The sequence below is a fragment of the Paraburkholderia lebeckiae genome (genome assembly GCF_014201005.1).
GTDB classification, from domain to species: Bacteria; Pseudomonadota; Gammaproteobacteria; order Burkholderiales; family Burkholderiaceae; genus Paraburkholderia; species Paraburkholderia tuberum.
On record NZ_JACHDK010000002.1, the window covers coordinates 286682 to 344352 of the forward strand.

Genomic DNA, 57671 nt, shown 5'->3' on the forward strand with positions numbered 1-57671 from the left:
GTGCTGCTCGAAGCGATGGTGCTCAATCCGCAGATGCATGCGGTGCTGGTCGGCGCGGCGCTGTTCGGCGAGGACCAGTACGAGAGCGAACTACGCGCCTTCGTCGCCGCGCACAAGCTTGGCGAGCGGGTGCATTTTCTCGGCTTCCAGCACGATATTCCGGCCTGCATGTGCGCGGTCGATACGGTTGTGCATACGTCGATCACCCCGGAGCCGTTCGGCCGCGTGATCGTCGAGGGGATGCTCGCGCAGCGGCCGGTCGTGGCGTCGCGCGCCGGCGGCGTGCTCGAAATCATCGACGACTACGAGAACGGCGTGCTGTGTACGCCGGGCGATGCGCATGCGCTCGCCGATACGCTCGCCGAATTGCGTTCGAACGGCGACTTGCGCGACAAACTGGTCGAGAACGGCTATCGGACCGCGCAGGTGCGCTTCGGCACGCGCAGCTATGTGGATGGGGTCGCGAGGATTCTGACCGGCGTGGCAGCGCGGTGACGAGGTGATTTTTACGCGAGGGTAGACAAGGGCTTGGCCAGTCCTTGCTTGGCGTGGCGGAGCGAAAGTCGAAGGGCTTTCGCTCCGTTTTTTTATTGCACCGGCGGGTGGCTTTAGAGTTCAAGCCGCGATTGATTTTCCGTCTCGCCATGCCGCCATGAATACGGTGAGCACGACCCGATGCTCTGGTTCTGCTAGCGCCTTCCAGGCTTAAAACTCGCCGACCACCTCATCGCAGGCAACTCAACCAGCCGATAGAACACATAGGCGGCCGGCACGGCGACCAGCATATAGCCGAACGACGGCCAGATCGACATCTGCAACGACGAGCGGAACAGCCACGACGACAGCAACACGAAGATCGGCAGATGGATCAGATACAGCGAGAAGCTGAAGTCACCGACGCGCGACAGCAAGCGCGCTACTGCATCCGACCCGGCACGAAGCAGCGCGCGCACACCGCCCGTTTCACGCCGGGAAGCATGACGTCCATCGAGCGCCTTGTACAGATAGCACGCGAAACCGAGCGCCCAGATCTGGAACGCGCCGTACTGGCCGAAATGAAACGCGGCGCAGCCTGCCGCGATCAATACCGCCGCAAGCACGTACAGCAATGCGGGCGCACGCGCCCCTTGCGCGCTGCGCGCTTTGGCATCGGCGATCCACGCGCCGAGCGTCCAGGAGAACCAGTACGACGTGAAGAACTGCAGATCGTGGCGCTCCAACCCGTACGCGGACGCAACGTTGATCGCGCCGACGAGCGCGAGCACGGCGTTGATGCCGATGCGCCGCCGCAGCGCGAACAGCAGCGGATAAATCGCATAGAACTGCACTTCGAGCGACAGCGTCCACAGCGCGCCGTTCGAGCCATACGTTTTACCCGCCACACCCTGCAGCGAAAACAGGTTGACCAGAAACGGATGCCAGCCGATGTCGCGAATCTTGTGACTGACGGGCGGCAATTGCAGGCTCAACGAATCGAGCGCGAAGGTCAGTACGAGCGCCGCGAGCAGCACGGGGTAGATGCGCGCGAAGCGCCGCAGCCAGAAGTTGCCTGCATCGAGCCGGTAAGCGGGATTGCCCGCGAGCCGCAGCGCGCCACCGCGATGGATGCAATAGCCGCTGATCACGAAGAACATCGGCACACCGGCCGAGCCCCATGCGATCGGAAACGTCAGATACGCGGCGAGACTACTGGGACTCAACGAATGTCCGACGCTCTGATGAAACGCCTGCATGCCGACCCACACGATCTGGCGGCAATGAAAGTAGGCGACCAGCAGCGCGGCGAAGCCTCGCATCGCGTCGATCGCGTGCTCCTTGCTGGCGCTATCGACACGCGCGTCGCTGCGCGCATGCGCCGCGGCCGGGTTTTTCTCCGGGCGCGGCAGCGGGGAGAGGGGCAGGGATGAGCCGGCGGCATCCAGTGCTGGGTCGCTCATACGCGGTCCTTATCTGAAGCGGAAGAAGCGGAAAAGAGAAAAATTCGACGTGGAACAGGCCGTCGAGCGGACGTCTTGCGCACCCGCGACGCATCCATCCTAGAGCACCGCAATCCTAAAAAATGATTAAAAAAATCCATTCCGGATTGAATCGGATATCGATTTTGTGACTAATTGTAATTGCGCGTCGACGTATGGGATATCGAATTATTTATCGCTTTTGTCGTGCTAATTTAAAGCAAGGATTCTCTGACCCAGAGGTGAAGTCATGAACCTGCATTTACTGGCCGGCGTGGCCGTCCTGCTGATCCTGGTGGCCGCCTCCGCCTACCGCGATGCCTTGCGCAACGAGCCGATCCGTCGTTACCGGATGAACCCCGGCAAGCTGCCACCGGTCGACGAACAGGAATGACGCGCTGCCGAAGCCGGTCTTCGGACCGCCACGTGACCCGTGCCACGGGGCGTCCGAAAGGTAAGACTTTCGGATTTGCTCGATCACCATCTGGCAATAGATGCGTAATAATTTCATCAAATTTTCACAATATCGCATTGCGATTAATACGTGAATTATCCGAATTAAATCGGAGAAAACGCTTGCGTGAACCTCGCAGATTTTTTCCGCTAGTCTTGCGCCGGCATTGATTGGCCGCCAGGTCCGCGAACACACCAATTTCTAACCGATGTGGGAATGCCTACCATGCTGAAAGTCACCAAAGCCGTGTTTCCCGTAGCGGGCCTCGGGACACGATTCCTGCCGGCTACCAAGGCAAGTCCGAAGGAAATGCTGCCGATCGTCGACAAGCCGCTGATCCAGTACGCGGTCGAAGAGGCGATCGACGCCGGCATCACCGAGATGATCTTCGTGACGGGCCGCAGCAAGCGCGCGATCGAAGATCACTTCGATAAATCCTATGAGATCGAATCCGAACTCGAAGCGCGCAACAAGCAGAAGCTGCTCGACCTCGTGCGCAGCATCAAGCCGGCCAACGTCGACTGCTTTTACGTGCGCCAGGCCGAAGCACTCGGTCTCGGCCATGCGGTGCTGTGCGCCGAAAAACTGGTGGGCGACAGCCCGTTCGCGGTGATTCTCGCCGACGACCTGCTGCATAGCGCGAAGCCCGTGATGAGTCAGCTCGTCGATACCTTCAACCACTATCACAGTTCGGTGATCGGCGTCGAAACGATCGCGCGCGAGGATAGCCGCTCTTACGGCGTCGTCGACGGCCGCGAGTGGGAAGACAACGTGATCAAGCTGTCGGGCATCGTCGAGAAGCCAGCGCCGGACGAGGCGCCGTCGAATCTCGGCGTGGTGGGCCGCTACGTGCTGATGCCGACGATCTTCAAGCATATCCGCGCGCTGAAGCCGGGCGCGGGCGGCGAGCTGCAACTGACCGACGCGGTGCAGTCGTTGTTGACCGAGGAGCAGGTGCTCGCGTATCGCTACTTCGGCACGCGCTTCGATTGCGGCAGCAAGCTCGGCTATCTGAAGGCGACCGTCGAATTCGCACTGCGCCATCCCGAGGTGAAGGCTGAATTCGAGGCGTATCTGCAAGCCTTTATGCAGAACGAAGCGTCAGGTGGCGACGCGGCGCAATTGACGGCAGAAGCCGCGTGAAGTGACACGACCTGGAAGGAAAAACGGGCGCCGCATTGCAGGGCGCCCGTCGTCGTTTCGGCCGGACGGCCTCAACCTTGCTTCTTCACCTCGAGCCGGAACCTGTGCAGCAACGGCTCGGTATATCCGCTCGGCTGCTGGCGCCCCTCGAAGACGAGCGCCTGCGCGGCCTTGAACGCGATCGTCTGGAAGCCCGGCGCCATCGGCTGGTACAGCGGATCACCGGCGTTCTGCGCGTCCACCACCTTGGCCATGCGCTTGAACGTCTCCTCGACGAACTCGCGCTTGATCACACCGTGATACAGCCAGTTGGCGATGTGCTGGCTCGAAATACGCAGCGTCGCGCGGTCTTCCATCAGGCCGACGTTGTGGATGTCCGGCACTTTCGAGCAGCCGACGCCCTGGTCGATCCAGCGCACCACATAGCCGAGAATGCCCTGCGCGTTGTTGTCGACCTCGGCGCGGATTTCGTCGTCGCTCCATTGCGCCTTTTCGACGACCGGAATCGTCAGCAGGCCGTCGAGCAGTTCGTCGCGTACCGTCGAGTAGTCGGTGCGTTCGAGTTCCTGCTGGACCGCCTGCACGTCGACCTGGTGATAGTGCAGCGCGTGCAGCGTCGCCGCGGTCGGCGAGGGCACCCACGCGGTGTTCGCGCCAGCCTTCGGATGGCCGATCTTCTGCTCGAGCATCGCGTGCATCAGGTCGGGCATCGCCCACATGCCCTTGCCGATCTGTGAGCGGCCGCGCAGGCCCGCGCTCAAACCGACCAGCACGTTGCTGCGCTCGTACGACGTGATCCACTTGCTCGACTTCATGTCGCCCTTGCGCATCATCGGGCCCGCTTCCATCGCCGAGTGCATCTCGTCGCCGGTGCGATCGAGGAAGCCCGTGTTGATGAACGCGACGCGCGCCGACGCTTCGGCGATACAGGCGAGCAGATTCACGCTGGTGCGGCGCTCCTCGTCCATGATGCCCATCTTGATCGTGTTGCGCGGCAGCTTCAGCAGGTCTTCGACGCGCGCGAACAGTTCGCTCGCGAACGCGACTTCGGCCGGTCCGTGCATCTTCGGCTTCACAATATAGATCGAGCCGGTGCGCGAGTTCAGCTTGTTCTGACGGTCGCGCAGCGCGCACAGCGTCGTGATCACCGCGTCGAGAATGCCCTCCGGAATCTCGTGGCCGTCTTTCGTCAATACGGCCGGGTTCGTCATCAGATGGCCGACGTTGCGGATGAACAGCAGCGAGCGGCCATGCAGCTTGACCTGCGACTTGCCGTCGGCGCCGATGTATTCGCGATCGGCATTGAGCCGGCGCGTGAAGGTCTTGCCGTTCTTCGTGACCTCTTCGGTCAGGTCGCCGTTCATCAGACCGAGCCAGTTGCGATAGAGCTGCACCTTGTCATCGGCGTCGACGGCCGCGACCGAGTCCTCGCAATCGATGATCGTCGTGACGGCCGCTTCGACGACGACGTCCTTGACATGGGCCGCATCGGTCTTGCCGACCGAATCGTTCGCATCGATCTGGATCTCGAGGTGCAGGCCGTTGTGCTTGAGCAGCACCGCCGACGGCGTGCTCGCGTCGCCCTGATAGCCGACGAGCTGCGCGGGTGTCTTCAGCGCCGTGGTGCCGCTCTTCAGCGCGACGATCAGTTGGCCGTTCTCGACGCTATAGCGCGTTGCGTCCGCGTGCGAGCCGTTCGCGAGCGGCGCGGCCTGATCGAGGAACTTGCGCGCGTACGCGATCACGGCTGCGCCGCGCACCGGGTTGAAGCCCTTCTGCTTTTCCGCGCCGTCCGTTTCGGGGATCGCGTCGGTGCCGTACAGCGCGTCGTACAGGCTACCCCAGCGCGCGTTTGCGGCGTTCAGCGCGTAGCGCTGGTTCGACAGCGGCACGACGAGCTGCGGGCCGGCCTGTCCGGAGATTTCGCTGTCCACGTGGTCGGTCGTGGCCTGGACGCTGGCGGGCACGGGCACGATGTAGCCGATGCCTTCGAGAAACGCACGATACGCGCGCAGATCCCGCACCGGGCCGGGATTGGCCCGATGCCAGTTGTCGAGTTCGCTTTGCAGGCGGTCGCGCTTGGCGAGCAACGCCCGATTTTTGGGCGCCAGCTCGTGCACGAGGGCGTCGAATCCCGACCAGAAGGCGGCGCTGTCGATTCCGGTGCCGGGCAGGGCTTCGGATTCAACGAACTGGTCGAGGTTGGCGGCGACCTGCAGTCCGCCGCGCGGGTTCATCTGAGTCATCGACTGCTCCATCTGTTATGGGACCGACGAGGGGGCGTCGGTCCGCGTTTGTGTTTCGGGATTGCTTTGGCGCTCGGTGCTTTACACGCCGAGCGCCTGAATGCCGGCTTTCGCGATCTGCGCATCCTGCTCCGACTTGACGCCCGACACGCCGACCGCGCCGACCACGTGGCCGTCGACGATCACCGGCACCCCGCCTTCGAGCGTGCCCTGCAGCGGTGCGCTGAGGAACGCGGTGCGGCCGTTGTTGATCATGTCTTCATAGACCTTGGTTTCGCGCCGGCCGAGCGCCGCGGTGCGCGCTTTTTCGGTCGCGATATACGAGGTGGAGGGCGCCGCGCCGTCGAGACGCAGCACCGCGAGCGGATGGCCGCCGTCGTCCGCGACGACGATCGCGACAGGCCATTTGTTCTTCTCGGCTTCCGCGCGGGCGGCATCGACAATGCGGGTGGTCTCGGCGACGGTCAACACGGGTTTGCTCAGCATAATGAATATCCTGTCTGGGTGATGGGAAGGTGGCTTCTACAGCTTCTTTCGGTAACCGGCGATGCGGCGCTTCAGAAGATCCTCGGGGCTCCGTTGCAAGCTTCTTGCAGCTCTCCGGCGCGCCTGATCCGACGATTTTACTTCCGCGCGAGGCAGCGCGAAACGGCGGCTTCGCCAGGCCGCTCTGCCCGTGCGCTCGACAGTGCCGCCGCAACGCCACCCGCAGGGCGGTCCACAAGCGCGGCCTGGCTCAGAAATAACGAGGTAGACCAGCAGATGAGCTGGTTTTCGAAGCATTCATTGCGGCCAGACAATGGTCGCGCCGCGAGCCGTAGCGGGGGCGACGGCTTCGGTTCATCGTTGGATGACAGCGGCAAGCGAACGAGGCCCGGTTCACGCTTTCACCAGTGAACCAGACCCGCGCATGGGCGACGCGAACACCGGTTAGCCGCCCACGAACCAGTCGAAACCAGTGGAAGGCGGCCGAAACTGGCGGATACGCCCGAAGAAACGTTCGATCTGCGGCCGACCTGTATCAGGTCGGTTTCCCGCACTCGCCGACAATGAGGCCAACCGGGGCAGCAGCATTGACTATGATCGCGCTGTCAGTCCGGACCACACGATGACGGCTCGGCGGTGCGACCCAGTCAGCGATCGGAGGGCGTTGATGAATGGCGATCGCGGAGAAATCCTTGCAGCCAGTTTTCAGGGCGACGTCCGAGGTCGGGTGCGCGATGGCAAGGTGGGCGAAGCCCAAACATATTCCAGCGCATAGTGCAGGCAGCGTACGCATGGTGTGTCCTCCTTGTGCGAGAGAGCCAGTAGAGTGCCAGTCAACTGTCTGTCAGCTTCGATGAATGGGGCTCCGCAGCGATCAATCTTGCTCCGCGTCGGCAGTGGCGGATCGATCGTTGGCTCGTTGAAGGCACGACAGGCCTGGTACGCTTTCAATCTATGCAGTGGCGATTAAAGCAGGCTTAAAGGCTTTCCCCGTGCCGACACGATGATGATCGCTCGTTCTCTCCACCGTGCGGGGACGCCGAAGAATCTCGCGGACGTGACCGCCGATAGCCGACCCGCATTGCAGGGCCGCGGCGTCAATATCAATCGGACGATCCAGCAGTCCCGCCGAAGAGGGGGGGCTGTTGAACCTGAAACTGCCCCAGCGCCCAACCGAATGACTCGATTTCCCGCTTATGCAGCATCGCGAGCTTCAACAGGCACCGCTCGCCTTTTTCTGTCAGATGGACCTGCACGAGTCGCCGGTCGGAATTGTCGGGGCGACGCTCGACGAGCCCGGCGGCTTCGCAGCGGGACACGAGCGCCGCGGTGCCGTTGGGCGCTGCCTGCAACCGTTCGGCCAGTTCGCCGATACTGGCCCAGCAGCGGTCGGGAAATCCCCTGACGTGAAGGAGCATCTGATATTGCAGAGGCGTGACTCCTTCCGCGTGAGTAATTTCTTCCGAATACCGCATGAACCTGCGTAACTGGTAACGGAATGCCGACATGGCTTCGAGATCCTGCTTGTTGGGCATGCCGACCCGGATGCGCGGTGATGTTTGTTTCACTTTCCTGCCTGTCTCGTTCGGAACATGGACCAAGTGCCTGAAACCGGATTCTCCGCAGCGTTGCTGAAAGTCGCGTCGCTCTATCGCAAAGCGCGCCGGCAATCCGGCGTGACGGGTGACAGCGCAAAATCGTATCAGATGGATTGCGTGCCCGCGCCGGATTGAGATGCAGTGAGCGGTGGGTGTTCCGTATCGCCACGACCGTCAGGGTTGGTGAACACGCGTTGATAGGACTATAGTGCATGGCACGGCATGACATGATCGCCGAGGCCTGTCTACCCCGCTCGCACCGACCGATTCAGGCGGGCGGTGCGATGTTCGATCATCCCCCCAGGACCGCTCGGCTTCTTTCTGCGTGGACCTTGTATTGCATGCATGGGACCGCTCGAGGCTCCCGCGCCGAACGAGGACACGGTGTTGCGAGGAGAGGCGGGATATGGACCCCACGAAGCTCGACGGCAAGCAAGGAGATTCGGCGCCTCCTGAAAACGCGCAAGAAGTCGCGACGCCGCTCGACCTCTATCGCATGAGCATGCTGGGGTTCTGCCTCGGAATCGTGACCGGTTTTGGTGCGGTCGTGTTCAGGATGCTGATCGGCACTATCCATAATGCAGCGTTTCTCGGACGCCTTTCGCCGCTATACGACGCGAGCCAGTTTACCCCGCCGTCGCCGTGGGGCGCATGGGTGATTCTCGTGCCGGTAGCAGGCGGCTTCGCGGTCACGTGGCTGGTAAGCCGCTTCGCACCGGAAGCAAAAGGGCATGGCGTGCCAGAAGTGATGGACGCGATCTATTTCGGGGGCGGCGTGATCCGTCCGGTGGTGGCGGTCGTCAAGTCGCTCGCATCGGCGATCGCGATCGGCACCGGTGCGGCGGTGGGCCGGGAGGGTCCGATCATCCAGATCGGTTCGGCACTGGGCTCGACGCTGGGTCAGTGGCTGCGGATGCCCGCCAGTCAGCGGATCATTCTCGTTGCGAGCGGCGCGGGGGCCGGCATTGCCGCGACGTTCAATACGCCGATCGGCGGCGTACTGTTCGCGACCGAGCTGATGATGCCGGAAATCAGCGTGGGGACTTTTCTGCCCGTTGCACTGGCAACGGGCACCGCCACGTTCGTGGGACGGCTGTTCTTTGGCGGAGCGGCGGCTTTTCTGGTTCCCCCTCAGCTCGGCGCGCTCGATAACCATCTCGCGAGCGGCTTCACGCTGCTGCTTTACGCGCTGCTCGGGGTCGTGGCCGGCGTGGCTGCCGCGTTGCTGATTCGCGCATTGCACTGGGCGGAGGACGCCTTCGATCGCGTTTCGGGGCGTTTTGCGCGGCACGCGCTCGGCATGCTGTTCGTCGGCGCAATGATGTATCTGCTGATGCGCTACGCAGGGCACTACTACGTGGAAGGCGTGGGCTACGCAACGATCCAGGCGACGCTCAATGAACAGTTGCAAGGCGGCCTGTTCCTGCTGCTGCTTGCGCTGTGCAAGATGGCCGCGACGTCGGTTAGCCTCGGCTCCGGCTCGTCGGGCGGCGTGTTCTCGCCGTCGCTGTTCATCGGCGCGACGTTGGGCGCCGCGCTGGCGTCCCTGTTCCATTTGCTGGTGCCGGCCGCTCCGGTCAGCGTGCCTGCATTCGCGATGGTCGGCATGGGGGCGGTGGTCGCGGGCGGCACGGGTGCCGCGATGACGGCAGTGGCGATGATCTTCGAAATGACGCGCGATTACGACATCGTGCTGCCGATGATACTTGCGGTTGCGTTCAGCATCGGCACCCGCCGGCTCCTCTCGCGCGAGACGATCTACACGATGAAGCTCGTCAGGCGCGGTCATGTCATTCCAGACGCGTTGCACGCCAATATGTTTCTCGTGCAGAGCGCGGCGGCGATCATGGAGGCCGACATACTGGTGCTCGACGCGGACGTCCCGTTTCGCGATCTCCTCGATCGTATGGGCGTCGCGCCGTTCCGGCACATCGTCGTCACGAAGGCAGGCATGCTGTACGGCGTGCTGCGCATCAACACTGGCCTGCGCCGCGCGGTCAGCCACGACAATCCGACGATCACGATCGGGCAACTCGCGCATCGCAACTTCATCGTCGTGAAGCGATCCGATGCGGCGTTCGAAGTGATCAGCGAACTCCGGCAGCGCCGCGCGGTGATGGCGGTGGTCGTCGCGGATTCCGCCGTCGATGGCGCGTTCGACGTGTCCGGCGTGATTGCGAAGGAGCATATTGCGGACGCCGTCGCGCGTAGTATCGATATTTTCCAGCGCCGGGCTCGCGCAAGGACCGCCACGTCAACGCAATCCGTGCGCGTCAACAATGCTTCGTATGCCGTGCACGGCAAGGCTCTGAAGGTGAGCGACGATGAAGCTGAAAACTGAGTGGCATACGTTGCGCGAGCGGCTCAAGGCCGCGGCGCACCTTGCGGATTCCGGGAGCACACGGGAAGACCGTTCGCCCGACGCAACTCCCGACCCACGCGAGTGGGTAATCGTCTATCGCACCGAGCGCGGATTCTGCTGCATGTACCGGGGCGAGCCGGTCGAATTCGACGAGATGCTGGACGTGCAGATATGGTCGGAGGAAGAGGACGTGCGGCTCTGGTACTTCGGGCTTTGAGCCGGTCTGCGCGTCGTGCGCTGCGCAATTAGCGATACACCAGAGCGGCGCGGCGATTCTGCGACTACGACGCTTCGTCATGCCGCAGCGCAACCGGTTTTTCCTTGCCCAGGCTGACGGCTTCCAGTTGCATCCCGGGCACGCCGAGCGTTTCCAGCTCACGCATGAAGGCCTGCGAACGCCGCTCGCCTGGAGCGAGGTTGTATTCGGCGGTGCCGCCAGCACTTGCTGGGACGGATGCCGGCGCAGGCCTTCGTATGAATGAATTGGTGTCGAACTACCCCGATTGACGTTTTATCGAAGAACTCGGGATTCACTTGTATTTATGTCACAACATGCCTATCCTAGCGGCGAGTGGTGCGGAACACGGTACGGCGATATTGCTGGTTGTTGCATAGGGTCCGAGAGAACGTCCACTCGTCTTCAGGCGACAGAAGGCGATCCCCTCCGCCCAGCTTCACGGCTGGGCTTTTTTTTAAATTGACCCATACCTAATGGTGAATCCGTTCGCCACTTCCTTTCGATTCCTCGACAGAAGAACGCTGCAACACGCTCGGTGGCCGTGGTTCCACTATGGGATTTTCCGGCTGGGCGCGGTGGCCAGGGGTCTCGTCGCAGTTCTGTATGCGCGCCTTATCGACGCAGGTTATGACATATTTCTGCGCAGGCGGCCTGTTCGCGCCATCGCTGGCGATCGGTGCGGGGATCGGCAACACGCTGCGTCTGGCGCTCGGACAGATGCAATTGCCGATGCTGATCGCGCACGGCATGGTGGGCTAGCTCGCGGCAGTCACGCAAAGTCCGACCACGGCCTTCGTAGTCGTCATCGAGACGATCAATGAGCACGCACCCGTCATTTCGCTGAGGGCGACCGCGCTGATTGCGAGCCCGGTTTCGAGTCTTTTGGCACCGCCGCTTTACGAGGCACTGTCGGAGCGTTACAGATAGACAGTCATGTATTACTGGATGCGATACAGCGATCATCTGATGAACTCCACGCTACGCTCACCCAAACTCCTCGGCAAGTTGACCAAGGCTATGCTGATTGGCGCGACCGCCATTTGCGGTAGCGTGAATGCAACGGTGGGCGATCGGATTGCCGACGACTCGATGCCGCCGGATTCATCGGGTCCCTGTGCCGGGATGAGGTTGTCGAGCGGCTCGTGCGCGGCGGCCGTTGCGTGTCCCACGGCGCGATGGCATGCGGACCGCGCCGAGCCACCCTCGGGCTCTTCTTCGGCCAACCTGTCGAGCGAGGCGAACGGCGAAAGCCTGACGGTTGGCGAGGAGCACTTCAAGTCGCGCACCTCTTTCGGCGCAGGCAGTTTCGCGCTCGGCGCCTTGGGTTTCGCGGCTTCGCGCATCAATTGGTGATCTCGATCTCGGTAGGTGATAGGCAACCGGCGCGGCACCGCGCGCTCGACCGGCCGCCACGGATCGATGTAGCGGTAGGGAGGCGGGCCGGTATTGAGGGACCGCAGCAGGAACTTCCCGCGTCCTCGACCGTTTGCCGCGGCTATGCCTCCTCGCCTTTTTCGTCCTGTCCGATAACGATGCTCGTCGACGACGCAAACAGATAACGCGGCACATCCAGATTCTGGGGCGCGGGTTTGTCTTTGAACACTCGACCGGCCAGGTCGTAAGTCGAGCCGAGACAAGGGCACAGAAAGCCCCCGGGCCAATCGTCAGGCAGACTGGGTTGCGGCCCGGGTTGGAAGCGGGGAAGCGGGGTGCAGCCGAGATGGGTGCACACGCCGATCACAACGAGTATGTTGCGATGATCCGGACGCGACCGGTATTCGTTGTTGCAGTAGGCCGGCAGCGGTATCGAGAACGGATGCACGGTATGCGGGTCGGCGACCATCGGGGTGGCCTTGAGCACGGCCGCCAGCATCTCGTTGGTTCTGTTGACGATGAAAATCGGCTTGCCGCGCCACGCCACGGTCATCATGCTGCCAGGCTCGAGTCCGCCGATATCGGCGCTGACTGGCGCCCCGGCTGCCCTCGCACTCGCCGGCGGCGCAAACGAGTCGACAAAGGGAACGACGACCGTCACGCCTCCTATGGCGCCGACGGCCGATGTGGCGATGAGCCATCTGCGGCGGCGTTCGTCGACAGGCTCGCTGGAACCGTTTTTCATGGCAAGCTCCGAGTCGGTTCGGTAGCCCGTCGCGACTTTTCACGAGTACCGGTTACCGAATGCACCGCCGCGGTCGTCGCGAGCCGGAAAGCCGGCGAATCGGATCGCGTGCGGCCAGAAACGCGAAACGCCGGTCTACATCGGCCACAGGAACAGTTCATGCACATGCGACGACGGAGCGACATTCACGTCCCTGCGCTCCGTCTTGCCGTTATATGTGGCGCTCACGCTATACCGGCCGTGAGGCAGCGACGCCAACAGGAAAGGACCCTTTGCGGTGGTCTGCAATATCGTATTGCCGTGCATGTCGGATAGCGTCACCGGGATATTCGCAAGGTACTGGTTGCCGCTAGCCGCCTTGCCCGCAAACTCGAGCGTGAGTGGATACCTTGGCATGACCTCCTTGATAGCGGTGGATTGGCCAAGGCCGATCCCGCCGCTCAGGAACGTAACATCACCCTCGTGCTGTACCGCGGGTAAAGGCTGAGTTGCCGCGAACGCGTATTGAACGCTTGCACCCAGTGCGAGTGCGGTCAAGCCAACTTTGACGATTGCATGCTGGTTCATTTCGAGCTCCTCGTAACGTGTGGCGATGAGATACGCGCCGCCACTGCGCTGCCAGGGTCTGTCTACATATGTAAACACGCCCTAGCCCATGTCGATGGTGACGAACATGCGCTGTCCGTCGCGTTGGACCAATAGCGCGACCGCGTTACCGCTGTTCGCCGCTTTCCGCCGGAACTGGGCGGGACTTGATACATGAGTGCTGTCGACCATCAGGATGATGTCTCCCGGTTCGATGCCGGCGAGCGCGCCGGGCCCCGTGCTTTTTTCGACCAGGACACCACCTTCGAGACCTGCGTCGTGTCGCTCCTGTGCGGTCAAACCACGCACGGTCAATCCATCGGGAGCTGCGACCTGCGCAATGGCCGGGGTCTCGGCAGGAGTGGCATTCAGACTGCCAAGCGCGACTGTCGTATCGTGCGTGGCGTTATCGCGCCAGTACACCAGATGGACGGATGTGCCCGGTTTGAGATCGGCTACTGTGACAGGCAACTGAGTCGAATCTGGAATATCAACCCCATTGATCTTCATGATGACGTCGCCTGGTCTGAGACCGGACCCGGCAGCCGGTCCTCGCGGGTCGACCGAGCTGACGAGCGCCCCTTGCGGCCTGTTCAGACCGAAAGATTGCGCAAGCGGCCAGCTGACATCCTGAATCGTGATGCCGAGGCGTCCGTGTTCCGCCTCGTGGTGCATTTGCAGCTGTTGGGCAACTTTCATCGCTTCATCGATCGGCAGCACGAACGCGGCTCCTTCAACGTCGCCGATCTCTTTCGTGACAGGCATTTCGATCCCAATGACTTTGCCGTTCAGACTGAACACCGGGCTGCCTGCATCGCCCGCATTTTCGGTCATGTCAGTCTGGATAAGCGGTACATACGACTCGCCTGGCAAAGGCCGCGACATGTTGCTGATGATGCCTGCCGTCACCGTGTCGTTCAGTCCATAAGGGGAGCCGATCGAGACGACCCACTGACCGGCCTTGTTCGCGGACGGCGAGCCAATTTTGACTGTCGGCAGTCTGGTGGCGGGAATCTTGAGCAGCGCGATACCGCTCGCTGGATCGTCGCCGACCACCGTGGCCTTGAACTTGCGGCCGTCCTTTAGCGTCACGCTGATTCGGGTTGCTTTGGTTATCAGGCTGGAGTCGGTGAGAATGTAACCATCGGCGGCGATGATGAATCCAGAGCCGCTGCGTTGCGAAGCCAGGCCTGTCGCGCCAGGAGGGGCGTAGGCGAACGGCTGGAACTGCCGGGTAAAAGGATCGTCTTCGCTTCCGGCCGGCGGCCAGAGGGGAGTGAAGGTGGCGACGGGTTGAGCGGCTGTCACGCTGATATTGACGACTGCTTTGCCTTCTTCGCTGACGAGGCGCGAGAAGTCCGTCACTATCGCGGGCGCCGTGTCGTGGCCTGGAAGCCTGGCAGCCGGCACATCCGCTCCAGAGCTTACGTTGTTCGGAGGGGATTGCGCCATGCAGCCCGCGGACACCGCCACGGTCAGACATTCCACGATCAGGAAGTACTTGAGGTTGTCGCGTCGCATCACATGCCCCCCGACACGAGCAGCTGAGTCGGTTGAGTCGGAGTAACGCGTCTGTCCGATGCGTTCTCCATGCTGCTGTGATTCGACTCTAGGTCGCCACTTTTAAAACAAGCTTAAAAAGCCCGACGAGAGGGTCCGGCTGGCACGTCCACGTCAACACTAATTTCGGTACTATACGGATCTACCTTCTGTCCCCGATCTTCGCCGGATCTGCGCTCCCGTCGCGCGTGCAACCATGCCTACCATCAACGAACTATTCGTCTATCCGATCAAATCCTGCGCGGGCATCGCGCTCACCGAGGCCCGGCTGTTGGCGACGGGCCTCGAATACGACCGCAACTGGATGATCGTCGATCCCGAAGGCGCGATGTTCACGCAGCGCGCGTATCCGCGCATGGCGCTGATCAAGATCGAACTCGGCGCAGAGGAGCTGATCGTCAGCGCGCCGGGCATGCGTGAGTTGCGCACGCCGCTCGATGCCGCGCGGCTCGCCGCGGCTCCCAGGGTCGCTACCGCGGTGTGGCGCGACGCGGCCTACGGGCTCGACACCGGCGAAGAAACGGCGGCCTGGTTCACGGAGTTCCTCGGTCTGCCAGCGCGCTTGCTGCGCTTCGATCCCGAGCGGGAACGCATCGTCGATCCGGACTATACGGACAGCACGGGGGGCGCCACGACCTTTTTTGCCGATGGCTTTCCGCTGCTGGTGGTCGGCCAGGCCTCGCTCGACGATCTGAACGCGCGCCTGAACGGCAAAGGCGCACCGTCGATCAGAATCGATCGCTTCAGGCCCAATATCGTGCTTAGCGGCCTCGATGCCTATGAAGAGGACTATGTCGAGACGCTCGCCGTCGGCGCGAATGCGGACTCGAGCGCGCGCGTCGAATTACGGCTCGTCAAGCTGTGCTCGCGCTGTCCGATGCCGACCATCGATCAGGCGCGCGGCGCCCCCGATCCCGACTGGCCGAACGAGCCGACCGACACGTTGCTCGGTTATCGCGTCAGCGAACGCTTCGACGGCGCGGTCACGTTCGGCAACAACGCGCTGGTCGCGAGCGGGGCGGGGGCCTGGCTGCGGGTCGGGCAGCAGGTCGACGCGGAGCTCGGGTTCGGCGATTGATGGGATGAAAGGCGGGCGAGCGAGGCCCGCTTCGATCGCCGATTAGGCCGCCCGCGCAATGGCCGACGCGGGTCGTGTTTGCCCATCTTGATTGCCGCGAGCTTCGCGTTCCCAGCAAGGCGCTTCGGCGCTCTCGCCAACCGCATTGCCCACCAGAATCACCGCCGGACTGCCGAAGCCCGCGCCGAGCGCATCGGCGGCGAGCCGATCGAGCCGCGTCAACAGGCGCCGCTCGTCGCTGCCGCCGGCCCACTGTACGACCGCGGCCGGCGTTTCGGCCGGCAGGTGCGCGAGCAACGCAGCTGCGATGCCGTCGATGCGCCGCATGCCCATATAGATCGCGAGCGTCGTGCGCGTCGCGGCGAGCGCGGCCCAGTCCGGCTCGCCGTGATCTTCGGTGTGCGCGGTGACGAAGCTCACGCCGTGGCAATGCCGCCGATGCGTGAGCGAGATGCCGAGGCCCGCGGCGGCCGCGAAGCCCGACGAGACGCCGTTGACGATCTCGACCGCGAGGCCCGCGTCGCGCAGCACCGCGAGTTCCTCGCCCGCGCGACCGAACAGCAGCGCTTCGCCGCCTTTGACGCGCACCACGTGCAGCCCCTTCAGCGCATAACGCCGCATCAGCCGCTCGATGAACGCCTGCGGCGTCGAGCGGCAGCCGCCGCGTTTGCCGACGCGAATCACGCGCGCCTGCGGCGCGAGCGTCACGATGTCGGGATTGGCGAGGTCGTCGAGCAGCACTACGTCGGCGGCCGCGAGCGCCTTGACGGCCTTCAGCGTCAGCAAGTCGAGGTCGCCCGGGCCGGCGCTCAGCAGCGTGACCTTGCCGGTGTTGGTGTGCATGTTGGTGTCCTTATGCCGTTGGTTTCTGTCGGCCCGAAACGAAAACGGCGCCCGCCCGTGAAGATCACGAGGGGACGCCGTTGTCCATTGCATTGCCTGTCGACGGTTGAGTCTGCGCGTCGCGACGACGTTGCCGCGATGACGTTGCGCAAGAGCAATGCAAGGACCACGCCATCGATCCGATCAAGGCGCGCAAGCCGTTGCCACACATTGCGATTCACGCGGAAAACTTGACGAGGACCGCACGCCCGTGCGCCTTCGTTTCGCACGTCGACAGTGCTGCGTCGCACCATCCCTGTGCTTTGCCGCCTCAAAACGCGTCGCGCGCGGGTCCGGTCCGAAGCCGCGCGACTTGCCGCAAATCCCCGCCACACCGCGCTTTCCGGCGCATTTATCGAGATTGGCACAACCTTTGCGATAAGCGTTGCCATCGGACCAACGTGGGTTCGTCGCGCTTGCAACACAACTGCACGCGCCCGTAGCACCCAACAGGACAACGGCGTCCCCCGAATTCGGCCCCTCGGCTGGATTCGCGGGACGCCGTTTTTATTTCCGCACTCGCTTTCGCCAGACACCAGAGGACAGCGCGCTCATGAAAATCATCGTTATCGGTCACGGGATGGTCGGCCACAAACTGGTCGAATGCCTGGCGCAACAGGCCGCGCACGATCTCGACATCACGGTGCTGGGCGAAGAATCGCGACCGGCCTACGATCGCGTGCATCTGTCCGAATTCTTCTCGGGCAAGACCGCCGATGACCTGTCGCTCGTCGAGCCGGGCTTCTTCGAGCGCCACGACGTGCAACTGAAGCTGAACGCGCGGGCGGTCGCGGTCGATCGCGACGCGCACACGGTGACGGTCGCGACCGGCGAAACGCTGCCGTACGACCGCCTCGTGTTCGCGACCGGTTCCTATCCGTTCGTGCCGCCGGTGCCGGGCCGCGAGCGCGGCGACTGCTTCGTCTATCGAACCATCGACGATCTCGAAGCGATGCGCGAATGCGGCGCCCGCTCGAAAACGGGCACCGTTGTGGGCGGTGGCCTGCTCGGTCTCGAATGCGCGAAGGCGCTGCGCGACATGGGTCTGCAAACGCACGTGGTCGAATTCGCGCCGCGCCTGATGGCGGTGCAGGTCGACGACGGCGGCGGCCGCGTATTGCGCGGCCGGATCGAAGAGCTTGGCGTCACGGTGCACACGCAGAAGAACACGACGGCGATCGTCGACGGCGAAGCGGGCACGCACCGCATGCAGTTCGCCGACGGCAGCCATCTCGACACCGACATGATCGTGTTCTCCGCCGGCATCCGTCCGCGCGACGATCTCGCTCGCGCATGCGGCCTCGAACTCGGCGCGCGCGGCGGCATCGCCATCGACGACGCGTGCCGCACCAGCGATCCGCACATCTATGCGATCGGCGAATGCGCGCTGTGGCACGGCCAGCTGTTCGGGCTCGTCGCGCCCGGCTACGAGATGGCGCGCGTGGTCGCGAAGCAGTTGCTCGGCGACCCGGCCGAATTCGCGGGCGCCGACATGAGCACGAAGCTGAAGCTGATGGGCGTCGACGTCGCCAGCATCGGCGACGCGCACGGCAATACGCCGGGCAGCCGCACCTACCAGTTCAGCGACGAACGCAAGCAGATCTACAAGAAGCTCGTCGTGTCCGATTGCGGCAAGCATCTGCTCGGCGGCGTGATGGTCGGCGACGCGAGCGAATACGGCACGCTGCTGCAGATGATGCTGAACCGCATCGAGCTGCCAACTTCCCCCGAATTCCTGATCCTGCCGCAAGCGGACGGCAGCGCGAAGCCGGCGCTCGGCGTCGAGGCGTTGCCCGCGGCCGCGCAGATCTGCTCGTGCAACAACGTGTCGAAGGGCCAGCTGTGCGCAGCCGTGTGCGCGGGCGCGACCGACATCGGCGCGTTGAAGAGCGCGACCGGCGCGGGCACCTCGTGCGGCGGCTGCGTGCCGCTCGTCACGCAGGTGATGAAGGCCGAGATGAAGAAGCAGGGCCTCGCGGTGAACAACCACGTCTGCGAGCACTTCCCGTATTCTCGCCAGGAGCTGTATCACCTCGTGCGCGTCGAGGGAGTGCGCAGTTTCGGCGCGCTGCTCGCGAAGCATGGCCGCGGGCTCGGTTGCGACATCTGCAAGCCGGCGGTCGCGAGCATTCTCGCGTCGTGCTGGAACGAATTCGTGCTGAAGAAGGAGCACGCGTCGTTGCAGGACACCAACGACTACTACCTCGCGAACATCCAGCGCGACGGCACCTATTCGGTCGTGCCGCGCATGCCGGGCGGCGAAGTGACGCCCGACGGCCTGATCGCGGTCGCGCAGGTCGCGAAGAAATATGGCCTCTACACGAAGATCACCGGCGGCCAGCGTGTCGATCTGTTCGGCGCGCGCGTCGAGCAATTGCCGTCGATCTGGGAAGAGCTGATCGCGGCCGGCTTCGAATCGGGTCACGCGTACGGCAAATCGCTGCGTACGGTGAAGTCGTGCGTCGGCTCGACATGGTGCCGCTATGGCGTCGGCGATTCGGTCGGTCTCGCGGTCGAACTCGAGAATCGCTACAAGGGCCTGCGCACGCCGCACAAGATCAAGTTCGGCGTGTCCGGATGCACCCGCGAATGCGCGGAAGCGCAGGGCAAGGACGTCGGCGTGATCGCGACCGAGAAGGGCTGGAATCTGTACGTGTGCGGCAACGGCGGCATGAAGCCGCGTCACGCGGAACTGCTCGCCGCGGACCTCGATAAGGCGACGCTCGTGCGCTATATCGACCGCTTCCTGATGTTCTACGTGCGCACCGCCGACCGACTGCAACGCACCAGCGTGTGGCGCGACAACCTCGAAGGCGGGCTCGACTATCTGATCGACGTGGTCGTCAACGATCGCCTTGGCGTCGCCAACGAGCTCGAAGTGGAGATGCAGCATGTGGTCGACACGTACGAGTGCGAATGGAAAAAGGCCGTCACCGATCCCGAAACGCGCAAGCGCTTCCGCCATTTCGTCAACAGCGGCGAGTCCGACAGCAACGTCGCGTTCGTCGAGGAGCGCGGGCAGATCCGGCCGGCAACGCTCGCTGAGCGGCAGGTGCAGCGCATCGAGATTCCCGTTGTCGTCGAGACGGTTTGACCTCATCCGATTCACGCTTAACTCAGAAGGAGCCCAGTCATGAAGAACGAACGCTTGCCCCGCGCCTGGACCGCGATTTGCGCACTCGACGACATCGTGCCGAACACCGGCGTTTGCGCGCTCGTCAATGGCGAACAGGTGGCCGTGTTTCACGTCGATGGCGGCGAAGTCGAGTCGCCGGCCGAGCCCACGGTCTACGCGATCGAAAACTTCGATCCGGGTTCGCACGCGGCGGTGCTGTCGCGCGGAATCGTCGGCAGCCTCGGCGAGCGCATCGTGGTCGCGTCGCCGATCTACAAGCATCACTTCGATCTGCGCACCGGCGAATGCCTCGAAACGCCGTCGTATTCGGTCAGCGCATTTGCCACGCGCGTCGAAAACGGCCAGGTGTGGGTCGCCGCTTGAGGTAGCGGCCTTTGTCCATCGTTCTGATTTTTTAACCCGATCATTCGCGCATGTCTGCTACCAGCGTAAAGAGCGTGTGTCCGTATTGCGGCGTCGGCTGCGGCATGGTGTTGCACGTCGAGGACGGCCAGGTCGTGAAGATCGCTGGCGACAAGGAGCATCCGGCCAACTTTGGCCGGCTCTGCACCAAAGGGCAGTCGGCCCACGTCGCGCTGCGCAAGTCGGGTCGTCTCGAAGGCGCGTTCGTGCGTCGTGCGCGCGACGAAGACCCGGTGCCGCTGCCGATGGCGCAGGCGTTGAGCGATACCGCCGCGCGTCTGCGGCGCGTGCTCGACGAGCATGGTCCCGATGCGCTGTCGTTTTACGTGTCGGGGCAGATGTCGCTCGAAGCGCAGTATCTGGTCAACAAGCTCGCGAAGGGCTTTATCGGCACGAACAATATCGAAGCGAATTCGCGCCTGTGCATGGCGAGCGCGGCGAGCGGCTACAAGCTGTCGCTCGGCGCGGACGGTCCGCCCGGCTCGTACGAAGACTTCGATCACGCGGATCTGTTTTTCGTCAGCGGCGCGAATATGGCCGACTGCCACCCGATCCTGTTCCTGCGCATGATGGATCGCGTGAAGGCGGGCGCGAAGCTGATCGTCGTCGATCCGCGCCGCAACACGACCGCCGGGAAAGCCGATCTGTTCCTGCAGATCAAACCCGGCACCGACCTCGCGCTGATGAACGGTCTGCTGCATCTGCTGCACGAAAATGGCGCAACGGATGCGGCTTTTATCGCCGAACACACCGAAGGCTGGGACGCGATGCCCGCGTTTCTGGCCGGGTACACGCCGGAGAACGTCGCCCGCATCACGGGCCTCGCCGCCGCCGACATCCGTCGCGCCGCGCAGATGATCGCGTCGGCCAAAGAATGGATGAGTTGCTGGACGATGGGCCTGAACCAGAGCACGCACGGCACGTGGCACACCAACGCGCTGTGCAATCTGCATCTGGCGACGGGCCGCATCTGCCGGCGCGGCAGTGGACCGTTCTCGCTGACGGGTCAACCGAACGCGATGGGCGGCCGCGAAATGGGCTATATGGGCCCTGGTCTGCCGGGGCAGCGTTCGGCGCTGGTCGCCGCAGATCGCGCGTTCGTCGAATCACTGTGGGGCATCGCACCGGGCACGCTCAAAGCGGACGCGGGCAACGGCACGATCGACATGTTCGCGCGCATGGCCGCGGGCGACATCAAGGCGTGCTGGATCATCTGCACGAATCCGGTCGCGACCGTCGCGAACCGGCAGACCGCGATCGCCGGTTTGCGCGCGGCCGAACTCGTGATCGCGCAGGACGCGTTCCTCGATACCGAAACGAACCGCTACGCCGACGTGCTGCTGCCCGGCGCGCTGTGGGCCGAAGCCGAAGGCGTGATGGTCAATTCGGAGCGCAATCTGACACTGATGCAGCAGGCCATCGAACCGCCCGGCGCGGCGCTGCCCGACTGGCAGATCATCGCGCGCATCGCGTGTGAAATGGGCTTTGCCGATGCGTTCAGCTATGCGAGCGCCGACGAAGTGTTCGCCGAGCTTACGCGCGCGGCGAACCCCGCGACCGGCTACGACCTGCGCGGCGCGAGTCATCGCCGCTTGAAGGACGCGTCGCTGCAGTGGCCTATCGCGTCGGCCGATTCGTCCGAGCGCAATCCGCTTCGCTATCTGAATGACGGCGTGAGCCAGACGCTCAGAGAGTCTGAAGATGGCGGCCACCCGCGCATTGCTTTTCCGACCGCGAGCGGCAGGGCGAAGTTTTTCGCGCGTGCGTATCAGCCCGCGGCCGAGTTGCCCGATCGCGAGTTTCCGATCGTGTTGAACACGGGCCGTCTGCAGCATCAGTGGCACACGATGACCAAGACCGGCAAGGTCGCAATGCTGAACAAGCTGAACCCGGGACCCTTCGTCGAAATTCATCCGGACGACGCGGCCGAACTCGGGATTCGCGCGAAGGACGCGGTCGAGATCCGTTCGCGGCGCGGCCGCGCGGTCCTGCCCGCCGTGGTCACCGATCGTGTGAGCGCGGGTCAGTGCTTCGCGCCGATGCACTGGAACGACGTGTTCGGCGACGAGCTGTGCATCAATGCGGTGACCAACGACGCGGTCGATCCGGTTTCTCTGCAGCCCGAACTGAAAGTCTGCGCGGTCGCGCTGAGTCCGGTGACGGCGGATCGCGACGCGAGCACTCGCAATGACCGCGATGCGCTCTCTATCCCCGCCGACGCAGCGGTTTTAGCGCCCAGCGCCAAGGATCAACCCATGCCTCGTATCGAAGCCCTCACGACTTTGCTGCAATTGCCGCCCGAGCCCGCGCCCATGCCGTCGCTCAGCGATGCGGAGCGCGCGTATCTGGCGGGTTTCGTCAGTGGCCTGCGTTCGGCCGAAGCGCAAGGTCTCGCCAACGTGCCGGTGCTGCCGCACAGCGCACCGTTCGATGCGGTGAAGCGGCTCTATGTCGACGGTCTGCTTGCGGGGCTGTATAGCCGCAGCGCGACGATGGCCCAGACGTCAGCCGCTGCCTTGCCGCCGGATTCCACGCAACAGGAGGCACGCGAATCGGGCGTGCGCATCGTGCGCGTGCGGCCGAAGGTCACGCTGTTGTGGGCCTCGCAAACCGGCAACACCGAATCGCTGACCGAGCGTTACGCGACGCGTCTGATGGAATCGGGCTTCGAAATCCGCACCGCGTGCATGGCCGACTATTCGGTCGCGACGCTCGCGAAGGCGCAATACGTGCTGCTGATGACGAGCACGTTCGGCGACGGCGATGCGCCCGACAACGCGCAGGACTTCTGGACGCAACTGAACGCCGCCACGGCGCCGCGCCTCGACGGCGTGCGTTTCGCGGTGCTCGCGCTCGGCGATCGCAACTACGATCAGTTCTGCGGTCACGGCCGCCGTCTGGACGAGCGGCTCGCCGCGCAGGGCGCGCTGCGTCTGACCGAACGTGTCGATTGCGATATTGAATATCAGCAAAGCGCCGATGCATGGCTCGAACGCGTGATCGTCTGCATCAAGCAGGCGGATGCCGCGCTGTACGCGGTGCCGCCGGGCGGCATGATCAACGCGGTGGTGGGCGCGGTGCCGACCAGGGCGCGGCCGGCCGCGTCGCGCGTCGTCGGCAATTTGCGCCTGAACCGGCAGGGCGCCGCGAAGGATACGCGCTACGTGTCGCTGCAAACGGGCGAGACGAACCTCGAATACGAAGCGGGCGATGCGCTCGGCGTGTGGCCGAGCAACTGCCCCGAACTCGTCGACGAACTGATCACGCTGAGCGGTCTGCACGCGGAGGCATCGGTGCACGTCGCGGGTATCGGCGACATGCGGCTCGCCGATGCGCTCGGCAAGCACTACGAGATCGCGCGGCCGAGCGCCGAGGCGCTCGCGTTCGTCGCCGCGCGCAGCGGCAACGGCGCGCTGGGCGATCTGCTCGCGCCCGAACGCAAGGCGGATCTGAAGCAATGGCTGTGGGGACAGCAGCTCGCCGACGTATTGCACGAGTTTCCCGTGAGCCTCTCGGCCGCCGAGCTGACCGGCATGCTGAAACGCCTGCAGCCGCGTCTGTATTCGATCGCATCGAGCCCGAAGGCGCATCCGGGCGAAGTGCATCTGACGGTATCGGCGGTGCGTTACAGCAACGGACGGCGGCACCGCAAGGGCGTGTCGTCGACGTTTCTCGCGGATCGCGCAAGCGACACCGACGTGCCCGTGTTCGTGCAGAAGTCCGCGCACTTTCGTCCTCCTCATCAATCTGACACGCCGATGATCATGGTCGGGCCGGGCACCGGCATCGCACCGTTTCGCGGCTTTCTGCACGAACGGCAGGCACGCGGCGAACGCGGACGCAACTGGCTGTTCTTCGGCGAACAGCATGCCGCGACCGACTTCTACTATCGCGACGAACTCGAAGCGATGCGCGCGAGCGGTCTGCTGACCCGGCTCGACGTCGCGTTCTCGCGTGACCAGGCCGACAAGATCTATGTGCAGGACCGCATGCGCGAACACGGTGCGCAACTGTGGGCATGGCTCGAAGACGGTGCGCATTTCTATGTATGCGGCGACGCGAACCAGATGGCGCGCGATGTCGATGCGGCGCTGAAGGACGTCATCACGACTCACGGTGGCATGAGCGAAGAGAAGGCACTCGAATACGTGAGCCGTCTGACGCGCGAAAAGCGTTATGCACGCGACGTGTATTGAGCCGCCGATGCGTTTCAGAAGATGCCTTTAAAAAGGCCTCGCAACAGACCGCACGATGGCATGACGCTTGCATGTCGAGTCCCAGTGAAAACTCTGGGCGACTTGCCGGCGCAAAACAGAAGTAACGCAGCAACTGGACTACCCGGCATTTTATTTACTGAGGATCTCTGATGAAAAACGTGATGCACTCCCTGCGAAGCGGTGATTGGCGCGCACTCGTCGCCTGCTTTCTGTATTTCGACACGGGCTTCACCGTCTGGGTGCTGTATGGGCCGCTCGCGCCGTTCATCAGCAAGAGCATCGCGATGACGCCCGCGCAGCAGGGGCTGCTCGTCGCGGTGCCGGTGTTGTCCGCGGCGATTCTGCGCGTGACGCTCGGCAATCTGTATCAATCCGCGCACGGCAAACGCATTGCGTTGATGGGCGTGCTGCTGTCGGCGGTGCCGACGATCGTGCTGCCGTTGCTGCAATCGGTGCCGTCGTACGAAATGCTGCTGGTGCTCGGCGTGTTCCTCGGCGTCGGCGGCGCCAGCTTCGCGGTCGCGCTGCCGATGGCCGGCAGCAACTATCCGCCGAAAGTGCAGGGCCTCGTCTTGGGGCTGGCCGCGGCCGGCAACATCGGCGCCGTGCTCGACGGCTTTCTGTTCCCGCAACTGGCGACCCGTTTCGGTTGGCAACTCGCCGCGGGCGGCGCCTTGCCGCTGCTCGCGATCGCTGCGATCACGCTGTACTTCTGGGCCAACGACGCGGGCGTCAAAACCGGCAGCGTGCTGCGCGCCTTCGGCGGTTTCGCGACGACGCTGGTCGGCCTGATCGCTCTCGTGCTGCTCGTCGAAGCGGGGCTATTCGGCGCGGGCAAGACCGGCGTGCTGCTGCTGCCGGTGATCGGTGCGCTGCTGGCGATCGCGGTGCTGCCGCAACGCTACCGCTCGGTGCTCGCCGAGCGCGATACGTGGGTCATCATGCTCGTCTATAGCATCACGTTCGGCGGTTTCGTCGGCATGTCCTCGTATGTATCGCTGCTGCTGACCAACCTGTATCAACTGTCGAAAATCGACGCGGGCCTGTTCATGGCGCTGCTCGCCGCGACCGGCGCGATGGTGCGCCCGCTCGGCGGCCTGATTGCCGACCGAGTGTCGGGCGTGCGCGCGCTGACCGTGCTGCTGGCGATCATCGCGGTTTGCGATTTCCTGTTCGCGGCGGCGATGCCGTCGCTCGCGGGCGGCATTGCGTTGCTGCTGTGCCTGTATGTCGCGTTCGGACTCGGCAATGGCGCGACGTTCCAGCTCGTGCCGCATCGCTGGGCCGGCCGCACCGGGCTGATGTCCGGCATCGTCGGGGCGGCGGGCGGCATCGGCGGCTTCTATCTGCCGGTCGTGATGGGCATCGCGAAGGAGAGCACCGGCAGCTATCAAATGGGCTTCGCGACGTTCGGCACACTGTCTGCTTGCGCGTTCCTTGCGATCGTCGCGCTGCGCCGGCCGTGGATGGCGTGGTCGATGCAAACCGGCGTCATGCATGCGCATGCGACGGAGTAAGGCGCGGCGTGCGGCGTTCGGTCGTGCCGGCGCCGCACGCATCATGGTCTGAATAAAGCGCAGTCGAATGCTTGCATATCGGTCGCGGTGTTTGTAATATGCAGCCAGGAGGCTGCATATGAACTCATCGACCGATCGCATCGAAAAGCAGATTCTGTTGAAGGCGCCGCGCTCGCGCGTCTGGCGCGCGCTGGCCAACGCCGAGGAATTCGGCAATTGGTTCGGCGTGAACCTCATCGGCAAGCAGTTCGTCGCGGGGCAATCCACGCAGGGGCACATCACCTATCCGGGCTACGAGCATTTAGTGATGGACGTGCTGGTCGAGCGTGTCGAGCCCGAGCATCATCTGTCGTGGCGCTGGCATCCGGCCGCGATCGACATCACGATCGACTACACGCCGGAGCCGACCACGCTCGTGGAATTCGATCTGAGCGACGTCGAGTCCGGCACGCTGCTGCGCGTCGTCGAATCGGGCTTCGACCAGTTGCCGATCGGGCGCCGCGCGGAAGCGTTCCGGCTGAACGACAGCGGCTGGGAGCAGCAGATGGTCAACGTCGAGCGATATGTCGGCGCGAGCTAAGGCGGCTTCCATGAGGGCGGCCCCCGCGAGGGCCGGCCTCAAGGCGGCGACACTGCGCAGTTCGGCGGCGGTGTTCGCGGCGCTCGGTGACGAGACGCGTCTGCGTCTCGTCGCGGCGTTGTGCGCGGGCAGTGCGATGTCGATCGCACAGCTGACGGCCGGCACCGAAATCACGCGGCAGTCGGTCACGCAGCATCTGCAGGTGCTGGCCGACGCGGGCCTCGTGCATGACGTGAAGGTCGGACGCGAGCGCCTGTGGGCATTCGAGCCCGCGCATCTCGACGCGGCACGCCGCGCGCTCGACGCGATTTCGCGGCAGTGGGATCAGGCGCTGCTGAAGCTGAAGACGATGGTCGAAGAATGAAGGGCGGGCGTCCGTGGTGATTGCACGAACCGAGCCGGCACGCGGATTGGCCGCCTGCCGGTAGGCTGTGCGCGCCGGCGGGTGTCGCATTTTTTACCGACTGCAAGCGGCGCATCGTGCACGTAAGCGCGGAACAACGCAAAAAGGGGCCAAAAAATTGGCCCCCAATCCGCTGTAAATAAGGAAGAAAAACGAGCCCGCGCCTAATCGGCGATCCGCTTGTCGGCCAGCGCGCTCTGGCAATCGGCCAGAACCTGCCGGACGAGCCGGGCTTGCGGGTCGAGTTCGTCGGTATCGAGAATTTCTTCAACCGCGTCGCGCGCCCAGTCGGTATCGACGAAGCGCGCGTGGCGCCGCGCGATTTCGACCGCGGTGGCCGACAGCTTCGCGACGCACAGCCAGTCGGCTTCGCGCGCGCGGCGGTCGAGCCACTTGTGCGCGGACTGCACGTGAAACGCCGCGTCGGGCCAGTCTTCGTTCAGATAATAAGCGCCGAGGCTCCCGCATGTGAGCCAGCACAACAGCTCCAGGCGGTCACGGGGACTCAGGTGTTGGCGTACATCACTCATGGCGACGCTCGCTGCAGTAAATGGCTTCCCGGTGAGGCCGGCGGGCGCCGTCCTCCGCTTATTACACACATTAGCATGCGGAATTCCCGGGCGGCAATTCCTGACCACCCCTAGAGTGCGGCGCCGCCACAGGCGGGTTTGCGGACGGTGCGTCAGCGTGGTGCGTCGGCGAACTGATCGCCCCGGGACGACCCACCGCAGCCGAAGCGCCGGCATTTACCGGCTTGCAGCGGTTCCCGGCGCGGCTTCAACGTTCCCCGCGCGTCGCGACGATGAAAAGCCGGGGAAACGGCAGCAGCACCGTGCCATCCGCGAGCGCCGGGTAGGCCTTGGCGATTTCGTCGCGATAGCGTTGCACAAACGCGCCGCGTTCGGCGTCGTCGAGCGCCGCGAGAAACGGCCGCAGCGCGCTGCCCTTGAACCAATCGACCACCGCGTCGGCGCCCGCGAGCGGGTGGTGATAGACCGTGCGCCACACGTCGACACGCGCGCACAGCGGCTTGAGCAGCGCGTAGTACCAGTTTGCGTCGTAGCGCATGGTGCGCTCGACACCCTTCAGCTTTGTCGCCCAAGGCCCGTCGATGGCGATTTCGCGCAGCAGCCGGTGCGCCGGTTCGTCGAGATTGTCGGGCATCTGCACGGCGAGGCTGCCGCCCCTGGCAAGTTTGGCCACCAGCGCGGGGAACAGACGCTCGTGGTCCGGCACCCATTGCAGCACCGCGTTCGCGAGGATCACGTCGTAGGGGCCGTGCGCGTCCCATGTCGCAACGTTGCTGATGTCGAAGCGGAATTGCGGCAGCCGCCGACGGGCCGCCGCGATCATGTCGGCGGAACTGTCGATGCCGCTGACCGACGCGCCCGGCACCCGCTCGGCCAGCACCTCGGTCGAGTTGCCCGGGCCGCAGCCGATGTCGACCGCGAGCCGCGCGCCGTTCAAGGGCACCGCCGCGAGCAGATCGCGGACCGGCCGCGTGCGCTCGTTCTCGAACAACATGTACTGCTTCGCGTGCCAATCGCTGTGCTCGTTCGTGGTTTTGTCGGTCATCTTTGGCTCCTTCGCGGCGTTCGTTGCGGTCATTCTCGGCCGCTGACAGCCCAGAGTAAAATGAATTTATGATCCCGATTGCTTCATTTTTCTAATGAAAATCGACACGCTCGGCGTGCAGGCCTTTGTCGCGATTGCCGATCGCGGCAGCTTCCAGAGCGCGGCGGATTCGCTGCACGTGACGCAAACCGCGATCACGCAGCGGCTGCGCAAGCTCGAAAGCTATCTCGGCGTCACGCTGATCGAGCGCACCACGCGTTCGATGGCGCTCACCGAAATCGGTCGCAATTTTCTGCCGCAGGCGCGTCGGCTGCTCGGCGAGCTGGCGGACGCGCTCGTCGAGATCCGCGAAACGGGCATCGCGCGACGCGGCGACGTGTCGATCGCGTGCGTGCCGACCGTCGGCGTGCAGTATCTGCCGCGCATCCTGCAGGCGTATTCGGCGCGCTATCCGCACAATCGCATCAAGATTCTCGATCACGCGTCGTCGGCGGTGGAGGAGGCCGTGTTGCGCAGAGAGGTCGAGTTCGGCATCAACATCGCGCGCGAGCATCATCCCGATCTCGCCACCGTGCCGCTCACCGAAGACCGCTACGTGCTGATCTGCCACGAGGACCATCCGCTCGCGAAGCGGCGGCGCATCGCATGGCGGCAGTTGCAGCCGTTCCCGCTGATTTTCGCCGGCGAGGTCAGCGGCAATCGCGCGCTGCTCGACGTCGCGTTGGAATCGAGCGAGCTCGCGCTGCGTTCGTTCTACGAGGTGCAGCGCAGCTCGACCGCCGTCGGACTCGTGGCGCAACGCGTCGGCGCGGCCGTGGTGCCCGCGCTCGCGCTGCAGAAGGGCGCGTATCCGAGCGTGCGCACCATCGAGCTCACACAGCCCACCGTGTCGCGCACGCTGGTGCTGGTCGCGCGCAAGACCGCGCAGCTGTCACCGGCCGCGCAGGCGCTGTACGACATGATCCGCGAACAGGCGACGCTGAAAACCGGATGACGGCGCGCCGCGCGCAAGGCAAACTGGCTGGCTTCCGAGTTTCATTCCTCCAACCCGTTCAATCCACGCGACACCCAACGACTCATGCTGCAGATACTCGGCAAGACCACCTCGATCAACGTGCGCAAGGTGTTGTGGACCTGCGCGGAACTTGGGCTTGCGTTCGAACAGGAAGACTGGGGCTCGGGCTTTCGCTCGACCGAGATCGCCGAATTCCGCGCGCTGAATCCGAACGCGAAGGTCCCCGTGATTCGCGACGGCGACTTCGTGTTGTGGGAATCGAACTCGATCATCCGTTACCTCGCGAACCGTTATCGCGGTGACGTGCTGTATCCGGCCGATCCGGTCGAGCGCGCGCGCTGTGATCAATGGATCGACTGGCAGGCGAGCGAATTGAACCGCTCGTGGAGCTACGCGTTTCTCGCGCTCGTGCGGCACTCGCCCGAGCATCAGGACCCGCGGCAGATCGCCGCGTCGTGCGCAAACTGGTCGAAGCATATGGCGATCGTCGAGCAGCAACTCGCGCGCACCGGTGCGTATATCGCGGGCGACGCGTTTTCGCTCGCCGATATTCCGATCGCGCTGTCCGCGAACCGCTGGCTCGAAACGCCGCAGCGGCACGACGATTTGCCGGCGCTGGCCGCTTATATGGCGCGCCTGGCCGAGCGCGACGGGTATCGCAAGCATTGCCGAAACGGCACGCCGTAGTCGTTGAATCGCGCGCTTCTGCAATCTGTCGATACTTACAGAATCCCCCTTCAATTCTTACGATTTGCTTGTTAATTCCCCGTGCTCGACGGCTTCTGCGCGGTGCGCCCCGCGTCGCCTACAATGGCGGCCATTTGGCAACATTGAAGGTGCAACGATGCGGGTAACGAAATTCGCGCTGGCTTTGCTGGCGGCGTGCTTCACTCTGAACGCGAGCGCGGAAATGACGGCCGCGCAATACAAGCGCTGGGCACACGCCGACAACAACTCGATCTATGCGGCGTACATCACCGGCACGATCAACGCGTTCGGCTGGGCGAACGGCGATCTGGTCGCGAGGAAACAGCCGCAACTGTTCTGTCCGCCACCAACGCTCGCGATCGGCAACCAGACGGTCTATCCGTTGCTCGATGCGTTCTTCGCGAATCATCCGGGCATTTCCGACGATTTTCCAATCGGGCTCGCGATTCTGCGCGCGTTGCAGGGCGCGTATCCGTGCTGACGTGTTGAAGGAGTGAGGGGAGGGAGGCAAAGAGGGGCAACATCAGGGGCGAACTCGCGAAGCGGGCCTGCCCCCCGGTGGATCAAACCTGCACGAGATTCGGAATCTGCACGTCCGGATTGACGTCGGCGTCGTAATCGACGCCCTTCATTTCAAAGCCGAACAGGCGCAGGAAATCGGTCTTGTAGCCCGCGAAATCGGTGAGTTCGTAGATGTTGTCGTTGCTCACCTGGTTCCACAGCTCCTGCACGCGGCCTTGCACCTGCGGATCGAGTTCCTTGTAGTCGGCGCGCAGACGGCCTTCGTCGTCCAGATGCGGCTGGCTGCCATAGAGGCTGTCCTTGTACAGGCCGTAGACCTGCTCGATGCAGCCTTCGTGCGTGCCTTTTTCCTTCATCACCTTGAAGAGCAGCGACAGATAGAGCGGCATCATCGGAATCGCCGAGCTTGCCTGCGTGACGACTGCCTTCAGCACCGCGACGCGCGCATCGCCGCCCTTCGCCGCGAGCTTTGAGCGGATGCCGAGCACTTTCTGGTCGAGATCTTTCTTGGCCGCGCCGATCGAGCCGTTCCAGTAGATGTCGTGGGTGATCTTCTCGCCGAGGTAGGTGAACGCGGTGGTCTTGGCGCCGTCGGCGAGCACGCCGGCAACGCCCAACGCGTCCATCCACATCTGCCAGTCCTCGCCGCCCATCACCGCGACCGTGTGCGCGATTTCTTCCGGCGTCGCCGCTTCGAGCACGGTTTCCTTGATCACTTCCTTGTCGGTGTCGATGCCGCGCAGATTGACAGCCTTGCCGATCGGCTTGAGCACCGAGCTGAACACCTCACCGGTCTTCGGGTGCTGGCGCTTCGGCGCCGCGAGGCTATAGACGACCAGATCGACCTGGCCGAGATCGCGCTTGATCACTTCGATCGTGCGCGCCTTCACTTCGTCGGTGAATGCGTCGCCGTTGATGCTGGTCGCGTACAGGCCTTCGGCGGTGGCGAACTTCTCGAACGCCGCGGTGTTGTACCAGCCGGCCGTGCCAGCCTTGGTTTCGCTGCCGGCACGCTCGAAGAACACGCCGAGGGTCGACGCGCCCGAGCCGAACGCCGCGCTAATGCGGGCGGCAAGGCCATAGCCGGTCGACGCGCCGATCACGAGCACCTTCTTCGGGCCGTTGGCGATGGGGCCGCGTGCCTTCACATATTCGATCTGTTCCTTGACGTTGGCTTCGCAGCCGATCGGATGGGTCGATACACAAATGAAGCCACGCACACGCGGTTTGATGATCATGAAGCACCTCTTGTCGGAATTGGCGACATTATAGTGGCCCCGCCGGAGCCGCACTCCATGCCGCGAACGAAGCAAAAACCGGCGCCCCCCCACATCTTGGTACGATTGCGCCTTTCCCAGCCGACGACAGCAAGTGAAGCGCCTCTTTTCCTCCTTTCTGGCGGCCCTCGACAAAGGGCTGACGCTCGCGAACCCGCTGTTCGCGAAGGCCGCATGGCATCTGCGCCATCCGACCCGCCGCACGTTCGCGTGGGGGCTCGCCGCGCTGCCGGTGCTATTCGTACTGTACGTGCTGCTGCTGATTTCGTTCACGCCGAGCATCGGCGACATCCGCAAGGCCAAGATCGAGCGGCCCGCGCAGATCCTGTCGGCGGACGGCAAGCTGCTCGCCGAGTTCAAGCCGTCGAACCGCGAGTGGGTCAAGCTGAAGGACATCTCGCCGAACGTCGTCAACGCGCTGATCGCCACCGAGGATCACCGCTTCTATCAGCATTTCGGGCTCGACTGGCGGCGCACCGTTTCGGCCGCGCTGCACACGTTCTCCGGCGACCGCCAGGGCGGCTCGACGATCACGCAGCAGCTCGCGCGCAATCTGTATCCCGACGAAATCGGCCGCGCGCCGACGTTGACGCGCAAGCTGAAGGAAGCGATCACCGCACTGAAGATCGAGGCGTTCTACACGAAGGACGAGATCCTCGAAACCTACCTGAATACGGTCCCGTTCCTCTACAACGCGTACGGCATCGAGATGGCTGCGCGCACGTATTTCGACAAGTCCGCATCCGATCTGAACGTGCTCGAAGCGGCGACGCTGACCGGCATGCTGAAGGGCAACGCGTACTACAACCCCGTGCTGAACCCCGAGCGCGCCTTGCAGCGGCGCAATACGGTGCTCGCGCAGCTGGTCAAGTACGGCAAGCTGACACCCGCCCAATACGACACGCTCGCCCGCAAGCCGCTGCGTCTCGACTTCGAGCGCCAGATCGAGCCGCCCGGACCCGCGCCGCACTTCACGCAGCAACTGCGCAAATGGCTCGTCGCGTGGGCCGATCGCAACGACTACAACATCTATTCCGATGGACTCGTCGTGCGCACGACGATCGACTCGCGTCTGCAGACGATGGCCACCCAGGCGGTCACGCTGCAGGGCAACCAGTTGCAGAACATCGCAAACTCCGCGTGGGGCACGCGCGCGGGCTGCTCGGCGGACAAGGACCTGCTGCGCACGTTCCTGCGCGAAACGCCTGACTTCCGCGCGGCCAAAGACACGGGCCTCGCCGACGACGACGCGCTAAAACTTCTGCTCGCCGATCGCAAGCTCGTGCAGAGCGTGTGCGACACGAAGACGCGCGTGCAGGCCGACTTCCTCGCAATGGACCCACGTACCGGCGAGATCAAGGCGTGGGTCGGCAGCCGCGACTTTGGCGTTGATCCGTTCGATCACGTGCAGCAGGCGCGCCGTCAGCCTGGCTCGACCTTCAAGCCGTTCGTCTACGCGGCGGCCTTCGAGGCCGGTGCGAAGCCAGACGACAAACTGCCGGACAATCCGGTTCAGATCGAACTCGCCGGCGGCGAAATCTGGAAGCCGAACGACGAGGACGAGCCGAGCGGCCGCATGATCAGCCTGCGCGACGCGCTCGCCTATTCACGCAACCGCATCACCGCGCAGGTGATGGAGTCGGTAGGTCCGAACAGGGTCGCGAAGCTCGCGCGCGCGATGGGTGTGCGCGACAGTCAGCTCGACCCGGTGCCGTCGCTCGCGCTCGGCACGAGCCCGGTCACGCTTAAGGAAATGGTGTCGGCGTACGGCACGATCGCGAACCTCGGCGGCTACGTCGAGCCGCTGATGGTCACGCGCATCGAGGACCGCAACGGCAACCTGCTCGCCGAATTCAAGCCGGCCACGCCGAGTCGCGAGCTGCCCGCCGACACGGCGCGCACGCTCGTCGACGTGATGCGCGACGTGGTCAGCCGCGGCACCGGCGCGAGCATCCGCACACGCTTCGGCGTGCGCGGCGATGTCGCGGGCAAGACCGGCACGACCCAGGGCAACGCGGATGGCTGGTTCATCCTGATGCAGCCGCAACTGGTGGCGGGGGCGTGGGTCGGCTTCAACGACAGCCGCGTGACGCTGCGCAGCGATTACTGGGGGCAGGGTGCGCATAGCGCGCTGCCGATCGTCGGCGATTTCTTCCAGCGCGCGCAGCGCTCGCGGCTCGTCGACAGCCACATGAAGTTCGATACCGCGCAGCAGCCGGGCTGGTTCGCCGAGCGCGCCGAACGCTTGCGCGACTGGATCGGGCACCTGTTCGCGCGCACGCCGGCGCAGCCGGACAAGCAGGTCGTGGCGCGTGCTCCGGCGCGGCGCGCGCCGGTGGCGTCGCTGCAGCCGCCGACGTCGGGCGTGGCGGCACCGGCGGGGGCGTCAGAGGCAGCGGGCGCCGCGTCCGCGGTGCAGGGCGAAGCGCGCGCGTTGCCTCCGATGCTGCCGGCGACGGGGTCGGGGTCGGGAGCGGCTCCCACGCCGGCGCCCGCCATTACCGTCGATGGCGAAACGCATGGCGGCGGTGCGGCAGCGCTCGCGCCGACCCCGACACCAGACGACCTCGTGCCGCCCGATGCGACTGGGCAGGGCGGCGAAGGAGCGAATACCGGGGGCGAGGCGAACTGAACGCGACCCGGGCGCGCTGCCCGGGTGCGTATTGAACGGGGTGAGGCAGAAGGGCTAGGACCTCGCGACGCCCGCTTCACCCGGCGGTCGCGCATGCGGATTGCCATGCGCCGTCTCCAGCGACGTGTCGTGATGCAGCAGCAACACCGCCGCCATACCGATGAGCCCCGCGCCCGCGAGGCATAGCAGCCCGGCGCCGAAGCCGCCGGTGCTGTCCTTGATCCAGCCCATCGCGAACGGGCCGAAGAAACCCGCCAGATTGCCGAGCGAATTGATCGCGGCGATGCCGCCCGCGGCCGCCGCGCCCGACAGGAACGCGGCCGGCAAAGTCCAGATTACCGGCAGGCAACCGAAGATGCCGAAGCCGGCAATCGACAGCGCGATCATCTTCTGCACCGGATCGTCGAGGCCGGCCGCGGCTGCGATGCCGGCCGCCGCGACGAACAGCGCAATCGCGACGTGCCAGCGGCGTTCGAGGTGGCGATCCGAATGCCGTCCCCACAAAATCATGCTGACGAGGCCGACCACGTACGGCAGCGACGTCACGAAACCCGTCTGCAGATTAGTGAGGCCGAACGACTTGACGATCTGCGGCAGGAAGAAGCTCAGGCCGTAGTTGGTCGCGTTCGCCCCGAAATAGATCAGCGCGATGGCGAGCACGCGCGGATTGATCAGCGCCTCCTTCACGCTGAAGTGGCGCACCGCCTCGCGATGCTCACGCTCCTGCTTCTGCCGCGCGATCAGCCAGTCGCGCTCCTCGGTGCTGAGCCAGGTGGCGTCGGCGGGCTTGTCGGTCAGATACAACAGCACCGCGACCGACAGCAAAACCGCCGGCGCCGCCTCGATCAGATACAGCCACTGCCAGCCGCCGAGTCCGCCGCGGCCGTCGAGCGACAGCAGCGCGCCGGAGATCGGGCCGCCGATCACCGTCGACAGCGGAATCGCCGCCATGAAATAGCCGACCACGCGCCCGCGGTACGCGGCCGGAAACCACAAGGTCAGCAGAAAGATGATGCCCGGGAAAAAGCCGGCCTCGGCGACGCCAAGCAGAATGCGCAGGCCGAAAAACACGTGCGCTGGCGAGAGCCCGGTGAAGCGCGAGATGTCCGGGATGAACGCCATCGCGCCCGCGAGAATACCCCACGTAAACATGATCCGCGCGATCCAGCGGCGCGCGCCGAATCGTTCGAGCAGCAGGTTCGACGGCACTTCGAAAAAGAAGTACGCGATAAAGAACACGCCCGCGCCGAAGCCGAACGCGCTCGCGGACAGATCGAGCGCCTTGTTCATCTGCAAGGCCGCGAAGCCGACGTTGACGCGATCGAGATAGGCGATGAAATAGCACAGGATCAGGAACGGCACGAGCCGAACCGTGACGCGCTGAAGGGTACGTGCCTCGAGATCCATATATGTCTCCTCCGGTTCGGCGACCGGTGTATGCCGCTATGTGGGTGGGGTCTGTCCGCGGTTCGAAATGCCTGTCCGTCGAACAGGCATCGTTACAGACTAGACGCTCAAAAGGGATTCCGGAAGGTCTTTTGTGAACCATGTGGTCCGCTCATTGCCGACGCCGTCGCGGCGTGGCGCTCACTTCCATTGTTAGGAGTCGCGCAACAGTGTTTTCGGTTGTATCGGCTGATCCTGGGCGAACGATTCCGGATAATTGCTGCTTGACCAATCAGTTAAAAATGCAGGTGATTCACGATGTCGAATCAGGGTTCGGACATGCTTGCTGAGGCGCGCAAAACGGTGCGGGGACGCGAAGTCGCATCCGTCGCGCGAGCGGAAAGCACGGAAAGGATGAGGGCGCCGCTGCACACGCGCATGCGCGGGGTGGCGGCGGTGGCGCTCGCGTGCGCGAGTCTCGTCGGGTGCGCGTCGAGCACAGATGTGGTCGCGAGCGGCAAGCCCGGCAGCTACACGGTCGCCGCCAGCGCGACCGGAGGACGCATGGCCTGGGCGCGCGCGCACGAACTCGCGATGAACGAGGCGCGCGACTACTGCGATCGTCGCGGTATGCAAAGCAGCGTGAATACGGAGACGGTCAGCGGCGTCAGCGCGATGACCGAGCACGGGTCGTCGGTCAGTTTCGAGTGTCATCCGCGGTTCTGACGCAGCGTTGCGCGCGGGCGGCGGGCGCCGGCGCTCCATGACGATCACCTTGTGATGCGCGCCGGGCTTCTCCGTCCACGATTCGCCCGTTGTGCCGGCCGAGCTGTCCGACGATGCCGCCGTCTTCCGTGTGCAGGTTGGTCACTCCGGTCCGCGTGATGCTATCGATGAACGCCTTGAACGCAGACGGCATCGACCAGTTGTACATCGGCATGGCGAACGCCAGCGCGACGGCGGCGAGAAGGCGCGCGTACAGGGCAGCCGATGACGCCCGCATCGCCGCCGTGCGCTCGTGCGCGGGCGTATATCAAGGTAACCACTTATCGCGACTCGCGTGGTGACATGCGCCGGCACGCCGGCAGTCCTCAGTCTTCGGGTGGTTTGGCGTTGGTCGAACGTTTGACGAACGGTGCTCCCGAGAAGCCCACCGTCGCGCGGCCCTGCACGGGTGATTTTTCGCGGGCGCGGCGGGCAGGGCGCGCGGACGTTTTTTCTGTTCGCGCCGTCTCGAACTGCCGCGAGAGCTTGTCGATACGCTGGCGCAACAGGTCGGCCGCCGCCACGCGTTCAGCCAGCAACGCATCCTTTTCCGCAAGCTGCCCGCGGGTCGCGGCATGCCGCGCAGCGCAGACAGCCAGTTCCGCCTTCGATGCGGCCAGCTCGTCCCGCAGTGCGTCCCGCTCGGCCCGCGATTCGGCTTCGAGCGTCGCCGCCCGCTCGTGACTCGCCTGAAGCTCCTTGCGCAAACGTTGCGCCGCCGCTCGTTCACCGTCGATTTCGAGCAAGGCGCGCTTTTCCGCCGCGGCGAGCCGCTGCTCGTTCTGCTCGTGCGAGCGGCGCAGCTTCGCGAGTTCGTCGGCGAAATCGCGGCGGGCATCGGCGAGCGCGGCGGCTCCTGCTGCGATTTCTTCCTTCGATCTCGCCAGTTGCGCCGTCAGCATGTCGTTAGCGGTCTGCAGTTCGACGATGCGCGCGTCGAGTCCGGCAATCCGCGCGCGCAGGGTCGCGACATCGTTGGCCGCCTGTTCGGCTTTGTCGACGGCGTCCTGACGCTGCTTGTCCTGTTGCCTGGCCTGTTCTTGCGCAGCGGCGATTTGCGCGTCCGCGTCGTGCCTGAACACGTCGAGCGCGGCGTTCGCGGCGTCGCTCGACAGACGCCACAGTTGGGCCGCGAATTCGCCGGCAGCCGCTGCGACCTCGGGCGGCAAGTCCGGACGGCCGACGTCCACACGCGTCTTGTCGCGCACGTCGGTCCAGAAATCCCGCAACGCTTTGGCCGGCGCGCTCATGCTGCCTTTGCGCACCAACTGGTACAGGCGGTTCGCGGTCGGTGTTTCGCCGTAACGGAAAAACAGCAACGCGCAGACCTCGCGATAAAGCGTCTGCGTGTCCGACGCGTTTTGACGGACGACTTCGATGTCGGCTTCGAGGGTCATGTGGAAGCGGCTTTGGGGAATATCGATATGTTGATAATACAACGTAAAACGCATCAAATACTACACCATTCGAACTTCAACACGACATTAGTACTATAATGTCGTGTTGATGTTTTGGCTGCCGATTGTCGATCGTTAACGTCCGATGCGCTTTCCTTTCTGCGGCTGCCGCTTGCGACGACCGAGTTTTGGCTTGAATGGGAAGAAACCGTACAGCGGCAGCTCTGTCAGCATCGTGGGCAACTTGTCGGCCAGTGAAGTTAGCGAGCCTTTGGCGTCTCTATTGATACCCGGCGGCCTTGCGGTAATGCAACTCCTACCTCGCATAGCAGTCCGCGAAGCTGGTTGACCTGCATGACGCGGACTAGGAACAGTTGCTGGTGTACGCGGTGCATGGTCAGCATCGCCTGCTGGTCTTCAGTCTTGACGGCAACGAACCGCACGCTTGGACTCTGGGCCGCTTCTCAGATCGCCGCAGCTGCGTTATTCCTGTTTGATTTCACGAGCGGCCGTGCGAGCTGGGCTTCGATGAGCCGCACGTCGTGGCCAAGCCGCGTCAGGACTCGCGGCCGATGGTGCGCGCTGCCGCGCCTCCATGACCACGCGACTTGCAGGCCGGTTGACTAAGAACGGCACGAGCCAGGCGCGTCTGGTCAAAATCGATTTGGGTTCTTACGATTGGCCCAAACCGGTTCATGCTCCGGTCTGTATGTTCTGGACCAAACTTGCGGCCAAATCGAACTGTGACGCAGCACTTATAGCGAGCCGCAGACTTGCTTTATGGAATGACTGGAAAGGGCCGCTAGAACCAGGCGCGAACAATAAGCTTCGCCCTCTTCTCTGATGACGGATCAGGAAGTCAAGGGCAAGGATCTGCCACCCTCCTCCTCGAATTATCTGCCGGGCTCGCCCGCGCACGAAATAATCCCTTGAACTCCTGATTGACGCGCTACTCCGCATTGACTCAGGTTTCTTGTTACCAAGCGGCGCCTGCTGTTGCTTCGGCAATTGGCTGCAAGTCGGTGCGGATGGAGCTTCCCAGATCACACCGGCCGCCGTTCATGCGTCAGGCGGAAGTTTCGCCACCCGCGTCGCCGCATTCAGACCACACTGATGCCCACCTCGATGTTCCCGCGCGTCGCCTTCGAGTACGGGCAAGTCTCGTGTGCTGTGCGCGCCAGCGCCTCGGCGACTTCGCGCTCCACACCTGGCAGGCTGACGTTTAGCCGAGCCTGCAGAAAGTAAGCGCCATCGGTGGTGCACAGATCGACCTCGGCGTCGACGGCCGTATCGGGGGGCAGCGCGACCTTCATCTTCGCGGCCGCCAATCCCATTGCGCCGATGAAACAGGCGGACCAGCCGGCCGCGAACATCTGCTCGGGATTCGTCCCGCCGCCCGTTGATCCTGGTGCCGAGAGGCTGACGTCGAGGCGTCCGTCGGAACTGCGCGATGCGCCGTCGCGTCCACCCGTCGTGTGGGTCTTGCCCGTGTACAACACTTTGTCGATTCGAGACATGATGAATTCCTTGCCGTAGCGGCTCAGTGATGCGAATAGGTGGAAAAAGTATCCCGGACGGTCAGCCGGAAACCCGACTGCGATGTCGTGTCGGAAATACCGCCGAACGCTCGATTACTGCAATCGGCGCAGCCCTGATCTATGACGATAGGTTCAGCTTCCGCGATAGAGCCTGCGGAGACTGGCGAGCTGACCATCCTGCTGCGCCAGCATCAATTCGTGGCGCACGTCGGCACGCGTCTTCGGCGACGCACCGATACGGCTCGTACCGGATTGCTCCGTCTGCGCGACAGCGGAGGTCGTGGCGCTCTCGGCGGCCTGAGCTGCGCCCGAAACGGCGAATGCTGCAAAAGCTAAAGCTACGATCGAAGTTTTCATGCTGTTCTCCTTGAAACGATTAATGGTGGTAAAACGCCCGAAACACATCGGTTGGATGGCAACTCGGCGCGCTCCGTCGTTAATATTTTCAGCGCGCCGACGTATCTGACGTGTGTCGTGACCCGGGCGTTTTGCAAGACTGTGTATCCGCGGTTCCGTGGATTCATTTCAATCCGGAAAGCTGCGTACGCCGCACAATTTTTGCGCGAGCAACTGCCTGCTCGCCGCCGCGGGCGGCTCGTTTTTGCCTTCGCCGAAGTCAGCAAGGATCACGTGTCCCTGCTTGTCGATAAAGTAGAAGCGATCAGATACCAGGCGCTTGATGTCACTAACCTGCTGAGATGTGGGCTCCTGGCGCCGGTTGCTGCCACGAATTCGTGCTAGAGCAACCGGCGGACCCTCACTGTTGTCGGCGCACCTGTCTGAACGCCGCGCGGAGCTCCTGAGCAAAGAGCTGCGGTTGTTCCCACGCTGCGAAGTGGCCGCCCTTGTTCACCTCATGGAAATAGCTGAGATTGTGATAGCTGCGCTCAGTCCAGCTCCGCGGCGCCCGATAGATCTCGCCGGGAAAAACCGTCACTGCGACCGGGACGGAAATATCGGCGGTCTTCTGTTCCACGGCGTTGAAGTTGTTGTTGTTGTTCTCCCAGTAGAGCCGCCCCGACGAGGTCGATGTGTTCGTGACCCAGTACAGCGTGATGTCGTCGAGCATCTCATCCCTGGTGAGTGAGCGCTCGGGGTCGCCGCCGCTATAGGTCCAGGCCGCGAACTTGTCGTACATCCAGGCCGCCTGACCGGCGGGTGAATCAGCCAGGCCGTAGCCCTCGGTTTGCGGGCGAGTGACCATCATGGCGGCATAGCCGCCGCCCTTTTTGTAGAGGTTGGCGAGCGATTCGTACGCGGCCTTTTCCACGTCGGACAGCCCGGCCGGCGCCGGTTCGCCATTGTTTAGCGCCTTCGCGACCTCCGGTGGCACCGTCGCAGGCATATTGACGTGAATGCCCAGAAGCCCTGCCGGGCCCTGACGCCCCATCGCATCCGCCACCACCGATCCCCAATCGCCGCCTTGAGATACATACTGCTTGTATCCCAGACGCTTCATCAGCACATCCCACGCCCGCGCTATGTGATCGGGACCCCAGCCGACGCCGGTGGGTTTGCCGGAGAAGCCATAGCCGGGCATCGAGGGGATGACGACATCGAAGGCGTCCTCCGCACGGCCGCCATAAGCCGTAGGATCGGTGAGTGGACCGATGGCCTTTTCAATTTCCAGAGGCGAGCCTGGCCAGCCGTGAGTGACGATCAGCGGCAGCGCGTTCGGGTGACGGGACTTCACGTGGATGAACTGGATATCGACGCCGTCGATCGTGGTCACGAACATCGGCAGGGCATTCAGCCTGGCCTCCGTCTTACGCCAGTCGTAGTCGGTTCCCCAGTAGTGCACCAGTGCCTGGATCTTCGCCTCCTGCACGCCCTGGGATTGATCGGCGACGGTTTCCTTGTCGGGCCACCGGGTGGCCGCGATTCGGCGGCGCAGGTCGACGAGTGTTTCGTCTGAAACGTGAACGTGGAAAGGACGGATCGAGTCGTCTTCAGCCGCTGCGTGCGGTATCGCCGAAGGCTGTTCCGCCGCCGGAACTGCATGGGCGTAACTGAAGCCAGCGGCCAGGAACAGGCCGAGTACGGCCGCGGCTGAAGAGAACGCGCTGCGCCGGGTCGGCGCCGTCGAAACTATACGCATGGTGATACTCCTTGAAAAAGGATGCGCGGCCTTGCGCGCCCACGGTTACGGGCGCCGTTTCCGTATCGCATCAATACCGCTTGCATTCGCGCGATCGCGTCTATGCGCCCTCGACGGTTCTTTCGTTAGCGGTGTAGCGGCGTGCGGGCGTGTCGGTCGACAGTTCCGGCACATTGCCTGGCGCGCGGCTTCGAAGGCATCCCACTTCGCGCCGTCGTGCAGGGACGGAATCGTGACGAGCTCGCCCTGATCGAAGCCGCTGAGCGCCGCGTCAACCATGTCGCCTGCGGACATGACGATGGCCGGATTCAGGTTCTCGAGCGGCAAGCCGCCGGTCTGCCAGAAATCGGTGGCCGTGGCGCCGGGCAGCACCGCCTGTACCTTCACACCCTTGATGGCGAGCTCGTGATGCAGCGACTGGCTGAACGCAAGCACGAAGGCTTTGGTGCCGCCATACACGCCATTCAGGCGCTCCGGCGCGATGCTGACGATCGACGAGATGTTGATGATCGCGCCCGAGCCACGCGAGACGAAGCCCGGCACCGCGGCGTACGTGAGGCGGGTGAGCGCGGTAACGTTCAGATCGATCATCCGCGTCATGGCCTCGACGTCGCTGTCGAGCAACGGCGTATGCGTGCCGACACCCGCGTTGTTCACGAGCAGCACGATGCTCGCGTCTTCCGCCAGTTTCGCTTCCACCGTGGCGCGTGAAGTTGGATCATTGAGATCGGCGTCGATTATCTCGACGGACCGGCCCGTTTCGTTGGCGATGCGCTCGGCGAGACTCACGAGCCGGTCGCGGCTGCGCGCAACGAGAATCAGATCGTAGCCACGTTTTGCGAGCCGCTCGGCATAGACCGCGCCGATACCCGTGGATGCACCCGTAATGAAAGCTGTACCCTGATGTGCCTGCGTCATGATGTACTCCTGTTGGACGTTCGCTGGTGATTGCGTGAGGCAATTGTGGTCCGGATTGACGCCGACGCAAATGACGTATATGGTTGTGATTTAGGACATCTCGCCGCAGCGGATGTTTGACCTGATAAACAGCGGAGGGCCGACATGCATCGGATCGGATATTTGTTGAGCGATGGCTTCCAGGTGATGGCGCTCGCGTCACAGTCGGTTTTCGAATACGCGAACGTTGCGGCGGGCGAAACGTTCTACCGGATCGAAAACTTCTCGGTAGCTGGCGGCGAGGTGCGCTCCTCGCTCGGCATGTCCGTCGTCACGCGTGCGCTCGGGATGCGCGCCGCGATCGACACGTGGATCGCGGCGGGTGTCAGCGCGCCACTCACCTCGCCTCCGCCAGCCGAAATGCTCGCATTCCTGCGCAAGGCGGCTACGCGGGCGCGACGCATTGCCGGCATCTGCACGGGCGGTTTCGTGCTGGCCGAAGCGGGGTTGCTCGCGAACCGGCGCGCGACGACGCATTGGGCCCATGCGCGCGACATGATGAGCCGGTTTCCGGATATCCACGTCGAAGAAGATCGTATTTACATTGTCGATGGGCCGATCTGGACATCGGCGGGGATGACTGCGGGGCTTGACCTCGCGCTTGGGATGGTCGAGAAGGATCTCGGCGCCGACGTGGCGCGTTCGGTCGCGCACAAGCTCGTGATGCATCAGCGGCGCGCGGGCGGCCAGTCGCAGCATTCGGAAATGCTCGACCTGGCACCCAAATCCGACCGCATCCAGGAGGCGCTGAACTATGCGCGCAAGAACCTGAGGCTGCCGCTCACCGTCGAGGAACTCGCGGGTACGGCGCATCTGAGCCCGCGGCAGTTCAGCCGGGTGTTCACCTTGGAGACCGGACAGTCGCCCGCGAAGGCGATCGAAGGGCTGCGGCTCGAAGCCGCGCGGCTGATGATCGAGAAGAGTCGGCACTCGCTGGAAGTGATCGCAACAGAGACGGGGTTTCGCGATCGTCGGCATATGCGCGAAGCGTTCATTCGCGGGTTTGGCCTACCGCCGCAGGAGGTGCGGCGTGAGGCTCGCGCCGGTGATCGGATCGGTGTCTAGCCTTACTACGTCACATAATTAGTTGCGCGCGCTGGAGTGCCCCGGGGGATGTAATCCGAAGGAGGGGCAGGCAGCGCGCGTTCAAGGAAGTTTTTTTATCGCGTCCATCTGATTGCATTCGGAGTCGCTGAGCCATCAGAAAGCCAGGTGTCGCCTCTTCGGGGGCGGTAGTGAGAAAGTATTTGAGCGGCTCCGGCTCGCCATCAGGCCATTCGATAAGCAGCCATTCTTCGTCGCGAACGGTGCTTCGCCAATAGTCGCGATGTGCGGGACGAACCCGTACGGCGGCAAAGCGCGAGGAAAGTGCTGCGTTGCTGCCTTCTCGCCAGGTTACGGGAGCTATCGACTTTCGAGGCCCAAAAAAGCGCGCGTGATGACGTCTCAGCGTTCCGCGCTGACTGGTACTACCAAAAGCCGGTTACCGTACGAGGAACCCATAAGTCAGAGGGTCACGCTCGTCCACAATCCAATTCGCAAAGCCGTAAACGAAAGCGTTGCCTTCGACCTCGGGGATGACGGCCCTGAAATCGCCCACAGTCGTCTCGCTCAGCACCCGTCCTTTGAATACCGTGCCGATGATGGACTCGTTCACGAGCGTGTCGCCCTTTCCCAACTTACCGCGCAGATACAGCTGAGCGACGCGTCCGCCGGTACCTGAGCCGGTCGGTGAACGGTCCACTTCGCGGTCGGCGAATACGCAGCAGTTGGCTTGCGTGGCACCCTCGCCCCGCGGTGCGTTAGCGATAATGGTCCCGTAGATATGGTTGATTTCAGGGATATCAGGGTGCACGACGGGGAACGCCTTGTTCGCAGCCTCCTTTACCTCCGCTCCAAAACGAATGAGTTCTTCCACCGACGATTCACGAACTTCAAGTCCGTGTGGTTGACCGTCGGTGTAAAAGTAGAATGCACCGCCGAACGCAATGTCGCCAGTCACCGAACCGAACGACGGCGTCTCGACCGTCACGTCCTGTTTCCAGATAAAGGACGGCACATTGACGAAACGCACATTGCCCGCGTGCTCGCCGTCCCATTGAACGAACGCTTCGATGAAGCCACACGGTGCATCGATACCGATGCGTGTCTCTGGTACCTGACGTTGCACCCAGCCCAGTTCGACCGCTGCTGTCGACAGCGCGATGACACCATGACCGCAGTGGTCGCTGTAACCCTCGTTGTGCAGGAAAATGATGCCGAAATCCGCGTTCGGGCTCACTGGTTCCGTCAGGTAACCACCGTACATATCGGCATGCCCACGCGGTTCGAACATCAGGGCCCGGCGGATACCGTCGGCGTTTTCCTTCAGCCATGCACGTCGCTTGACGATAGTGTCGCCAGGCAGGCGCGGCAAACCGCTGGTGACAATGCGGAATGCTTCACCGCCGGTGTGAACTTCAACAGTCGAGATGGTGCGCGTGATTTTCATGTTTGCTTCGCTGAAATCTGTGGATGTCCTGCTTTTCCTCGCTGTACGGGGACGGCGGCGATTCAAATCGACGCTACTGACACATCAGCGCCGACTTGACAGGCGTTTGAGTCGAGCGCTGAACGTGCTACCCGGCACGCGGCCAGGTCCCAGGCAGCACAGCCAACGCTTTTGAACAGAATCGGCGCACTCGGCTTCGGCTCGCCAGCTAGTGCCTTGGCAAGCGGAGAAACTGAGGCCCAGTCGACCCTGGCCTGGATAAGGTCGCCCGCTTCATGCATTGCGCCGACAGGGTCATCTACAACTACGAAACTTCCGCCGACGGTTTCCTTGCCGATTTCCGCTGCGTCTGCCGTGAAAGCGCCGACCCCGACGACGAGACGGCCGGCTCGCGCCGGCAACGTGTAGACCGGAGACTTGCTCGTTGTCAACGTGATGACGACTTCAATGCTGTCGGGAATCACATCGCCATCAAGGACAGACAGGTTCGGTGCTACCGACCGGGTCCGCGCCACGAAGGCCTCCGCGACTGCCGGCGAGGTGCCCTTTGTGAACAGTTTGGCTTCCGGGAAGGAGGCCGCGAGAGCTTCCGCGTGGTTGGCCGCCTGTTTCCCGGTGCCAATGATGAGAATTTCGCGGGGAGCCATGCCATGCAGGGTCTGGATGCCCAACACAGTGACCGCTGCCGTTCGCCGCCCGGTCACGGTCGGGCCGTCGAGCACGAACAACATTTCCCCGGTGTGCGCGTCGCATGCGATGACCTGACCATGGATGGTCGGAAGCAGGCGCTTTCCGTTCGAAGGACACACGGTCACCAACTTATGGATGGCGATGTCTTTAGCACTGGCAGGCATCGATAACATCAGGCCGCCGTCCTGCATCGGAATGGCCAGCCGCTCAGGACTCACGATGTGTCCCGCGCCGTATTCGATGATGGTCTGCCGAAGAACGCGCACCAGCGAGGGATAGTCCAGCAGTGCAGCTGTTGCGTGGGCGTCGAAATTTCGGGTGCCGAGAGAGGTCATGTTCGGGTCCGCCTTTGGAGGGGTGGGCGCGACCGATGCCGCGCGCCAGCAGTTCACTCTGCGATTGGCTCGAGCAGTCGGCCGGCTTCCTTCATACACACTCCAGCCTTGATGACCACGGAAATGTGTTCGCCTTGCCCCAGCAGAAGTGAAATGTCCTCAATCGGGTCACCGTCGACCACGACGAGATCAGCCACGGCTCCGACGGCGACCGTTCCCCGCACGCCTGCTTCACCCGTGATTTCGGCGGCAACGCAGGTTGCCGACCGGATGGCCTCGACGTTGCCGACGATTTCTGCCCGAACCGCGAACTCGTCGGACTGGAAGGTGTGCAGTTCGCCCAGCATGTCTGAGCCGAACCCGACCTTCACGCCTTCGCGCGCCATCAGGGCAAGTGCCTGCCGGCCGACGGAGCGTGCTCCCTCAATCTTTGCGAGCGATTCAGCGGGGAAACCAAGCGCGGAACCTTGTTCGATGAGACGGTCGAGAGTGGCGATTGTGGGCACAACCGCGACGCCGCGCTCCGCCAGCAGACGGGCAGTCTCCTCGTCGATAAGGTTTCCGTGCTCGATACATTTCACCCCGCACTCGACGGCGCGCCGGACGGCACGAGCGGTGTAGGCGTGCGCCATCACGTACGTCCCGGCAGCCTCCGCTTCCTGAACCGCGGCACGGATTTCATCTTCCGAATACTGGGTGTTGGTGATGGGGTCGTTGGGCGAAGCGACACCGCCCGACGCCATTATCTTGATTTGGGAGGCCCCTTTGAGGAGTTCTTCGCGTACTGCCAGGCGCATCGCCTCGACACCATCGACCACCCGGGCAATCGCTCCCTGACGTCCCAGACACCCACAGGCATCGTCAAGCTTGTCATTGCGCTGACGGAAGTCGCCGTGCCCACCGGTCTGCGATAGCGCCTTGCCCGAAGACAGGATGCGCGGGCCCCAAAGCACGCCGCTGTTGACAGCATCGCACATTGCAAAGTCAGCGCCGCCTGCATCACGAACGGTGGTGAACCCGCGATTCAGCATGCCGCGCAGAATCGGCAAGGTTTTAAGCGCTGCCAGGAAGTTTGGCATCATCGCGTTAGCGCCCAGATTCGCATTTGACGCGACGACGTGGACATGCAGGTCGATGAAACCCGGCAAGACGGTGCGCCCGGGAAGGCTCATTCTGCGGGCATCGACAAACGACGACGGTATCTGTCCTATTGCCGTGATCTTCCCGTCGGCGATGCAGACATTGACGTTTGTCTGGCGTTTCTTCGTTGCAGGGTCGAAAACGTTGACTCCCTCGATTACCAACATGTTCATCTGAATTTCCTCAAGCCTGGTATGGCTTTGTCAGCAAGATGCCGAGCAGGCTGACCACCGCGGCGAAGATGATGTAATAAGACGCAGACTCGGCGTCACCCGTGTGTTGGGTGAGCCAGGTGATGATGAAAGCGGCAAAGCCACCGAAGATGGTCACTGCGCCGTTGTAGGCCAAAGACAGTCCGGTCGCACGGACGCGACTCGGGAACATTTCCGTGAAGAGAGCCAGAATCGGGCCGGTGTATGCAGCAATCAGCACGCCGAAAATCGCCTGGAAGGTCAGCAGCGTGGCAAAGTCGGGCGATTTAATCAGATGAGAGAACAGTGGATAGCTGGCAACCAGAATAACGAGCGCAGCAACCGACAGGACCCGCCGCTTGCCGACCTTATCCGACAGTGCCCCGAACACGGGCGCCATGACCATCAGCACGACACCGCTGACGACGCCCGACGTGAAGCCCTCGCGCTGGGTCATGTGCAGATACTTCACAACATAAGTCGGGATGTAGAACAGGATGACGTACGTGCAGACGGTCCACAGTACGACCATCAGCAGGCTGGAGAGCACCTGGCGGGGATACTCGTGAATGACGTCACGCAGCGGCGTGTTGGTGTGGCGCTTCTCCGATACGAACTCGGGCGTTTCCTCGATTTTCAGCCGAATGTAGTATCCAACCGGAGCCACCAGCATGCCGATGAAAAACGGAATACGCCATCCCCATGCGGTCAGCGAATCAGCCGACATGCTCGACGTGATGAGCGTACCGGTAAGGCTGCCGATGACCACGGCGAAACCGATACTCGTCTGAATCCAGCTCGAATAGAAAGCACGACGTTTAGCTGGAGCATGCTCGGTAAGGAACGCGGTAGCGCCGCCCATTTCACCGCCAGCGGACAGCCCCTGCAGCAATCGCGCGATGACGATAAGACACGGCGCGGCGATGCCGATAGACTGGTATGTAGGGGCGAAAGCAATGATGCCCGAGCCGAGCGCCATGACGAGCATGGCGAGCGACAGCGCCCGCTTGCGCCCCACCCTGTCACCGTAGATGCCGAACGCGATGCCGCCGAGCGGTCGCATCACGAAGCCAACCCCAAAGGTTGCCAGTGATAGCAGCAGCGACGTTGTCTCGTTGCCTGCGGGGAAAAATAACTTACCGATGGTTGCTGCGAAGAATGCGTACCCGGAAAAGTCGAACCATTCCAGACCGCTGCCAATGACAGTGGCGAAAATCGCCTTCCGGCGCGTCACAGTCCTCGTGGGCGGCACGCCCACCAGTACGCCATTTGATGCACTCGTTGCCATTTAGACCTCTCTCGATTGTCGCTTTGCGAGGTGAGCGTTCGCGATTCGTCACGCAACCAATGTAATTTTTGGCGTGGCGACCGCATAACGCTAAATTCGCAAACGCGCTTGCAAAAAACGCAACCGCATCCAAAGGCTTGCAACGGGGTATGTCAGGAAGCGGGTGTCTGGCTGACTACCCACTCGCGGAACCGACGGGCGGCAGGTGTTTCCGCACGCTCTGATGGCCAGGTGACAAAGTATGAGCCGCCCATGGTGGCGTGAGAGTCCGATGCCCTGACGAGCGCGCCGTGCTCAAGGAGCGGGTCGATAACCCGGTTCCAACCGAGCGCGACGCCCTTGCCATGCGTCGCGAGCTGCACAATGAGTGGGTAGCTGTTGGCAATGATGGTTTGATTGAGCGCTGGTCGTTCAAGCCCAGCCTGTTCGAACCAGGTGTGCCAGGACATCCAGCTACGTTCCGCGTCCTCAAGAACAAGTAGCGTGCAGGACAGCAGTTCCACTGGCTTCAGTTTGCGCCCATCAAGATAGGTCGGCGAACAAACCGGAAAGACCTCTTCGTCGAAGAGCTTCCGTATGTGCGTTCCGGGAACCTCGGGGTTGCGCAGATAGAAAATGCCTACGTCGTACTCAGCTGGCGAGACGGCTCCAAAGTGGTCCCGCACGATGATGCGCAGGTCCACATCGGGATTCGCGTCGATAAACGAGCCGATTCTGGGCGCGAGCCAGAATACCGAGATGCCCGCTGTGCAGGACACCGTGAGACGAGACTTGACGACGCGAGCCATCAGACTTGAGGTAACGCTAGTGCATAGTTCCAACATGCGCCGCACGTCCACCGCATAGGTCTCCCCTGCCGGCGTGAGCCTTAGGGTGTTGTGCTCCCGCACGAACAGCCGGCGTCCCAGGAATTCTTCGAGTTGAGATATCTGGCGGCTCACAGCACTGGTGGACAGGTTCAGTTCCTGCCCCGCGCGAGTGAAGCTCAGATAACGGGCGCTAGCTTCGAATGCTTGCAGACATGCCAGTGGAGGTAACGGAGAGAGAGCCATGGCGTGCGGCGGACTGTCCTGGTAGTAGTAGAGCAGCAGGATAGCCCAACAACGTCGGCCGATGGGCCGTGAGTGTCCTCGGATAGTCTCACGGCCGTACGACCGTCGCCTCTAGATATAGACTCGAACGCTTTGTCAAACTAACCGAACGTGCCGCGAGGTCACAGGGCGGGTCCGTTGCTCAGAAATCAGTGGATGGAATTCGGTTAAAGGCCGGTGAAAAGACGCCACGATTCGAACCTCGCTGCCGGCGAAGAATGCTGGCGAGCAGCGCGCCGACTCCAAACTCCCACGGCGCAACGCGATGCGAATAGTTGACCGTGTTGACGAGCGCACCGAATCGCGGGCTCGATATCGTCACCGTATCGCCGATCTGATGCGTGAATCCTTGCCCTGGCACGCTACGATCGGCGCTCGGTGCAAACAATGTCCCGAGATAAAGCATCATTCCGTCCGGGTATTGATGGTGAGAACCCATCGCCTGCGCAACGAGTTCTGACGGGTCCCGGCTGATGCGTTTCATGGAACTTGCCCCTGTCAGAACATATCCATCCGTTCCTTCTACGCGCAGCGAAAGCTCCGCAGCCCGAACATCATCGAGACCGAATGTACTGTCGAAGAGGCGAATGAACGGGCCAATCGAGGCCGACGCGTTGTTATCCTTGGCCTTACCGAGCAACAGTGCACTGCGGCCTTCGAAATCCCGAAGATTGACGTCATTGCCAAGCGTGGCGCCGACGATTTCCGCCCGGCTGGTCACCGCCAGCACGATTTCAGGCTCCGGGTTATTCCAATGCGAATTTTCATGGATTCCGATTTCGCTGCCGGTGCCGACGGCGGACATGGGCTGCGCTTTCGTGAAGATTTCCGCATCGGGACCGATGCCGACTTCCAGATACTGCGACCACATTCCTTCCTGAATAAGTACGTGGCGCACCGCCTCAGCTTCCGCAGACCCTGGGCGAACGCTTGCGAGCCGATCGCCCAGCACCGACATGACACGCGCGCGCACTTCATCGGCCCGGCTCGCGTCGCCTCCCGAGCGCTCCTCGATCACCCGCTCCAGAAGGCTTTCGACGAACGTCACACCGCTCGCTTTGATCGCCTGAAGGTCACATGGCGCGATAAGCCAAGGGGTGGACGGATCGCGTCGATCGAAGGCCGAATTGGCAAGAACCGAGTCCAGTGTCGCAAGCTTCGGCAGGTTCGCAGCGGCCTCTTCCAGCCGAAGGCCGATTCCTGGTTGCTCAAGCAGCGTGCTGGTCGTCAGCGCGAACGACGACACATCCACCAGTTCGCCACCTATAACGGCAACAGGACGCGGCGCGCCGATATCAGGGCACCACGCGCGCCCCACGAGCACAGCGTGTTCCAGATCGTCAGGCAGCGCGGATCGGTCATTCAATGGCATCTATCTTTCTCCAACCCGGTGTGGGTTATTGCTGAGCATCAGCGCGGTGCACGCTCTACTTATGCCGGCCAACGGCGGGTCACATAATTGCGCTGATTTGCCAGGGGACGAATTCGTTTTGTCCGTAACCGTGCTGCTCGCTACGGGAACGTTTCCCGGAGGCCACGTCGAGCAGTAGTTGGAACAGCACCGCGCCGAGTTGCTCGATCGTTGCGCTCCCTTCCAGCACTTCTCCGCAGTTCAGGTCCATGTCGTCGGACTGACGTTGCCAGAGTGCGGTGTTTGTCGCGAGCTTTACCGACGGCGAGGGCGCGCAGCCGTAAGCCGAACCGCGTCCCGTCGTGAAGCAGATCAGGTTCGCACCGCCCGCGACCTGTCCGGTAGCCGACACCGGGTCGTAGCCAGGCGTGTCCATGAACACCAGGCCGCGCGCCTTAACCGGCTGGGCGTATTGGTACACCTCGACGAGGTTCGTCGAACCTGCCTTTGCGATGCCGCCCAACGATTTCTCGAGGACGGTCGTCAAGCCGCCGGCCTTATTGCCCGCCGACGGATTGTTGTTGATCTGCGCCCCTTGCCGCTGCGCGTACGCTTCCCACCAACGAATGCGATCGACCAGCTTCTGTCCCACTTCGGGCGTTACCGCGCGGCGGGTCAACAGGTGCTCGGCGCCATAAATTTCCGGCGTCTCCGAGAGAATCGCAGTACCGCCCTGCCGCACGAGCAAGTCGACGGCTGCACCCAGCACGGGATTGGCCGTGATGCCCGAATATCCGTCCGACCCACCGCATTGAAGACCGATGGTGAGATGACTTGCCGAAACCGTTTCCCGCTTGACGTCATTCGCATAGGGCAGCATCTGCCGAACCAGTTCGATACCCTTTGCAATTGTCAGGGTCGTGCCACCGGTGTCCTGAATCGTGAAGGTTCGCAAGCGGTCGTGTTCTTTGAGCCCCTGGGTTTCGAGCAGCCGGGAAATCTGGTTCGTTTCGCAGCCCAGGCCGATGACCAGCACGCTCGCGAAGTTGGGATGGCACGCATAGCCGCCAAGCGTGCGCTGCAGGATCGCGAGACCGTCGCCTTCGGAGTCGATGGCGCAACCGGAACCATGGGTGAGCGCGACGACGCCGTCGACATTCGGAAACGCGGCCAGCGCATGCGGACGAATGTCGCGGCGGAAATAGTCGGAAATGGCTCGCGCGACCGTCGCCGAGCAATTCACCGAGGTAAGGATGCCGATGTAATTGCGCGTAGCCACACGGCCGTCTTCGCGCACAATGCCCTGAAATGTCGCGGGCTCAGTTGAACGGACGCTGGCACGCACACCCTGACTGAATGCGTAGTCACGGGCGAATTCGCCCATCGCAAGGTTATGCGTATGAACGTGCTGCCCCGCGCGGATCGGCTGACTCGCAAAGCCGATGATCTGGCCATAACGGTGTACCGCTTGACCCTCACCGATGTCGCGTGTCGCCACTTTGTGACCGGGCGGGATCAATCCCGAGACCGTCACCACTTCCCCATCCAGCACCGTGCCGGACACAAGCTGATCGAGGGCGACGACGACATCGTCAGCGGGATTGAGCCGAATGACGCGAACCGGCCTGAGCGCGGTCGATGCGACGGACTTGTCCGCAACAGGGGACGACATGGAACTACTCCTTCGTTTCTCAACGTGACGACATTTTCGGGGCCGGCTGTGCGACGTCGTGTGATGCGCCGTGCAGCCGTGTTCAAACGACGTTTCAGCCAGCGCTCCACGGCGTCTTGCAGCGCGTGTACTCGAGTTGATAGAGCGTGGCGTCCGGCGCAACCGCAGCGGCCCCTGGCAAAGCAGTGAGCCCGGCAAGGAAAGCGTCCACTGCTGTGCGGACATAGTCGGCGCGGCATCCTTCGATCATCACGATCCATGTCGGCACCTCGGTGCCTTCCGAACGCGCCTTCTTCTCGGCAGTTTCCACCTTGCTGACGGCCTCATCGGCCAGACACAGGTGCACGCCCGTGATGCCGGGCCGGTCGGCGAGCGGCGGCAAGACCTGCTGACGCAATCCCTTCACGACATCGGCCCGCGCCGCCGAAGGCACGTCGAAGCGCACCGTCATGAGATTGGCGCCCTGCCCCACGCCGTCGGAGTACGCCACATGGCAGATCGAGCGGGCCACGCTGCGAAACGAGGCGACGACCTGCTTCGTCCACGGCGTCGGCGAATTCAGCCGAAGCAGGTAGTCTTGCGCGCCGAGCACCTCCACGGTGTCCGCTTCATACAGATTGAAGTACTCGGGGCCCGCATCCAGCGCAATGTAGCGCCGGCCGCGCCTGAACCCAGGAATCCCGGCGCGTTCCGGCATGTGCTCGCGGTTGTGCCACTCGTAGAATTCATCCTTCGCTTCCGGCAGCAGGTCATGCCAGATTGCCACGACGCCCGTTCCAGCAAGGCTCATATCTCCTCCTCCTACAGATCGAATCGTTTTATCGTGCCAACGGATATTCGCCACGGCCCCATGCCGCGCCAAGCGAATCGGCGTACGGCACCACCTTCTGTCTCTGCTCGCCGAGTCCGCTGCCGCCGAGGGTCATGGTGTCGCCCGCTTTCAGAAAGACGGGCGGCTTCTGACCGAGGCCGACACCGGGAGGCGTCCCGGTAATAATGACGTCGCCAGCCATCAGTGGCATGAAGCGGCTGAGATACGCCACGATATGCGCGACGTTAAAGATCATCGTGCGTGTGTTGCCCGTCTGACGACGTGTGCCGTTGACGTCGAGCCACAGGTCGAGCACCTGCGGGTCGGGCACTTCATCACGCGTTACGAGCCACGGGCCGAGCGGCGCAAAAGAGAAGCCGCTTTTGCCCTTGGTCCACTGGCCTTCGCGTTCGAGCTGATACGCGCGTTCGGAAACGTCATTGGCAAGGCAGTAACCCGCCACATGATCGAGCGCGGTGGCTTCATCGATCTGCCAGGCGGGTTTGCCGATCACCACGCCCAGCTCGACCTCCCAATCCAGCTTTTGCGCGTCTGCCGGCAAGATGACCGGATCGTTCGGACCGCTGATCGAACCCGTATGCTTGTTGAACACGACGGGTTCCCGCGGAATCGGTGTATCGGTTTCGGCTGCATGGTCGGTGTAGTTCAGACCAATGCACACGAGGTTACGGACATTGCCGATACAGGCGCCGAGGCGCGTGCCCGCTTCCACCACGGGCAGGCGATTCAGATCGAGTTCGCTCAGCTTCGCAAGGACTGCAGGCGAAACCGTCGTTCCGTCGATGTCGTCGACGACGCCGGTCAGATCGCGGATCGCGCCGCTCGAATCGATGACACCGGGATGCTCCTGACCAGGCTGGCCGAAACGGACGAGACGCATTTGAAGACTCCTATCAAGACAAAAAAAGTATCGGCAAGGTGCCGAGATCACCGAAGCCGATATGCAACTCACAACCAATCGGCAACTCGAGCACGCCCGCGTAAGAGCCCGTGATCACCGCCTGGCCGGCATGCAATCCAAGGCCGCGGACGCGGAGAAAATTGACGAGCCACACGATCGGCGCGAGCACGCTGCGATCAGGGTGGCGGCCAGCAAAACCGACCGTGTCGTGTCCGGCGCGAGTCAGACTGACGGTGAATTCGATCGGGAGATCGGCCGGCGTCGCGCCCTCGGGCAATTGAACGCGCGGCCCAATGACAAGACCGGCGTTGAACAGACCGTCCGCCAGCAATTCAGGAAACGTCAGCGCCTCCGGATGCGCATATCGACTGGCCAGCAGTTCGAGCGCGAGGTGAACATTCCCGAGAGCGTCGAGCACCTCGGCTTCGCCATACGCTTCGCGCCGGGGCGGCAGATCGCGAGCCAGCAAACAGGCGAGTTCAGGCTCTGCCCTTACAGAAGACTCCGCAAGCCCGGCGCGAGTGCAGCATTGGGCGCCTCGATGGATAACGGCGTCATAGATTGGCGCAGCGATGAGTTTGCCCGCCGGCGGCAGCGCGCATTTCCAGGCGCCGGCCTGCCAACCGAGCTGATCGCCCACCTGTTGCTGGATCGCGAAACCCTCATCCAGATTTTGGGGACGCAGTTCGACGGGAAGGCGCTCCGCGAACGTGCCTCGCTGGCGCGCCGTGACGAGAAGGCGTGCTGCCTGCTCATCCAGCGCGGCGAGTCGCCCGACAGCCTGATCTGCATCCGGCGTGCTCATGCCGCCTCACTCACATCCGCACCGACGCTCTGGCGCGGCCATACGGCACCCAGCTTCGCGGACGCTTGCTGCAATAGCGCGTAAAAGGCCTCGTAACGCTCCGGCTGAACCCGTGTGACCGGCCCGGCAATGCTCATGGTGCCGACCACCGCACCGTCAGGCAGCGCACGCACCAGCACCGCCAATGCGACGACACCCGGCTCGGCCTCTTCGACGACAAGGCCATAGCCACGCTGCCTGGTCCGCTCCAACTCCGGAATCAGCTGCTCGACGTTGGTAATGGCCTTCGGCGTCCATGCGCCCGCTGCGGACGCTTTTCCGAGTCCACCACGCAGGGCGTATTCGATCGCCTGGTCGTTCGGCATTCCAGCCAGCCACGCCTTGCCAACCGATGTGGCATGCAAGACGATGGGACTATGCATGGACGGCGAATACATCAGGCCCGGTGCCGCGCCCTGGGACGCTGCCAGCCACGCGAGTATTCCTTCGTTGACCACCGTCAGCCGGACCAGCTCGCGGCACTGACCCGCGACCTCATCGAGGATCGGCTGCACCAGACCCGGCAGACCAAGCCCATGCAGGTACCGCTGACCGAGCAGGGACAGCTTCAAGGTCAGACGGTACTGGGAGGTCTGTTCATCCTGTTCCGCCCAGCCCTGCTCGCACAGTTGCGCGAGTACGCGATGCGCGGGGCCCTTCTCCAGCCCGAGTTCGGCGGCGATATCGGAGATGCGCATCCAGCGCGCCTCACGTGCGAGCAACTCGATCGCCTGCAGCGACCGGTCAACTGCTCCCTTGACAACTCTCATAATTGACGTAACATGATTCTTAATGGAACTGTGTTACAACAATAGACAAACAGCACCGGAAAGTCAATCACGATGGAGACAAGCATGAATCGGAATACCCGGGTTAAGCCTCACGGCAAGCGCCAGTCGAAGATCGCCGCGGCCAGCGGCTGGATCGGCTCGGCGCTGGAGTACTACGACTTCTTCATTTACGCGACTGCGGCGTCGCTGGTGTTCCCGCAGCTCTTCTTTCCATCTGACAATCCAACGGTCGCCATCATCGCCTCACTGGCAACCTTCGGTGTCGGCTATATCGCCCGCCCGGTGGGTGCCGTCGTCCTCGGCCACTGGGGCGACCGCCACGGCCGCAAGACGGTGCTGCTCCTCTGCATGTTCCTCATGGGCTTTTCAACGATGGCCGTCGGGGTCCTGCCAACCTATAAGCAGGTCGGCATCTGGGCGCCGGTGCTGCTCGTGGTTCTTCGCCTCATCCAGGGCTTCGCGGTCGCCGGGGAGCTCTCCGGCGCCAGTTCAATGATTCTCGAGCACGCACCGTTCGGTCGGCGCGGCTACTTCGCGAGCTTTACCCTCCAGGGGGTGCAGGCCGGACAGCTCATGGCGGCAGCGATCTTCCTGCCTCTCGCGCATTTCATGCCCAGGGACCAGTTCACCTCCTGGGGCTGGCGGATTCCGTTCCTGCTCAGCATTGTCGTTCTCATCGCGGGCTACGTCATTCGCCGCAAAGTCGATGAGACCCCGGCGTTCGCCGAGGAGCGCGTGCACGGCGAAATTCCCGCCTCGCCAGTCGTCGAAGTGCTCCGGCAGAGCTGGGACGATGTCGTGCGCGTGGTCTGCATGGCGCTTACCGCCGTAATCGCCCTTGTCGCCGCGGTCTTCGGCACCGCCTACGCGGTTCAGCCAGCGTACGGCATCGGCTTCCCTCCCGGCATGTATCTGTGGATCCCTGTTCTGGGCAATATCTGCGCAGTGATCCTGATTCCCTTCGTCGGCAACCTCTCAGACAGGATTGGTCGCAGGCCGCCAGTCCTTGTCGGCACCCTCAGCGCCGGACTGCTCTCGTTCGTGTATCTGTACGCTATCAGCGTCCATAACGTGTGGCTGGCGATGGTTCTCTCGGTGCTCATGTGGGGCATCGCCTATCAGGGCTTCAACGGCGTATTCCCGAGCCTGTTCTCCGAACTGTTCCACACGCGCGTGCGCGTGTCCGGGATGGCCATTGGACAGAACGTCGGGACGACGCTTTC

At 63.2% G+C, this 57671-nt stretch carries 47 protein-coding genes and 5 pseudogenes (2 of these 52 running past the window's edge); 20 read left to right on the forward strand and 32 right to left on the reverse strand.

Going from position 1 to position 57671, the window contains the following annotated elements:
• A protein-coding gene (locus tag HDG39_RS04580; protein WP_184003609.1) for a glycosyltransferase family 4 protein crosses the window boundary here: on the forward strand, positions 1–495 show its final stretch. It extends 1959 nt beyond the left edge of the window; only the last 495 of its 2454 coding nucleotides appear in the window; its start codon lies off the left edge, out of view; it ends in the stop codon at positions 493–495.
• A gap of 194 nt (positions 496–689) precedes the next feature.
• On the opposite strand, the gene HDG39_RS04585 is transcribed toward HDG39_RS04580, so the two are convergent.
• Complete coding sequence (locus tag HDG39_RS04585) at positions 690–1937, reverse strand: acyltransferase family protein (protein ID WP_184003611.1); 1248 nt, start codon at positions 1935–1937, stop codon at positions 690–692.
• Between the two features lie 268 nt (positions 1938–2205).
• On the opposite strand from HDG39_RS04585, the gene HDG39_RS04590 reads away from it, so the two are divergent.
• Both HDG39_RS04590 and galU read left to right on the forward strand, forming a co-directional pair.
• The gene (locus HDG39_RS04590; RefSeq protein ID WP_008921966.1) at positions 2206–2349 is read left to right on the forward strand and encodes a hypothetical protein; all 144 of its coding nucleotides are present in this window, start codon (positions 2206–2208) and stop codon (positions 2347–2349) included.
• Between the two features lie 285 nt (positions 2350–2634).
• Positions 2635–3552, forward strand: coding sequence for a UTP--glucose-1-phosphate uridylyltransferase GalU (galU, locus tag HDG39_RS04595; RefSeq protein ID WP_184003613.1), 918 nt, complete (start codon positions 2635–2637; stop codon positions 3550–3552).
• Between the two features lie 71 nt (positions 3553–3623).
• Here the strand turns inward: galU and HDG39_RS04600 are convergent, their stop codons facing one another.
• From HDG39_RS04600 to HDG39_RS04610, 3 genes are all read right to left on the reverse strand, one after another.
• Positions 3624–5798: a malate synthase G gene (locus tag HDG39_RS04600; protein WP_184003615.1), complete on the reverse strand. Its 2175-nt coding sequence runs from the start codon at positions 5796–5798 to the stop codon at positions 3624–3626.
• Between the two features lie 81 nt (positions 5799–5879).
• On the reverse strand, positions 5880–6284 hold the full coding sequence (locus tag HDG39_RS04605; RefSeq protein ID WP_184003617.1) for a heme-binding protein: 405 nt from the start codon (positions 6282–6284) through the stop codon (positions 5880–5882).
• 1103 nt (positions 6285–7387) lie between these two features.
• Positions 7388–7819, reverse strand: a complete 432-nt coding sequence (locus HDG39_RS04610; protein ID WP_018418006.1) for a MarR family winged helix-turn-helix transcriptional regulator — start codon at positions 7817–7819, stop codon at positions 7388–7390.
• A 469-nt stretch (positions 7820–8288) separates the two neighbouring features.
• On the opposite strand from HDG39_RS04610, the gene HDG39_RS04615 reads away from it, so the two are divergent.
• Positions 8289–10223, forward strand: a complete 1935-nt coding sequence (locus tag HDG39_RS04615) for a chloride channel protein (RefSeq protein ID WP_184003618.1) — start codon at positions 8289–8291, stop codon at positions 10221–10223.
• Positions 10207–10461 carry a hypothetical protein gene (locus HDG39_RS04620; RefSeq protein ID WP_018418003.1) on the forward strand — a complete coding sequence of 85 codons (255 nt, stop codon included), beginning with the start codon at positions 10207–10209 and terminating at the stop codon, positions 10459–10461. Before HDG39_RS04615 ends, HDG39_RS04620 begins: the two co-directional genes overlap by 17 nt.
• 64 nt (positions 10462–10525) lie before the next feature.
• Here the strand turns inward: HDG39_RS04620 and HDG39_RS35600 are convergent.
• Positions 10526–10678, reverse strand: a pseudogene (locus tag HDG39_RS35600) (OmpA family protein); the annotation flags it as partial.
• 449 nt (positions 10679–11127) lie between these two features.
• Here HDG39_RS35600 and HDG39_RS04630 point away from each other — a divergent pair.
• Positions 11128–11409 (forward strand): annotated as a pseudogene (locus tag HDG39_RS04630) (chloride channel protein); the annotation flags it as partial.
• A 32-nt stretch (positions 11410–11441) separates the two neighbouring features.
• On the opposite strand, the gene HDG39_RS04635 reads toward HDG39_RS04630, so the two are convergent.
• The 4 genes from HDG39_RS04635 to HDG39_RS04650 all read right to left on the reverse strand — a co-directional run bounded on the left by HDG39_RS04635 (position 11442) and on the right by HDG39_RS04650 (position 14707).
• Positions 11442–11828, reverse strand: a complete 387-nt coding sequence (locus HDG39_RS04635) for a hypothetical protein (RefSeq protein WP_184003620.1) — start codon at positions 11826–11828, stop codon at positions 11442–11444.
• A 149-nt stretch (positions 11829–11977) separates the two neighbouring features.
• Positions 11978–12601 carry a ubiquinol-cytochrome c reductase iron-sulfur subunit gene (gene petA, locus HDG39_RS04640; RefSeq protein WP_184003622.1) on the reverse strand — a complete coding sequence of 208 codons (624 nt, stop codon included), beginning with the start codon at positions 12599–12601 and terminating at the stop codon, positions 11978–11980.
• Positions 12602–12736: 135 nt separating this feature from the next.
• Positions 12737–13168, reverse strand: a complete 432-nt coding sequence (locus HDG39_RS04645) for a peptidase associated/transthyretin-like domain-containing protein (RefSeq protein ID WP_184003624.1) — start codon at positions 13166–13168, stop codon at positions 12737–12739.
• Between the two features lie 81 nt (positions 13169–13249).
• Positions 13250–14707 carry a trypsin-like peptidase domain-containing protein gene (locus HDG39_RS04650; RefSeq protein WP_260327527.1) on the reverse strand — a complete coding sequence of 486 codons (1458 nt, stop codon included), beginning with the start codon at positions 14705–14707 and terminating at the stop codon, positions 13250–13252.
• 235 nt (positions 14708–14942) lie between these two features.
• Here HDG39_RS04650 and HDG39_RS04655 point away from each other — a divergent pair, with 235 nt between their 5' ends.
• On the forward strand, positions 14943–15824 hold the full coding sequence (locus HDG39_RS04655; RefSeq protein ID WP_184003626.1) for an MOSC domain-containing protein: 882 nt from the start codon (positions 14943–14945) through the stop codon (positions 15822–15824).
• Positions 15825–15866: 42 nt separating this feature from the next.
• Here the strand turns inward: HDG39_RS04655 and cobA are convergent, their stop codons facing one another.
• Positions 15867–16667 (reverse strand): uroporphyrinogen-III C-methyltransferase, encoded by an 801-nt coding sequence (cobA, locus tag HDG39_RS04660; protein WP_184003628.1) that lies wholly within the window; start codon positions 16665–16667, stop codon positions 15867–15869.
• A 592-nt stretch (positions 16668–17259) separates the two neighbouring features.
• Between cobA and nirB the strand changes: the two genes are divergently transcribed.
• The 6 genes from nirB (at position 17260) to HDG39_RS04690 (ending at position 26922) form a co-directional block, all read left to right on the forward strand.
• Positions 17260–19800 (forward strand): nitrite reductase large subunit NirB, encoded by a 2541-nt coding sequence (gene nirB, locus HDG39_RS04665; protein ID WP_184003630.1) that lies wholly within the window; start codon positions 17260–17262, stop codon positions 19798–19800.
• 39 nt (positions 19801–19839) lie between these two features.
• Positions 19840–20205 carry a nitrite reductase small subunit NirD gene (gene nirD, locus HDG39_RS04670; protein ID WP_184003632.1) on the forward strand — a complete coding sequence of 122 codons (366 nt, stop codon included), beginning with the start codon at positions 19840–19842 and terminating at the stop codon, positions 20203–20205.
• Positions 20206–20255: 50 nt separating this feature from the next.
• Positions 20256–24440 carry a bifunctional nitrate reductase/sulfite reductase flavoprotein subunit alpha gene (locus tag HDG39_RS04675; protein ID WP_184003634.1) on the forward strand — a complete coding sequence of 1395 codons (4185 nt, stop codon included), beginning with the start codon at positions 20256–20258 and terminating at the stop codon, positions 24438–24440.
• Positions 24441–24610: 170 nt separating this feature from the next.
• Positions 24611–25978, forward strand: coding sequence for an MFS transporter (locus HDG39_RS04680; protein WP_184003636.1), 1368 nt, complete (start codon positions 24611–24613; stop codon positions 25976–25978).
• Positions 25979–26096: 118 nt separating this feature from the next.
• Entirely contained in the window at positions 26097–26558 is a 462-nt protein-coding gene (locus HDG39_RS04685) for an SRPBCC family protein (protein WP_184003638.1), read from the forward strand.
• The gene (locus tag HDG39_RS04690) at positions 26542–26922 is read left to right on the forward strand and encodes an ArsR/SmtB family transcription factor (RefSeq protein ID WP_184003640.1); all 381 of its coding nucleotides are present in this window, start codon (positions 26542–26544) and stop codon (positions 26920–26922) included. The genes HDG39_RS04685 and HDG39_RS04690 overlap by 17 nt, the downstream gene beginning before the upstream one ends.
• 203 nt (positions 26923–27125) lie before the next feature.
• Here HDG39_RS04690 and HDG39_RS04695 read toward each other — a convergent pair whose 3' ends face one another.
• Entirely contained in the window at positions 27126–27491 is a 366-nt protein-coding gene (locus HDG39_RS04695; RefSeq protein WP_184003642.1) for a hypothetical protein, read from the reverse strand.
• A 247-nt stretch (positions 27492–27738) separates the two neighbouring features.
• Complete coding sequence (gene tam / locus HDG39_RS04700; protein ID WP_184003644.1) at positions 27739–28536, reverse strand: trans-aconitate 2-methyltransferase; 798 nt, start codon at positions 28534–28536, stop codon at positions 27739–27741.
• 94 nt (positions 28537–28630) lie between these two features.
• Here tam and HDG39_RS04705 point away from each other — a divergent pair, with 94 nt between their 5' ends.
• The 3 genes from HDG39_RS04705 (at position 28631) to HDG39_RS04715 (ending at position 30740) form a co-directional block, all read left to right on the forward strand.
• On the forward strand, positions 28631–29530 hold the full coding sequence (locus HDG39_RS04705; RefSeq protein ID WP_184003646.1) for a LysR family transcriptional regulator: 900 nt from the start codon (positions 28631–28633) through the stop codon (positions 29528–29530).
• Positions 29531–29614: 84 nt separating this feature from the next.
• Positions 29615–30238, forward strand: a complete 624-nt coding sequence (locus HDG39_RS04710; RefSeq protein ID WP_184003648.1) for a glutathione S-transferase family protein — start codon at positions 29615–29617, stop codon at positions 30236–30238.
• A gap of 157 nt (positions 30239–30395) precedes the next feature.
• Positions 30396–30740 (forward strand): Rap1a family protein, encoded by a 345-nt coding sequence (locus HDG39_RS04715; RefSeq protein ID WP_184003650.1) that lies wholly within the window; start codon positions 30396–30398, stop codon positions 30738–30740.
• A gap of 82 nt (positions 30741–30822) precedes the next feature.
• Here the strand turns inward: HDG39_RS04715 and fabV are convergent, their stop codons facing one another.
• Positions 30823–32019: an enoyl-ACP reductase FabV gene (gene fabV / locus HDG39_RS04720; protein ID WP_184003652.1), complete on the reverse strand. Its 1197-nt coding sequence runs from the start codon at positions 32017–32019 to the stop codon at positions 30823–30825.
• Positions 32020–32152: 133 nt separating this feature from the next.
• On the opposite strand from fabV, the gene HDG39_RS04725 reads away from it, so the two are divergent.
• Positions 32153–34690 (forward strand): penicillin-binding protein 1A, encoded by a 2538-nt coding sequence (locus HDG39_RS04725; RefSeq protein ID WP_184003654.1) that lies wholly within the window; start codon positions 32153–32155, stop codon positions 34688–34690.
• A 54-nt stretch (positions 34691–34744) separates the two neighbouring features.
• On the opposite strand, the gene HDG39_RS04730 is transcribed toward HDG39_RS04725, so the two are convergent.
• Positions 34745–36097, reverse strand: coding sequence for an MFS transporter (locus HDG39_RS04730; protein WP_184003657.1), 1353 nt, complete (start codon positions 36095–36097; stop codon positions 34745–34747).
• Between the two features lie 297 nt (positions 36098–36394).
• On the opposite strand from HDG39_RS04730, the gene HDG39_RS04735 reads away from it, so the two are divergent.
• Positions 36395–36802 (forward strand): hypothetical protein, encoded by a 408-nt coding sequence (locus tag HDG39_RS04735; RefSeq protein ID WP_184003659.1) that lies wholly within the window; start codon positions 36395–36397, stop codon positions 36800–36802.
• 94 nt (positions 36803–36896) lie between these two features.
• Here the strand turns inward: HDG39_RS04735 and HDG39_RS34885 are convergent.
• From HDG39_RS34885 to HDG39_RS04765, 6 genes and pseudogenes are all read right to left on the reverse strand, one after another.
• Positions 36897–37109, reverse strand: a pseudogene (locus tag HDG39_RS34885) (NAD(P)H-dependent oxidoreductase); the annotation flags it as partial.
• Positions 37110–37167: 58 nt separating this feature from the next.
• On the reverse strand, positions 37168–38238 hold the full coding sequence (locus HDG39_RS04745; RefSeq protein WP_184003661.1) for a DNA-binding protein: 1071 nt from the start codon (positions 38236–38238) through the stop codon (positions 37168–37170).
• A 1100-nt stretch (positions 38239–39338) separates the two neighbouring features.
• Positions 39339–39755, reverse strand: coding sequence for an organic hydroperoxide resistance protein (locus tag HDG39_RS04750; protein ID WP_184003663.1), 417 nt, complete (start codon positions 39753–39755; stop codon positions 39339–39341).
• 153 nt (positions 39756–39908) lie between these two features.
• Positions 39909–40133 (reverse strand): DUF4148 domain-containing protein, encoded by a 225-nt coding sequence (locus HDG39_RS04755; RefSeq protein ID WP_184003665.1) that lies wholly within the window; start codon positions 40131–40133, stop codon positions 39909–39911.
• Positions 40134–40533: 400 nt separating this feature from the next.
• Positions 40534–41874, reverse strand: a complete 1341-nt coding sequence (locus tag HDG39_RS04760) for an epoxide hydrolase family protein (RefSeq protein ID WP_184003667.1) — start codon at positions 41872–41874, stop codon at positions 40534–40536.
• 100 nt (positions 41875–41974) lie between these two features.
• A pseudogene (locus HDG39_RS04765) lies at positions 41975–42792 on the reverse strand (SDR family NAD(P)-dependent oxidoreductase).
• 144 nt (positions 42793–42936) lie between these two features.
• Between HDG39_RS04765 and HDG39_RS04770 the strand changes: the two are divergent.
• Positions 42937–43896, forward strand: coding sequence for a GlxA family transcriptional regulator (locus HDG39_RS04770; RefSeq protein ID WP_184003669.1), 960 nt, complete (start codon positions 42937–42939; stop codon positions 43894–43896).
• A 5-nt stretch (positions 43897–43901) separates the two neighbouring features.
• Here HDG39_RS04770 and HDG39_RS04775 read toward each other — a convergent pair.
• The 12 genes and pseudogenes from HDG39_RS04775 to HDG39_RS04830 all read right to left on the reverse strand — a co-directional run.
• A pseudogene (locus tag HDG39_RS04775) lies at positions 43902–44230 on the reverse strand (IS701 family transposase); the annotation flags it as partial.
• Between the two features lie 84 nt (positions 44231–44314).
• Positions 44315–45322: a trans-3-hydroxy-L-proline dehydratase gene (gene lhpH, locus HDG39_RS04780; RefSeq protein WP_184003671.1), complete on the reverse strand. Its 1008-nt coding sequence runs from the start codon at positions 45320–45322 to the stop codon at positions 44315–44317.
• Between the two features lie 62 nt (positions 45323–45384).
• A complete protein-coding gene (gene lhpI, locus HDG39_RS04785) occupies positions 45385–46347 on the reverse strand; it encodes a bifunctional Delta(1)-pyrroline-2-carboxylate/Delta(1)-piperideine-2-carboxylate reductase (RefSeq protein ID WP_184003673.1) in 963 nt (320 codons plus the stop codon).
• 53 nt (positions 46348–46400) lie between these two features.
• The gene (locus HDG39_RS04790; RefSeq protein WP_184003675.1) at positions 46401–47660 is read right to left on the reverse strand and encodes a metal-dependent hydrolase family protein; all 1260 of its coding nucleotides are present in this window, start codon (positions 47658–47660) and stop codon (positions 46401–46403) included.
• Between the two features lie 10 nt (positions 47661–47670).
• Positions 47671–48966 (reverse strand): MFS transporter, encoded by a 1296-nt coding sequence (locus HDG39_RS04795; RefSeq protein WP_184003677.1) that lies wholly within the window; start codon positions 48964–48966, stop codon positions 47671–47673.
• A gap of 152 nt (positions 48967–49118) precedes the next feature.
• Positions 49119–50018, reverse strand: a complete 900-nt coding sequence (locus tag HDG39_RS04800; RefSeq protein WP_026225353.1) for a LysR substrate-binding domain-containing protein — start codon at positions 50016–50018, stop codon at positions 49119–49121.
• A 181-nt stretch (positions 50019–50199) separates the two neighbouring features.
• Complete coding sequence (locus HDG39_RS04805; protein WP_184003679.1) at positions 50200–51429, reverse strand: fumarylacetoacetate hydrolase family protein; 1230 nt, start codon at positions 51427–51429, stop codon at positions 50200–50202.
• Positions 51430–51508: 79 nt separating this feature from the next.
• Positions 51509–53080, reverse strand: a complete 1572-nt coding sequence (locus tag HDG39_RS04810; protein WP_184003681.1) for a UxaA family hydrolase — start codon at positions 53078–53080, stop codon at positions 51509–51511.
• A gap of 94 nt (positions 53081–53174) precedes the next feature.
• A complete protein-coding gene (locus HDG39_RS04815) occupies positions 53175–53870 on the reverse strand; it encodes a hypothetical protein (RefSeq protein WP_184003683.1) in 696 nt (231 codons plus the stop codon).
• A 28-nt stretch (positions 53871–53898) separates the two neighbouring features.
• On the reverse strand, positions 53899–54792 hold the full coding sequence (locus tag HDG39_RS04820; protein ID WP_184003685.1) for a fumarylacetoacetate hydrolase family protein: 894 nt from the start codon (positions 54790–54792) through the stop codon (positions 53899–53901).
• Between the two features lie 13 nt (positions 54793–54805).
• On the reverse strand, positions 54806–55618 hold the full coding sequence (locus HDG39_RS04825) for a fumarylacetoacetate hydrolase family protein (protein ID WP_184003687.1): 813 nt from the start codon (positions 55616–55618) through the stop codon (positions 54806–54808).
• Positions 55615–56427: an IclR family transcriptional regulator gene (locus tag HDG39_RS04830; protein ID WP_184003689.1), complete on the reverse strand. Its 813-nt coding sequence runs from the start codon at positions 56425–56427 to the stop codon at positions 55615–55617. The genes HDG39_RS04825 and HDG39_RS04830 overlap by 4 nt, the downstream gene beginning before the upstream one ends.
• An 84-nt stretch (positions 56428–56511) precedes the next feature.
• On the opposite strand from HDG39_RS04830, the gene HDG39_RS04835 reads away from it, so the two are divergent.
• A protein-coding gene (locus tag HDG39_RS04835; protein ID WP_184003691.1) for an MFS transporter crosses the window boundary here: on the forward strand, positions 56512–57671 show its 5' portion. 274 nt of this gene lie beyond the right edge of the window; only the first 1160 of its 1434 coding nucleotides appear in the window; the start codon lies at positions 56512–56514; the stop codon falls past the right edge of the window.

What these genes read in the sequence shown, in the direction of transcription:
- HDG39_RS04585 (WP_184003611.1), bottom strand. Translation starts at nt 1,937, where the DNA reads ATGAGCGACCCAGCACTGGATGCCGCCGGCTCATCCCTGCCCCTCTCC.
- HDG39_RS04590 (WP_008921966.1), top strand. Translation starts at nt 2,206, where the DNA reads ATGAACCTGCATTTACTGGCCGGCGTGGCCGTCCTGCTGATCCTGGTG.
- galU (WP_184003613.1), top strand. Translation starts at nt 2,635, where the DNA reads ATGCTGAAAGTCACCAAAGCCGTGTTTCCCGTAGCGGGCCTCGGGACA.
- HDG39_RS04600 (WP_184003615.1), bottom strand. Translation starts at nt 5,798, where the DNA reads ATGACTCAGATGAACCCGCGCGGCGGACTGCAGGTCGCCGCCAACCTC.
- HDG39_RS04605 (WP_184003617.1), bottom strand. Translation starts at nt 6,284, where the DNA reads ATGCTGAGCAAACCCGTGTTGACCGTCGCCGAGACCACCCGCATTGTC.
- HDG39_RS04610 (WP_018418006.1), bottom strand. Translation starts at nt 7,819, where the DNA reads ATGCCCAACAAGCAGGATCTCGAAGCCATGTCGGCATTCCGTTACCAG.
- HDG39_RS04615 (WP_184003618.1), top strand. Translation starts at nt 8,289, where the DNA reads ATGGACCCCACGAAGCTCGACGGCAAGCAAGGAGATTCGGCGCCTCCT.
- HDG39_RS04620 (WP_018418003.1), top strand. Translation starts at nt 10,207, where the DNA reads ATGAAGCTGAAAACTGAGTGGCATACGTTGCGCGAGCGGCTCAAGGCC.
- petA (WP_184003622.1), bottom strand. Translation starts at nt 12,601, where the DNA reads ATGAAAAACGGTTCCAGCGAGCCTGTCGACGAACGCCGCCGCAGATGG.
- HDG39_RS04645 (WP_184003624.1), bottom strand. Translation starts at nt 13,168, where the DNA reads ATGAACCAGCATGCAATCGTCAAAGTTGGCTTGACCGCACTCGCACTG.
- HDG39_RS04650 (WP_260327527.1), bottom strand. Translation starts at nt 14,707, where the DNA reads ATGCGACGCGACAACCTCAAGTACTTCCTGATCGTGGAATGTCTGACC.
- HDG39_RS04655 (WP_184003626.1), top strand. Translation starts at nt 14,943, where the DNA reads ATGCCTACCATCAACGAACTATTCGTCTATCCGATCAAATCCTGCGCG.
- cobA (WP_184003628.1), bottom strand. Translation starts at nt 16,667, where the DNA reads ATGCACACCAACACCGGCAAGGTCACGCTGCTGAGCGCCGGCCCGGGC.
- nirB (WP_184003630.1), top strand. Translation starts at nt 17,260, where the DNA reads ATGAAAATCATCGTTATCGGTCACGGGATGGTCGGCCACAAACTGGTC.
- nirD (WP_184003632.1), top strand. Translation starts at nt 19,840, where the DNA reads ATGAAGAACGAACGCTTGCCCCGCGCCTGGACCGCGATTTGCGCACTC.
- HDG39_RS04675 (WP_184003634.1), top strand. Translation starts at nt 20,256, where the DNA reads ATGTCTGCTACCAGCGTAAAGAGCGTGTGTCCGTATTGCGGCGTCGGC.
- HDG39_RS04680 (WP_184003636.1), top strand. Translation starts at nt 24,611, where the DNA reads ATGAAAAACGTGATGCACTCCCTGCGAAGCGGTGATTGGCGCGCACTC.
- HDG39_RS04685 (WP_184003638.1), top strand. Translation starts at nt 26,097, where the DNA reads ATGAACTCATCGACCGATCGCATCGAAAAGCAGATTCTGTTGAAGGCG.
- HDG39_RS04690 (WP_184003640.1), top strand. Translation starts at nt 26,542, where the DNA reads ATGTCGGCGCGAGCTAAGGCGGCTTCCATGAGGGCGGCCCCCGCGAGG.
- HDG39_RS04695 (WP_184003642.1), bottom strand. Translation starts at nt 27,491, where the DNA reads ATGAGTGATGTACGCCAACACCTGAGTCCCCGTGACCGCCTGGAGCTG.
- tam (WP_184003644.1), bottom strand. Translation starts at nt 28,536, where the DNA reads ATGACCGACAAAACCACGAACGAGCACAGCGATTGGCACGCGAAGCAG.
- HDG39_RS04705 (WP_184003646.1), top strand. Translation starts at nt 28,631, where the DNA reads ATGAAAATCGACACGCTCGGCGTGCAGGCCTTTGTCGCGATTGCCGAT.
- HDG39_RS04710 (WP_184003648.1), top strand. Translation starts at nt 29,615, where the DNA reads ATGCTGCAGATACTCGGCAAGACCACCTCGATCAACGTGCGCAAGGTG.
- HDG39_RS04715 (WP_184003650.1), top strand. Translation starts at nt 30,396, where the DNA reads ATGCGGGTAACGAAATTCGCGCTGGCTTTGCTGGCGGCGTGCTTCACT.
- fabV (WP_184003652.1), bottom strand. Translation starts at nt 32,019, where the DNA reads ATGATCATCAAACCGCGTGTGCGTGGCTTCATTTGTGTATCGACCCAT.
- HDG39_RS04730 (WP_184003657.1), bottom strand. Translation starts at nt 36,097, where the DNA reads ATGGATCTCGAGGCACGTACCCTTCAGCGCGTCACGGTTCGGCTCGTG.
- HDG39_RS04735 (WP_184003659.1), top strand. Translation starts at nt 36,395, where the DNA reads ATGTCGAATCAGGGTTCGGACATGCTTGCTGAGGCGCGCAAAACGGTG.
- HDG39_RS04745 (WP_184003661.1), bottom strand. Translation starts at nt 38,238, where the DNA reads ATGACCCTCGAAGCCGACATCGAAGTCGTCCGTCAAAACGCGTCGGAC.
- HDG39_RS04750 (WP_184003663.1), bottom strand. Translation starts at nt 39,755, where the DNA reads ATGTCTCGAATCGACAAAGTGTTGTACACGGGCAAGACCCACACGACG.
- HDG39_RS04755 (WP_184003665.1), bottom strand. Translation starts at nt 40,133, where the DNA reads ATGAAAACTTCGATCGTAGCTTTAGCTTTTGCAGCATTCGCCGTTTCG.
- HDG39_RS04760 (WP_184003667.1), bottom strand. Translation starts at nt 41,874, where the DNA reads ATGCGTATAGTTTCGACGGCGCCGACCCGGCGCAGCGCGTTCTCTTCA.
- HDG39_RS04770 (WP_184003669.1), top strand. Translation starts at nt 42,937, where the DNA reads ATGCATCGGATCGGATATTTGTTGAGCGATGGCTTCCAGGTGATGGCG.
- lhpH (WP_184003671.1), bottom strand. Translation starts at nt 45,322, where the DNA reads ATGAAAATCACGCGCACCATCTCGACTGTTGAAGTTCACACCGGCGGT.
- lhpI (WP_184003673.1), bottom strand. Translation starts at nt 46,347, where the DNA reads ATGACCTCTCTCGGCACCCGAAATTTCGACGCCCACGCAACAGCTGCA.
- HDG39_RS04790 (WP_184003675.1), bottom strand. Translation starts at nt 47,660, where the DNA reads ATGAACATGTTGGTAATCGAGGGAGTCAACGTTTTCGACCCTGCAACG.
- HDG39_RS04795 (WP_184003677.1), bottom strand. Translation starts at nt 48,966, where the DNA reads ATGGCAACGAGTGCATCAAATGGCGTACTGGTGGGCGTGCCGCCCACG.
- HDG39_RS04800 (WP_026225353.1), bottom strand. Translation starts at nt 50,018, where the DNA reads ATGGCTCTCTCTCCGTTACCTCCACTGGCATGTCTGCAAGCATTCGAA.
- HDG39_RS04805 (WP_184003679.1), bottom strand. Translation starts at nt 51,429, where the DNA reads ATGCCATTGAATGACCGATCCGCGCTGCCTGACGATCTGGAACACGCT.
- HDG39_RS04810 (WP_184003681.1), bottom strand. Translation starts at nt 53,080, where the DNA reads ATGTCGTCCCCTGTTGCGGACAAGTCCGTCGCATCGACCGCGCTCAGG.
- HDG39_RS04815 (WP_184003683.1), bottom strand. Translation starts at nt 53,870, where the DNA reads ATGAGCCTTGCTGGAACGGGCGTCGTGGCAATCTGGCATGACCTGCTG.
- HDG39_RS04820 (WP_184003685.1), bottom strand. Translation starts at nt 54,792, where the DNA reads ATGCGTCTCGTCCGTTTCGGCCAGCCTGGTCAGGAGCATCCCGGTGTC.
- HDG39_RS04825 (WP_184003687.1), bottom strand. Translation starts at nt 55,618, where the DNA reads ATGAGCACGCCGGATGCAGATCAGGCTGTCGGGCGACTCGCCGCGCTG.
- HDG39_RS04830 (WP_184003689.1), bottom strand. Translation starts at nt 56,427, where the DNA reads ATGAGAGTTGTCAAGGGAGCAGTTGACCGGTCGCTGCAGGCGATCGAG.